This is a genomic window from Mucilaginibacter auburnensis (assembly GCF_002797815.1).
In the GTDB taxonomy this organism is placed as follows: Bacteria; Bacteroidota; Bacteroidia; order Sphingobacteriales; family Sphingobacteriaceae; genus Mucilaginibacter; species Mucilaginibacter auburnensis.
In genome coordinates this window covers 1,613,745-1,671,415 of the sequence record NZ_PGFJ01000002.1, presented here as the reverse complement: position 1 = coordinate 1,671,415, position 57,671 = coordinate 1,613,745, and the positions used below count along the sequence as shown (strand labels likewise).

Genomic DNA, 57,671 nt, shown 5'->3' with positions numbered 1-57,671 from the left:
GGGTGGTTGAGGCTTGACCTAAAGTAATATATCCCAGGCCTACATCCAGCAGTGTTTTTACTTTACGATAGATGGAAGGTATATGCTCAAAAAACGGAACAGCATCTTCAATGCTCAGGTCAAGCACATCGCTGATGGATTTGCCTTTGTAGCGCACTTCTAATGTTTCACGATTGTATCTTCGGCCTGCGCATTCTTCGCAGGGCACCTGCACATCGGGTAAAAAGTTCATTTCAATTACCTTCATACCTGCACCCTGACAGGTTTCGCAACGGCCGCCCTTTACGTTGAAAGAAAAACGTCCTGGCTTGTAACCACGTATCCTTGACTCCGGCAGTGCAACAAACAGGTTTCTGATATCTGAGAAAACGCCTGTATAGGTAGCCGGATTTGACCGTGGTGTACGGCCAATAGGTGTTTGATCGATCTCAATTACCTTATCAATATGCTCCAAACCCTCAATAGTGCCGTAGGGTAACGGGTGCTTCTTTGCTCTAAAGAAATGATGATTTAGTATCGGGTAAAGCGTTTCAGTTATCAAACTTGATTTACCACTGCCGGATACCCCGGTAATGCCTATCAATTTACCCAACGGAAAATCAACATTCACTTTTTTAAGGTTATGCCCTGTCGCTTTTTTCAGCGAAAGTGTTTTGCCATTACCCTCACGACGCTTTTTAGGTACTGCAATTTCACGTTCGCCGTTGATGTATGAAGTGGTAAGCGTATGTTCAGCCATTAATTGAGCGGGTGTGCCTTGCGCAACCACCTGTCCGCCGTGTACGCCGGCTGCCGGCCCCATATCAATAACATGGTCGGCTTCCAGTATCATATCCTTATCGTGTTCAACCACCAACACGGTATTGCCCAGATCGCGCAGGTTTTTAAGGGCGTTAATCAATCGCTCGTTATCCCGTTGATGCAAACCAATACTTGGCTCATCAAGAATATACATCACATTCATTAGTTGCGAACCGATCTGCGTAGCCAGCCTGATGCGTTGCGCCTCACCGCCCGATAATGTTTTTGCAGTACGGTCTAAAGTAAGGTAGCTCAAACCTACATCCAGCAAAAAGCCAATGCGGGCGCGTATCTCTTTTAATATTTCTTTGGCGATAACATTCTGGCGCTCATTAAGGCGCTCTTCCAAACCATTGAACCAATCCTGTAGGGTATTGATATCCATGGTAGATAGTTCAAAAATATTTTTGCCATCTACTTTAAAGTGCAGTGACTCTTTTTTCAAACGGGCACCATCGCAGGTAGGGCAGGTTTTAAGCACGCGATAGTTTTCCATATCGTCCATGCCTTCATCTCCGCGGCGTTCCTGCTGCTCTTCCAGCATGCGGATAATACCTTCAAACGTTATCTGATAACTTTGAACGTTCCATTTATTGTATTCAACAGCAACCGTTAACAGGTCGGGTGCGCCGTTTAAAATGATGTCGAGTTTTTCGCGTTCTATTTTCTCAATAGGGGTTGATAACGAAAAGTCATACTTTTTAGCTAAAGATTTTAACACCTGGAAGATCCAGGTCTCGCGGTATTCTCCCAATGGGGCTAAACCGCCGTTTAAAATACTCAGCTTTGGGTTGGGTATAACCGATGCTTCATCTACCTCAAAAATATAGCCCAAGCCGTTACACTTATCGCAGGCACCATAAGGGGAGTTGAATGAAAATGTATTTGGCTGCGGCTCATCGTATGATATGCCCGAAACCGGGTCCATCAAATATTTACTGAAGTAGTAAACGTTATTGTCTTTATCAGCAATACGGATAATGCCCTTAGCTGTTTTTAAAGCCGATTGTATAGAGTCATAAATGCGTTTGGTGTCGTTGGCATTAACCACCAGGCGGTCAACCACAATATCAATATCGTGTATTTTATAGCGGTCCAACTGCATTTTGGGTTCAACATCAGCTATGGCACCATCTATATAAACCTTTAAATAACCTTGCTTGCGTATTTGCTCAAACAACTCGCGGTAGTGGCCCTTGCGCGCTTTTACCACTGGCGCCATAATGTTTACCGGTTGCCCGTCAAAGCGCTCCATTATGGTTTTGAAGATCTGTTCCTCGCTCATGCGCTCCATCTTCTCACCACTGATGTAAGAGTAAGCTACACCGGCACGGGCGTAAAGCAAACGCATAAAATCGTATATCTCGGTAATAGTGCCAACCGTTGAGCGCGGATTTTTGCTGGTGGTTTTCTGTTCAATGGCAATAACCGGACTCAAGCCCGAAACCTTATCAACATCCGGCCTTTCCATGCCGCCCATAAATTGGCGCGAATAGGCGGAAAAAGTTTCCATATACCGGCGCTGGCCTTCAGCATAAATAGTATCAAACGCCAACGATGATTTGCCGCTGCCGCTTAACCCGGTAATTACAACCAGCTGGTTGCGCGGAAAAGAAACATCAATATTTTTTAAGTTATGAACCCGTGCCCCGTATACCTCAACTTCGCTTTGCTCACCCAGGTCAATGTGTTTATCGCTCATATAAAATAAATGCCGCTAACGGCAAAATGCTAAAATTTTAAGCAAATATAAGCAAAAACATTGCCTTTGTTTTGTGCCCTAAACATTTAACAACTAAACCACAATTTGTTTTTGTGTTAACAATACCGTTATACACCAACTGTTTATTTGCGCAATTAATTAAAAAATAATTAGAATGAGAAAACCTCTACTTGGCGCATTGGCATTAGCTGCTTTAAGCTTTGCTGCTTGCAAAAAAAATAAAATGGAAGTTCCGGATAATACATTTAGCTACCCTGCTATGGTCGAGGCTTCTGATCCGGCTTTGCTAATGACTACTGCTGCCGGTGTAAAAGTATATAACGGTGGTTATGGCTCGGCTTTGGCTGTTGACCCTAATGATCCAACCGCGTTTTATTTGATGACGGACCGCGGGCCAAACGTTGCCGGCACGGCGGTTGCCGGTTCAATACTTTTGGGCAAGCCAGACTTTACTCCGGCTATTGGCAAGTTCAGGTTAAAAGATGGCAAGCTGGTATTGGAGCAGGTTATTGAATTTAAAAATGCTGCGGGTGTTAAACTAAATGGTTTGCCTAATCCGGTGGGTGCCGGTAACACAGGTGAGATACCTTACGACTTAAATAATAATATACTAACCACAAGTGAAGACGGCATAGACTCTGAAGGTTTGGTACGCGCAAGTGATGGTTCTTTTTGGGTAAGCGACGAGTACGGTCCGCATATAGTACATTTTGATGCTACCGGTAAAACTATTGAACGCATCAACCCATTTGGCAGCGGCACCGGCGGTCGTAAAATACCTTTAGTTTTTGCTAAAAGAAGACCCAATCGTGGTATGGAAGGCTTAACCATTACACCTGATGGTAAAACATTGGTAGGCATTATGCAATCGCCAATGTACAATCCAACAAAGGCTGCAGTTGCCAATTCTGTGGTATTGCGCATTTTAACTTTTGATATAGCTACCGGGACAACAAAACAATATGCTTATTTAATGGACAACACCAGCCTAACCGGCTGTAGCGAAATTGTAGCGGTTAACGCCACTACATTTTTAACACTGGAACGAGATGGTAATTTTGCTGGTGCTACCGACAAGCCTGCAACTTTTAAAAAGGTGTTTAAAATTGATGTATCAAACGCTACCGATATTTCTGATGCTGCTAACTCGGCAACCGGTAAATTATATGGCGGCAAAACCGTTGAAGAGTTAAATGATGCAGCAGGCTTAGCAGCAGCCGGTATAACTCCGGTAACCAAAACCCTGGCTGTTGACCTTTTGAAAGATCTGCCGGATGGTGCATATCCCCATGATAAGGCTGAGGGCTTAGCCTTATTGCCGGGCAATATATTGGCCGTATCAAATGATGATGATTTTGGCGTGGTTGATAACGGTTCAAATACCTTCGCTGCCAAAACATTGGCTAACGGCGCTGTTGACCGTAACCGTATTTACTTTATAAAGCTTAAATAATCTATCTTAATACAATTAAAAAGGCGCGACTTATAACAAGCCGCGCCTTTTTTGTGCTCCGTATTTCCGTGATGTATTAGTTATACGTACCGATAAAATTTTTCGGGCTGGTATTTACGTAGGCGTAATACTCAGAGTAACCGTGTTTTTTTGGTTTTTTGATGATCTCTTTCATCGCGATAATGCTATATACATATGCACCTGTTTCGCGGTTAAGTTTCATCATAAAATAGTTGTCTTCGCTTTGTTTGCTAATAGCGCGTTCCAGTTTAACCGAACCGTTGTTATAAGCAGCCGCGGCAAGCGTCCAACTGTTAAACTCGTTATACAGATCTTTTAAATACCTGCATGCGGCAATGGTTGATTTTTCAACGTTTTTACGCTCATCAACCTTTTTGTTAACCCTTAAACCGTAAGTGCGTGCGGTACCCGGCATAAATTGCCACAACCCCGCTGCACCTTTTGGCGATGTGCCTTCTTTCAGACCCGATTCAACCAGTGGCAAATACTTAAAATCTTCGGGAATGCCGTAAGCTTTTAGTATTGGCTCAATTATAGGGAACAATTTTAAGGCTTTGGCGTGCAGAATGTTAGACTGAATGTGTTTGTAGCTATGCTTTTTAAGCGATTTCTGCAGTTTGTTGTAAACAGTGGCATTAACGGGCAGTGCCTCGTTAGCAAAACTGTAACCATTGTCGGCATCTTCTGTTGTATTATTAACAACAAAAGCTGGTACTTCAGTAATAACCGGCTGAGCAATTTTTGGCTCGGGTTTTGTAATGACTGTACTGGCCGTGTTAAGCTTTAAAATGATTAGCAGCACCACTATTACGGAGCACGTAACTAAGTGTTTTTTCATCATTTTTTTTTCGTTTGTAAATGAACTATTTTGTAAATGTTGTTGCAAAGGTACTTTATATAAGGCACATTCTCAAACACTTAAGTTGTGCTTAGTGTTTTGAGAATTTTCAAATAGCTCAAAAATCGCCGTTTAAAGTATTGTAAAGCCGGTTTTTGAACCGCCGAAAAAAAATGAAATTTTACCCTTCTTCGGCTTAAAAAAGGCTATCTTTGTAGCTTCACGCTGCGAAAGCGCAATCAAAAAATCATATGGTATTTAAACGACCAACTAACAGTCGCGACGACAAAAATGGCAGATCATCTAACCGTGATGAAAAGCCAAAAAGATCAACATCGTCAAACCGTGGTAGCTTCTCAAAAAGCACGGACAAATCAAACAACAACGATTCAAAAAAACCATACTCAAGCGGCCCTGCTGCCGAGCGTAGTTCTTTTTCTTCATCAGGAGAAAAGAAAAGCTACGGCCCGCGCAAGCCTTACAGCGGCAGGCCAAGCGGAGACGACGATCGCCCAAAAAGAAGTTTTGGCGGTGAAAGAAGCGAGGGTAAAAGTTTTGAACCACGCAAAAAGCCGTATACAGGCCGCCCTGAAAGCGGAGGAGACGATCGCCCGAAAAGGAGTTTTGGTGGTGAAAGAAGCGATTCAAACAGAAAGCCGTACGGAACCCGTTCAGCCGGAAGTAGTGAGGATAGACCAAAACGAAGCTTTGGCGCTGATAAGGGCGAGAGAAAACGCTTTGAAACGTCATATGAAAAGAAACCTGCCCGTGCAGGTGGCAGCGAGGACAAGCCAAAAAGAGGTGGCTTTGAATCTCGCGGTGGTAAAAAGTTTGACAACGGCAGTTCAAAAAGACCGGCTGCGTTTAAACGCGACGATAACAGGCCGGCGCGTAATGCTGAAGGCGATTACACGGAGCAAAACTTTGATGCTCCTGTTAGAACCATGCGCAGCAAAAAAGCCGGGGAGCCAAAAGAAAAAGATTCAGGCTTGATAAGACTTAACCGTTACATTGCTAACGCGGGTATCTGCTCGCGCCGTAAGGCCGACGAGTTGATAGAAGCGGGCGTTGTTTCTGTTAATGGCGAGGTTATTTCTGAACTTGGTCACAAAGTTGACCCCGCGAAAGACGAGATCCGCTATAATGGCGAAATGCTGCGCCGCGAGAAAAACGTTTACGTTTTATTGAATAAGCCTAAAGACTATATAACCACTACCGACGATCCGCAGGAACGCCGCACCGTTATGCACCTGGTTGAAAAAGCCAGCCGCGAACGTATTTATCCTGTTGGCCGTTTGGACAGAAATACTACCGGTTTGTTATTAATGACCAACGATGGTGACCTGGCCGACAAGCTATCGCATCCGCGTGGCAACGTTACTAAACTTTACCATGTTGAATTAAGTAAAAGCTTAAGCCAGGGTGATTTGAATAAAATAGGTTTTGGTATTGAGCTGGAAGACGGTGTGATTAAACCCGATTCTGTTTCTTATGTTGCGGGTGGTTCAAAACGCGAAATAGGTATACAGATACACAGCGGTAAAAACCGTATTGTACGCCGTATATTTGAGCATTTAGGATATGAAGTGGTTAAGCTTGACCGTGTGGTGTATGCTAACCTTACTAAAAAAGATCTTCCGCGAGGGCGTTGGCGCTATCTGGACGAGAAAGAGATCATCCAGCTAAAGCATCTGATAAAATAATAACTATAGCCTCTGCCAAAGCAGGGGCTATTTTTTTGGTTAATTTTTTACGCTAAAAAAGTTATTGCATCGTTTTTACTAAATTACATCCAATACCTGTTTTAAACCGCACTATGAACAAATTATTAGCGTGCCTGTGTTTTATAATACTGTTACCGGTATTAGTTATGGCACAAAAGAAAGATAAGAATGCCCCGCCAAAGGTTTTTGATCTGTTGATAGGTGGTTATACATCGCCTGATGGCAACAGCGGTATTACAGTTTACCGCTTTTATGCGGAAACCGGCAGGGTATCATTCCTCGGAGAAACAGCTACTTCTAATCCGAGTTATCTGTGCGTATCTCCGGATAGAAAATTTGTATATACCGTGAATGAAGACGCGCAGGGTGGAGTGAGCGCTTTTTCATTCGACTATAATTCAGGCAAGCTTAACTTTATTAATAAACAGTCTTCGGGTGGTGCGCAACCTGCGCATATTACCATTGATAAGGAGGCACGCAACGTTATTGTATCAAATTATGGCGATGGCAAGCTAACTGTGCTTCCCGTTAATAAAGATGGTTCTTTAGCCCCTGCCTCGCAAACCATTACAGACGAAGGTGGCAGCGTGAATCCTGAAAGGCAAAAAGGTCCGCATATACATTCGGCCGTTTTGTCGCCTGATGAAAAGCATTTGCTTTATGCCGACTTAGGTACCGACAAAGTTTATATCAATAAATACAAGGCAGGAAAAACACCTGCTTTAATACCTGAAAGTACGCCTTTTGAACAGGTAAATCCCGGCGATGGGCCCCGTCATATGGAATTTTCTGCGGATGGCAAATTTTTGTACCTCGTTAATGAGATGGGTGCTGCCGTTAACTCTTTTGCGTTTGCTGATGGTAAGTTGAAATTTATTGACAGCGTAAGCATGGTGCCGCCGGGTTTCACCGGCGAAAAAGCCGGAGCAGACATTCATCTTTCTCCTGATGGTAATTATCTGTATGCAACAAACCGGGGTGCGCTTAATGAGCTATTGGTATACGCCACAGACAAAGTTACCGGCAAATTGCGTTTTTTAACACGCTACCATACAGGGCAGGGGCCTCGCAATTTTACAGTTGAGCCCGGAGGGAACTTTTTGATATTGGCAGCACAAAAGTCAAACGAAGTGAGTATTTATAAATTTGACAAGAAAACCGGAGTCTTGATCCCGTTAAATAATACCATTAGTGTATCCTCGCCATCGGTGGTGAAGTTAGTGTCGGCTGAGTAAGTTTATTTATGTATACGTCAGTCAATCCTATTCATTTGTATAATTTTAGTGAGAAGCTAAAACGCATATTAGACACAGAACTTAAGCTGGGGAACAAAATAGGTGGAACTTCTGATGGCTGGCCTTTTGAGGATGGCATTAGTATTCATTTAATGTACACATTCAATCAACGTTATCACTTGTTTCCGGGTGTGGAATATGAAGAAATAGATGATCCGCATTATTGGAAAGCTCAGTATCTGGATAATGATCTGAAGCATTTGCTAACGTGCGGCTTTTCTTAAAAAACATGTTGATTAAGAAATGACTCGATTTCAAAAACTAATTTTTAAGTAGCCACATTCATTACCCTTATTTAACACTTTTTCCCTTCAAAATTCCTATTTTTGCAACCTCTTAAAATTGAGGTAGCTATTTTGATGTACAAGGAATACAAGCAGTTAAATTTATCGCAGACCGGAAAAGAGGTGCTGGACTTTTGGCAGAAGAATAACATCTTCAAAAAAAGTATTGACAGTCGCCCGGCCGGTAATCCATATACTTTTTACGAGGGGCCACCGTCAGCAAACGGTATGCCCGGTATTCACCACGTAATGGCTCGCGCCATAAAGGATATTTTTTGCCGTTACAAAACGCTGAAAGGGTATCGTGTTGAGCGTAAAGGCGGTTGGGATACGCATGGCTTGCCTATTGAGCTGGCGGTTGAAAAATCGTTAGGTATAACCAAAGAAGATATCGGTAAAAAAATAAGCGTACAACAGTATAATGATGCCTGCCGCAAGGAGGTAATGCGTTATACAGACGTATGGAACGACCTTACCGAGAAAATGGGTTACTGGGTTGATCTGGAAGATCCGTACATCACTTACCAAAACGATTACATTGAAACCCTTTGGTGGATACTGAAGGAATTGTATAATAAAGACCTTTTATACAAAGGCTACACTATTCAGCCATATTCGCCAAAATCTGGCACCGGCTTAAGCTCGCACGAGCTGAACCAGCCGGGAACCTATAAAATGGTGAAGGATACTACCATCACCGCGCAGTTTAAAGTAAAGCGTGATGGTGATTCTGAATTTTTATTTGAAGGCGCACATGGTGACGTATTCATTTTGGCCTGGACAACCACTCCATGGACACTGCCATCAAACAGCGCTTTAGCCGTTGGCGAAAAAATAACCTACGCTAAAATAGCCACTTTTAATCCGTATACTTTTGAGCCGATAACAGTTGTGTTGGCGCAGGATCTGGTAGCTAAATACTTTAAAGCCGATGCTGAAAATGCATCTTTTGAAGATTACAAGGCAGGCGATAAATTAATACCATGGGCTGTTAAGTCAACCCATCCGGGCGCTGAATTAGTTGGTATTCACTATGAGCAATTGCTGCCTTATGTAACCAATGCCGATCTGGAGCAAAACGGTTTCCGCGTTATAGCCGGAGATTTTGTTACCACAGCTGATGGTACCGGTATAGTACACATTGCGCCAACATTTGGTGCGGATGACTTTAGGGTGGCCCGCGAAGCAGGTGTGCCTGCCGTTATGGTGAAAGACGAGTTGGGTAAAGATGTACCACTGGTTAACAAACAAGGTAAGTTTGTTGATGAGGTAACCGACTTTGCCGGCTTCTATGTAAAAGAAGAATACTACACCGCTGAAGAGCGAGCTGCCGAAGGTTTTAAACCTACGGATGTGCTCATCTCTATCAAATTAAAGACAGAGAACAAAGCGTTCGACGTAAAAAAATACGAACACAGCTATCCGCACTCCTGGCGTACTGATGAGCCTATTTTATATTATCCGTTAGATAGCTGGTTTATCCGCACTACCGTGTTGAAAGACAAAATGGTGGAGCTGAACAAAACCATCAACTGGAAACCTGAATCAACCGGAACAGGCCGTTTTGGTAACTGGCTGGAGAATCTGGTAGACTGGAATTTGTCGCGTTCACGTTTTTGGGGTACACCGCTGCCTATATGGCGTGAAGAGAATGGTAAAGAGGAGAAGTGCATCGGCTCGGTTGAGGAGTTGGAAAAAGAAATTGCAAAATCGGTAGCTGCCGGTTTTATGCCTGCTGGCTTTGATCTGAGCGACCTGCACCGCCCTTATGTAGATGATATCATCCTGACCTCGGCAAACGGCAACAAAATGTTCCGCGAACCTGACCTGATAGACGTTTGGTTTGACAGTGGCGCAATGCCTTACGCGCAGTGGCATTTCCCGTTTGAAAATAAAGACAAGTTTAAAAATGCCTACCCGGCAGATTTTATAGCCGAGGGCGTTGACCAAACCCGTGGCTGGTTCTTTACCCTGCACGCCATAGCCGTTATGCTAAGTGAAAGCAGTGACGAAGTTAAGGCTATTAACGAGGCTATTGGTAATAAAGGTGTTGCCTTTAAAAATGTAATATCAAACGGATTGGTGCTTGATAAAAACGGCAATAAAATGTCAAAACGTTTGGGTAACGGGGTTGATCCGTTTGCTACCATTGAGCAATACGGCGCCGACGCCGCCCGTTGGTATATGATCAGCAATGCCGCGCCATGGGACAACCTTAAGTTCAACACAGATGGTATTGATGAGGTTCGCCGTAAGTTTTTCGGTACTTTATATAATACGTATAACTTTTTCGCACTGTATGCCAATATTGATGGTTTTAATTACAGTGAAGCAGAGGTTGAATTAGCCCAACGCCCGGAAATTGACCAGTGGATCATCTCCTTATTAAATACTTTAACTAAAGAAGTTGACGGCTACTATGCCGATTTTGAGCCTACCAAAGCTACCCGTGCTATACAAGATTTTGTTGACGCGCACCTGAGCAACTGGTATGTAAGGCTGAGCCGTCGCCGTTTCTGGAAATCAGAAGATTCTGCTGATAAACTTTCTGCTTACCAAACGCTTTATACTTGTTTAATAACTATAAGCAAGTTAATGTCGCCGGTGGCGCCGTTCTTTGCTGAGCGTTTATATACCGATCTAAACGCGGTAACGGGTAAAGAGCAATTTGAATCGGTTCACCTGGCTTATTTCCCTGAGTACAATGAAGCTTTGGTAAACGCAGCTTTAGAGGAGCGCATGCAACTGGCGCAGGATATATCATCGCTGGTATTATCCCTGCGTAAAAAGGTAAGTATCAACGTGCGCCAGCCATTGAGCAAAATATTGCTGCCTATACTGAACAAAAACTTTGAACAGCAGGTGGAGCAGGTTAAAGAATTGATCTTGTCTGAAACCAACATCAAGGATATAGAATATATAACCGATACGGCAGGTATCATCACCAAAAAGATCAAACCTAATTTTAAGGCCTTAGGCGCTAAAGTGGGTAAAGATATGAAAGCTGTGGCCGAAGAAATAGGTAAATTAACCCAGGAGGATATTACCCGATTGGAAAATGAAGGAAGTATTCAACTGATCACTAATCACTATTCTCTGATCACTACAGACGTGGAGATCATTGCTGAAGATGTACCCGGTTGGCAGGTTGCAAGTTTAGGAAAACTAACCGTGGCTTTAGATGTTACCCTAACCGATGAATTAAAGGAAGAAGGAATATCCCGCGAGTTTGTTAACCGAGTGCAAAATTTACGCAAAGCTAACGGGTTTGAAGTTACCGACAGGATAAAGGTGCAGGTAGCGGGCCCATCTGATATTTGGCAAGCGGTGCAAAATAATTTATCCTATATTTGCGCCGAAATTTTAGCCGATACTATATTGCCTGACAGTGAGTTAGCTGGCGGGGAGAAAACAGAAATAAACGGAAGTGATTTAACCATTGCCTTAACGAAAATATAAATGAAACAAGAAAACGAAAAAACCAGATATAGCGACGCTGAGTTAAAAGAATTTAAAGACCTGTTGTTAGAGAAACTGGCAAGCGCCAAAGAAGAACTGAATGCACTCGCAACTTCATTAAGCTCGCCTAATGCTAACGGTACTGATGATACTGCCGGTACTTATAAAACACTGGAGGATGGATCAGCTACTTTAGAAAAAGAACAGATCAATCAACTGGCTGCCCGTCAAAAAAAGTTTATTGACCAGTTAGAAGCTGCCTTGGTTCGTATTGAGAACAAAACTTACGGTATTTGCCGCGAAACCGGTAAATTGATACCTAAAGAGCGTTTGCGTGCAGTGCCGCACACTACCTTAACAATGGAAGCTAAATTAAAGCAGTAAATGAAGGCTTCGTACGTTAAACCTTTTATTGTTGCTCTTATAATAATCATTGTAGACCAGGTAATAAAAACCTGGGTTCGCATGAATATGTATCCCGGCGAGGAGATCAAATTTTTAGGCGAACGCGGAATGCTGCATTATACCGAAAATAACGGTATGGCATTCGGCATGGAACTGGGCGGCGATTGGGGAAAGCTTGCGCTAACCCTTTTTCGTATAGTTGCTGTTTGCGGTATTGGTTATGGAATGGTGTATTTAATAAAACGCAAATACCACCGCGGCCTTATCATGAATGTAGCCTTGATATTTGCCGGCGCTATGGGTAATATAATTGATTCAACCTTTTACGGCCTGCTTTACCAAACAGGTTATGACGGCAAACCACTGGGCTTGTTCCATGGCCGGGTTGTAGATATGTTCTACTTCCCGCTAATAACCGGTAACTTTCCTGACTGGGTGCCATTTTGGGGAGGGCAGGACTTCGTTTTCTTCAGGCCGGTATTCAATTTTGCTGATGCCGCTATTTCTGTTGGTGTTATTTTGATATTAATATTTCAAAAGCACTATTTTAAACAGGAAATTCCCGAAGAACCAACTCCTAACAGTGAAATGTTAGAAGAGTAAGCTAAATTCTAAAGTATAAACGAAAAAAGCCACGGTTAGTCCGTGGCTTTTTTTGTTTATAGACTTTTTTATTAGGTGTTTAATTCTAAATGGTCATTAGTTATCTAAAATTTTACATGTTTCAAGTATATTTCAAATTTATACTCAATTAGCTGTAATTATGCCTGTAAATTTTATCAATTTTAAGTTTTAAAGTGATTTTTTTAAAAGTTTTTTCATTTTTATTATCTATTTAATAAAAAAATACTAATTTTAGACATGCAAATGAGGGTATACAAACAATTTTATATGATTTTTGTGTTGCTTCGCGCCTGTTTATGGAACGTGAGCATCTCATTTGCCGGAAATGTTGAAGCAAAACTATCTGCAGAAGGAGTTGATGATAGTCAACATATCAACAGAAACATAATAATGGTGTCGGCAAGCGACGCGGTGTATGCTGCCGATAATTTTGACGAAGCAGAGCAACATGATTTTTTGAGAACACAGGTAAGCCGGGTTACCGCCCTGCCGGTGTTCCATCGGGACAGAATATATAACAGGAAAAATTTAAACGGAGAGCGGGTACGGTTTTTAAGACTACTGCTTTTTCCAAACCATTCATTTGGATGAAAAAAAGTAAACCCTAATAAACTATTGAAACAAACAGGGCCTTCGCCCCAATTTTGAACTTATATAATAACCCTAATCAACAACTTAAAAATGAAAAAAATCGTACCTTTTGGCATTCTCGTAATTGTAGTCATCCTGGCGCTAATGTACCCGGGTGCTAAAGCCGCCCCGGCGCCTACCACGTATGTTGGAGCCGACATTGCATGGATCCTGATCTCAACCGCGCTTGTATTATTAATGACCCCTGGTTTGGCATTCTTCTACGGCGGTATGGTTAGAAAGAAAAACGTTATCTCAACCATGCTGCAAAGCTTTGTTTGTATGGGTTTGATCACCATTATCTGGGTAGTATTTGGTTTTAGTATGGCGTTTGGTGAAGACGTTGGCGGTATGGGTTTAATTGGTAGCCCATCGTCATTCTTCATGATGCAAAACACCTTAGGTGTAGCATGGTTAGGCGGTACTATCCCGGTTATCCTGTTCGCAATGTTCCAGTTAAAATTCGCGGTTATTACACCTGCGTTAATTACAGGTGCATTTGCTGAACGTATCCGTTTCAACTCTTACCTTATTTTCATCACCCTTTTCATTGTAATTATCTATATTCCTCTTGCGCATGCTACATGGCACCCAGAAGGTATGTTCTTTAAATATGGCGTACTTGACTTTGCAGGTGGTACTGTAGTACACATGTCTGCTGGTTGGGCTGCATTGGCATCAGCTTTATATTTGAAAAAACGTAATGAAGTTCCTGAGTCTCACACTCCGGCACGTATCAGCTACGTAATATTAGGTACAGGTTTACTTTGGTTCGGTTGGTTCGGTTTCAACGCCGGTTCAGCTTTAGGCGCAGGCGAATTAGCTGCAACTGCACTGGCTACTACCACTACTGCTTCTGCTGCTGCTGCAATGTCATGGATATTCTTTGATATGTTACGCGGTAAAAAACCATCAGCTTTAGGTGCTTGTATAGGTGCCGTTGTAGGTTTGGTTGCTATTACTCCAGCTGCAGGTTTCGTAACCGTATCAAGCTCATTGGTAATTGGTATAGTTGCTGCGGTTATCAGTAACCTGGTGGTTATCTGGAGAAGCAAAACCAACATTGACGATACCCTTGACGTATTCCCTTGCCACGGTGTAGGCGGTATGGTAGGTATGGTTATGACCGGTATCTTCGCTACTAAAAGCGTTAACTCATTAGGCGCTGAAGGCTTATTCTACGGCGAAAGCACATTGTTTGTTAAACACATGGTTGCCCTGGTTGGTGTATCAGCATTTGCTTTCATAGGTTCATTTATCCTGTTGAAAGTTACTGACCTGATCAGCCCGCTACGCGTTACTGTTGAAGAAGAGATTGCTGGTTTGGACGTAAGTCAGCACGACGAAGAATTGTAATTAATAACATAGTCTAAACTTGATCAAAAAAAGCGGGCCTATTGGCCCGCTTTTTTGCTTATATATTAATTTATTAACGTCCTATACCTCGCCTGCCTCTGCCGCCTCCGTCACCGCCAGGTTGTTGTTGTTGTTGTTGACGTTGCTGCTCCATCTGCTGTTGGCGTTGTTGATCTTGCTGCTGCTGACGTTGTTGCTGCTGACGTTGCTGTTCCATTTGCTGTTGTTGCTGGCGTTGCTGCTGCTCTTGTCCGCGTCTTTGCTGATCCATCTGCTGTTGGCGTTGTTGATCGCGCTGCATTTGTTGCTGCTGCTGCTGACGCTGCTGATCCATTTGTTGCTGGCGTTGCTGCTGCTCTTGTCCGCGTCTTTGCTGTTCCATCTGCTGTTGGCGTTGTTGATCTTGCTGCTGCTGACGTTGTTGCTGTTGACGTTGCTGGTCTTGCATTTGCTGCTGCTGAAGCTGCTGATCCATTTGCTGTTGTTGCTGGCGCTGTTGTTGCTCTTGTCCGCGTCGTTGCTGCTCCTGCATTTGTTGCTGCTGTTGGCGTTGCTGATCTTGCTGCCCTTGTTGCTGGCGTTGTTGATTCCATTGCTGCTGCATTTGTTGACGACGCTGCTCACGCTCCTGGTTTTGCTGGTCACGCTGCGGCTGATCCTGCCCCGCATCTAAACCACGGGGCGTGCGGTTCTGATCCATTTGCTGGCGTCTTGCTTCGCGTTGCTGCATTTGCTCTTCCGACTGTTGCCTGCGGGCCGGGTTTTGATCATTTTGCTGATCCGATGGTTGCCTGCCCTGGCCTCCGCGGCCATTCCATGAGCTGTTGTCGGGAGTGCCATTGTTGCGGTTAGGGCTGCCCGCATCCCTGTTATTATCATTACTGCGTGGCATGCCGCGTCTGCTGTCATTATTTACGCGCACAAATTTGTCATCGGGTTTTTCGCTGCGTGCAGCTTGAATAAGCTTTTCGGTATTTGCTCTGTTATTTTCAATGCCGCGCCTGTTACTTACCGCTATCCTGTTGCCCGGGTTGGCATCTCTGTAAGCTCTTCCGTCAACTACCCGAGAAGGTCGCGCGTTTTTGTTTATGGTGATATTAGGGCGATAAATATTAACGGTATTGTTATTTACATTAATAGCACCCGGTCTGCGTGAATCGTTCACCCTGTAAATTTGGGGTGCGTTTCTGGTTACCCTGCGTATATCGTCATATCTTGGTCCGCCAATGTAATTGCGGTTGTTAATAACCACTGTATTGTTAATTATGGTAGTTCTGTTAATTATTCTTACCACCTGTGTGCGGGGCACATAATAATCATAAATACGGGGGCTGTTTATGTAAACTTCGGGGGCATAGTTCCAGTAATAATCTGGTACGTTGTAATTACTGCCAATTGATACGTTAATATTGATGCCCGGGCTTAAAGGAGCCCATCCATAATAACCACCACCCTGGCGCCAGTTCACCCATGCTGGTCCCCATTCGTTATCGGGCACCCACATCCAGCCATAATAATCGTCAAAAAACCATCGGCCATAATGGAATGTAGCCCATCCCCATGGATAGTCAGATACCCATGTGTTGCCATATTCGGTCAAAACCCAGTGTCCCCTTGAGCCATAAGGACTAAAGCCTTCTTCTGCATCGGGTATCCATACATCTCCATACCGGTCATCATAAACCCAGGTGCCATAAGGCGAAAGCTCATCGTAAAATACCTGGTTAGACACGTACCCTCCCTGCGCCGAGGCCTGGCGCGGACTAAATGCCGTTAGCAACAATGCTAAAAGGCCTATTCCCCATATTTTATTTAAGATCTTCATTGTTTTATGTTTAAAATTAATTCAGGCTTATATGTGTTGTTGCATGTATGACCCGATAAATAACAAAACGTTTAGTGCGCTTAAGTTGTATTACTATATAAGTACATTTAGCCGCTATACAATGTGTTTTTAAAATGATATTTTTACTTGTAATTAAACATTAACTGAAATGAGTACTGTAAACATCCCCCTGCTGGATCTCAATAATTATTTAAATGGCGATGCTGCCCAACGCAAGCAGTTTTCTGACGAGATAGGCAAAGCTTTTAACGAAACAGGCTTTGTAACCATAACCAACCATGGGCTGAGCAAAGAGATGATTGATAACCTTTATAAGCAGGTTAAAGCGCTTTTTGCTTTGCCGGATGAAGTGAAGTCAACATACGAGATACCCGAATTAGCCGGGCAGCGTGGTTACACAGGAAAAGGTAAGGAAACTGCAAAAGGCTTTAAAACCCCTGATCTGAAAGAGTTTTGGCAAATTGGGCAAACCATTACCGATGCTGAAGTAAGCAAAGACGATTATCCGGATAATCTGGTAGTTAAAGAATTGCCTGAATTTAACGAGGTAACATTAAACATATACCGAAAATTAGAAAATATAGGGATTAACCTGCTCCGTGCCATTGCGGTTTATCTGGGCTTGGATGAACATTATTTTGATGATAAGGTACATAATGGTAATTCTATTTTACGGACGTTGCATTACTTCCCGATAGAGAACCCCGACGCTGTACCTGCCGATGCCGTAAGAGCGGGCGCACACGAGGATATTAATTTGATAACCCTGTTGATTGGAGCCAGCGCAGATGGTTTAGAAGTACTTACCCGCGAAGGCAGCTGGTATCCGGTAAAAGCGCACGGCGAAGACCTGGTAGTGAATGTGGGCGATATGCTGCAAAGGCTTACCAACAATAAGCTCAAATCAACAACACACCGTGTAGTTAATCCCCCGCGTGAACTAATGAAGTTTTCACGTTTTTCAGTGCCGTTTTTCTTACACCCAAAGGCCGATATGGACCTTACCTCATTACCGTCGACCATTGATGCGGAACACCCAAAAGCTTACAGCGATATCACCGCAGGAGAATATCTGGATGAGCGTTTGAGAGAAATAGGACTGAAGAAATAAATTTCGCTTTAATAGGCAATCAAGCTTAAAAACAGAGACACGATCTATTCGCATCTCTGTTTTTTTTTAACAAAAGCTTAACATAGGTTTGTGTAGCGCTTTGTTGATGTGTATTCGTTTCATCAACAAAAACTAAAAACCAATGAAGACATTTAAAAAATCTATCGCCCTGTTATTTGCCGGTGTTGCGCTATTTACTGCATGTAAAGACAAAACCGTTAGTCCTAAGTCTGACCTAACCACCTGTACAGGCTGCCAGTTTTTATTCACCGAAAGTGCTGATGTGCAGGTGCCGGGATATACCTTAAAAAGCGGAGAATACCGTGTATTTTGGAGCGAGGTAAAGAAAGGTCCGCTTACTCAAAAAACCTTTATCAAAGCTCCAATGGTGACCAATAGTTTTACAATAGGTAAAGCAGGTATACAAGACGGAAATGTTTTGGTGCTCGACATTTGCCCAAGTTGTAACATGGTTGAAATGATGCCTGTTGATGGCCAGATAACAGGTATAAATACTACACCGGGTTTGCCTGCCGATAAAGCTAAGTGGTTGATAGAAGCAAAAATAATACGTGTACCTTATGCTTTTTCTAACCTGCGGGATACTGTACATATAAAACAATACTTTACAGCAAATTTTGTAAATAATTAATTGCAGACAGAGAGAGCCTAAACAGGCTCTCTTTGTTTAAATGAACATTATCAATTTATTGGTCGCATTAACCTGTCCCACCTTATGCCGCTTAAAATGTTTTTGGTTGAGTCGGTACTCCACCAGGTTAGTTTGGCTTTACCTATAATGTGGTCTTCGGGTACGTAGCCCCAAAAACGCGAATCAAGCGAGTCGTGACGGTTGTCACCCATCATCCAGTAATAGTTCATTTTAAAGGTGTAAGACGTGGTTTTTTTGCCGTTGATGAAAATGTCTTTCCCTTTTACATTGACCGTATTGCCCTCGTAAATTTCAATAGCACGGCGATAGAGTGTAAGGGTAGAATCGTTCAATGCAACGGTCCAGCCTTTGGCAGGCATTTTTAGCGGACCGAAATTGTCTACGTTCCATTTAAATTGCTCATTGTGCGGAAATACTTCCGGATCAAAAGTCCCCGCAGTTGCCACAACAGGCGTAACACTTTTTATGTTACTGATGCTTTTGAAAGCAGCAAGTTGGTCGGCCGGAATAACCATTTCAAAGCCGTTGTTGGCATACTGGCCGCGTATAGTGATGCGCATATCTTCTAATAGCTTAGGATTGAGGTCAGAACCATCTGTCACTACCGCGTATGATGTTTGTGCCTTTGGCGCATTAACCATAGCCTTACCATTAATGAAAACCTGGCCATTAATTATGCTTAGCACATCACCGGGTGTTGCCTGGCAGCGTTTAATGAGGGTGGTACGTTCATCTGTAGGTATGTTATATTCGGGCCCTGCTTCGTCGGGTTTGTTAAAAACTACGATGTCGCCTTTTTTTGGTGACGAGAACCCCGGCAAGCGAAAGTAAGGCAGCTGAATGCCGCTCCAATAAGTTTTTACACCACCAACAACAGGTTCGGTAAAAGGTATGGCAAAGGGAGTAATGGCTAAGCGTGGTCCGTAGCTTATTTTGCTCACAAATAAGTAATCGCCGGGAAGTTGCGTGCCTTCCATTGATCCGGAAGGAATAGCATAAGCAGAAAACAGTAACCCGCGTATAACAGTTGAAACCACCAGCGCGAAAACCAATGCGTCAAACCATTCACGGGCTTTGCTTTTTTTAGCTTTTGACTGTCCGGTTTTTTTTGTAAAAAATTTTGCATTCCAATTCATAAACATAGGGTTTGGTTAAAAATTGGACGACGAGAATGGGGAAATGTTACACTTAATATTGCTTTCGGTTACGTTCCTCCTTAGGGGGTCAAGGGGAACTCAATCTCCAGTAAAACCGGGCAATGATCTGAATGCTTGGCCTCCGGTAAAATGGCTACCCGTTTTATGTTTTCTTCCAGTTCTTTACTCGCCATGGTGTAATCAATGCGCCAGCCCAGGTTTTTAGCGCGGGCATTGGCTCTAAAGCTCCACCATGTATAATTATGCGGCTCTTTGTTGAGATGCCTGAAGGTGTCAATAAATCCAGATTCGATAAAGTTCTCCATCCACTCGCGCTCCTCAGGCAAGAAACCTGATGAGTTGGCATTAGATTTTGGGTTATGGATATCAATAGGACGATGGCATATATTATAATCGCCGCAGATAACAAGCCGCGGATGTTCAACTTTAAGCAGGGTTAAATACTTGCCAAATTCGTCCAGAAAACGGAACTTAAATATCTGCCTTTCCTCTCCGCTTGAACCGGACGGGAAATAAACACTCATTACAGATACTTCATCAAAATCAACACGTATGTTACGACCCTCGCGGTCAAAATCGGGTATGCCGCAGCCGTATTCAATATGATTAGGTACGCGTTTGGTTAAAATAGCAACACCGCTGTAACCTTTCTTTTCGGCAGGGAACCAGTAGTGGTGGTAGCCTAAAGCTTCAACCAAATGCAGGTCGGTCAATACATCCGGCGTAGCTTTAATTTCCTGCAGACAAACAACATCAGCATTGGTAGCCTGCAGCCAGGCCAGCCAGTTTTTATTAATGGCAGAGCGGATGCCGTTAACGTTATAGGTGATTATCTTCATGATTTTGGATGTCGGATTTTCGATATCGGATTTGAGAAGTTATAAAAATAAATGATTCCGAAATCTCACATCCGAAATCCGAATTAAAGGTGGCTTAGCGCGCAAGGTTTAGGATCTTATCCAACTGCTTGCATTCTCTTTTTTTAAGGAGGGAAACCGTCATGGGTACATCGGTAATAGGCCTGTCTTTAGCATCCTTTTTTACTGCCGCAACGCGGTCAACCATATCAATGCCGCTCACTACTTCGCCGTATACGGTATAGTTTTGATCTAAATGCGGTGAGCCGCCAACAGAAGTATACATTGCCCTTTGCGACGCCGGTATTTGTCTGCCTTTTAAACGCGTTTCAATCAGTTTGTCAAGTTCGGCATCGGTAAAGCGTTTCCCTTCTACAATGTAAAACTGGCAGCCACTTGATGCTTTACTGGGGATGTCATCTCTTGCTGCGGCCAAAACGCCGCGTTTATGAAAGAGGCTATCTTTAAATTCCGCCGGAACAGTATAGCCTACATCACCATTGCCTAACTCCATGCCCTGCTTGTTTTTGTTAGGATCTTTAGAGTCGGGGTCGCCGCCTTGTATCATAAAGTTTTGAATAACCCTGTGAAACAGTGTGCCGTTGTAATGCCCCTTTTTTACTAATTTGATAAAGTTGTCACGGTGTTGTGGGGTTTCATTATACAAACGTATAATGCATTCGCCGTAGGCCGTTTTTATCCTTACATAGTAGTTAGGCTTTTTGGCGAATGCTGAAAAGGTCAATAAACATAGTACAACAAGGGTAGCTAATTTTCTCATCCTTCCAACTCCTCAAAATAGTTAATTATTAATGATTTCATCAGCAGTTCCTGTTCCAATAAGGTATAATTAGGTATTTGCTTAATCAATTTCCAGTGCGGCCAGCCATCCTGATCCAATCCTTCCAGTTCGTAAAATCCCATCATGCTCATTAAACGGCAGGTAGCAATATGCATTAGCTCTTCCTTCTGCCGTTTGCTGAATTTTTTTGGCCCTTGCCCTAACTCCTGCACGCCTATCAGAAAAAGCATAACTTTTACGTCGGGTGTATCGCTGTCAAAGTCGCGCGATATGCGCTCCTGTAACTCTTTCCATTTTATGTTGATCTCAGCAGGTGTCATAGCTTCAAATATACCAATGTTTGATCAACCTAACAGCTACTGTTATAGCATAAAAGTGCTGCTACTTATTATATTTGTGAAAACACTCATTATGAATGCTGTAGCCCCTATCGCCAAGAAACGTATTGATTCAATTGATATAGTGCGTGGCATTGTAATGATCATAATGGCACTTGACCATACCCGTGATTTTTTCACAGATTCTTCGGCCGATCCAACAGACCTTACCCGCGTTTCCACCGCGCTGTTTCTTACAAGATTCATAACACATTATTGCGCGGCAACATTTGTTTTTCTGGCAGGTACAGGGGCCTTTTTATCCATCAGCAGGGGCAAAACTAAATGGGAAGCCTGTAAGTTTTTGGTGTCTCGGGGCTTGTGGTTAATTATACTGGAGCTTACCATTATACATTGGGGCTGGGGATTTGGTTATTTTCTGCAGGTAATTTGGGCCATAGGGGTTAGCATGATCGTGTTAGGGGTGATGGTGTTTTTACCTGTTAGCGTTATTACTGCCCTGGGTTTGATCATGATCTTTGGGCACGATCTATTTGACCGGCTAAAGCCAACTGATTTTACCGGGGCGGAAAGCACGCTCTGGAGTTTTTTGCATGTACAGGGCGTAGTGAAGCTTTTTGGCGAAGATGTATTTATACTTTATCCGCTGATACCATGGGTAGGCGTAATGATGGCAGGCTATGGCTTCGGAAAATTGTATACCATTGATGCACCAACAAGGAAAAAGTACTTAAGATTAATTGGCTGTTCGGCTATATTGCTGTTTGTGCTCATCAGGTCGTTTAATTTTTATGGAGATCCTTCGCTTTGGACGGAACAGGGCAGCGTGATACGCACTGTATTATCATTCATCAATGTATCTAAATATCCGCCATCACTTGACTATTTACTCATCACTTTAGGGCCGGTAATTTTGCTGCTTTCGTTTTTAGAAGATGTACAGAATAGTTTAACCAATGTGGCTGTGCTTTTCGGCAGGGTAGCGTTATTTTACTACATACTGCACCTTTACCTTATACATGGTTTGGCGATATTGATAGCTGCAATTAGCGGCTCAACAAAGGGCCTGTCTTTCAGCCTTCCGGTAGTTTACCTGCTTTGGGCGCTGGTAATCTTTATTTTATATTTTCCGTGCCGGTGGTTTATGCAATATAAACGCACGCACAACCAATGGTGGTTAAGCTATTTTTAATTATTGCCGGGATATAGCATTGGTTTTACCGTCTCAAATAAATATCGGGCTATAGCAGCCATGCCTTTATCTGAAGGATGGGGTTGTACAGCGGGATTTTCAAACTGACCGTAAGCGTAGTTGGATGTATCGTACTGCAAAAAGTCTAACGAAATGAACTGTGAATGTTTCTTCATTACTTCATTGGCTAATTCACGGTATGGCCAAACCGAACCTGCAGCCAGTATTTTTATAGATGGATTTTTAGCTTTGAAAGAATTGATCAGGCCCTGATATTTTAGATCGAACAGATCTCCTTCTTGGGTACGTGTTACATTCTCGCCTATGCGTAGTATCAACAGGTCAGGATTATAGGCCAGTTCGTCTTTTAAATTTTCGGCAACATTATAGGTGTCAAATTCAACCTCAAATTGGGCTATGTTTCTTATCCTTACGTCGTTGTTGCTGTTTATCTTTTTTAATTCTTCGGTAAACAGATGCACATAATCTTTGTCGGCACTGGTAGCAGCCATGCCCCAATTGCCGGTCCACTTATATGTGGTGTCAGCCCTGGAGTAAGTAACGCTGTTACCCAGTATCAATACTTTATAAGAGGGAATCTCTTTCTTTTTTTTGCAGGCTGCAAATACACATAAAACAAGGAAAAGCAGCGCAAAACGTTTCATAAACTATTCGCTGTCGGGTTGGCGCTCTTCCTTACTTATTTTATCAAATATTTTATCCATGCGCTCAACGTATTCGTTGGTATCATCCACAAAAAACTCGAGCTGAGGTATTATCCTCACCTGGTCTTTAATGCGGGCGCCTAACTTATATCGTATTTCTGAGGCGTGCGATTTAACTGTATGTAAGGCCTGTGCCACGTTGCTGTTGTTAAAAAAGCTCAAGAACACACGGGCAATGGCCAGATCGGGCGTAACGCGTACTTTGGTAATGGTTACCAGGGTATTGGGCAAATAGTTCATGCCTTCGCGCTGAAATATGGCCGCAAGATCTTCCTGAATTACTCCGGCAAATTTTTGTTGACGTTTTGACTCCATAGTAAATAATTTAACGCCAAACAGGCAAATGGGTTTTTATTTAATATTTACATTAAAGCGCTAAGGCTTTATTTACAGATATCTCCGGGGATATCTTTCGTGATGCGTATCAATTTTCTGACGGTTAGCGTACTATCATAAGCCGACTCGGGGCCTTCTTTTTCTGAAGGCGTCATGTCGCCCTCCACTTCAATATAAACCGACTCGTAAGGCTTTTCAAATCCTAATTGTGAGTATTGCAGTTCCAGTTTAGCGGAGCTATCAGCCGTCCAGTATTCTTTACCGGTTTTGCAGTCGATAAATAGTGCTGCTTCAGGCCCAAAGCTATACAGGCCCTTAATAACAACCGGTTTATTGGTTTTATTCTTTTTGTTATTACAAGCTCCTATAGAAAATAACAGGATAAGTAAACCAGCAAAGTAACATATATGTAGACTGCGCATGCTGTAAATTTACAAATCATGTTTGATATCATCTAATCCTTTAACACTTAAACGCGCGCTAATTGCTGATGCTATAACAGAAATTACTGTAACTGTGAATAATACGAGTGCAAAATCACTTACTATAAGTTTTATTGGATAGCTGGTTAGTATGGTTACATTCTCGCTCATTTTTATAAAGCCATAGCGTTGTTGCAGCAGGCAAAACACCAGGCCAACAGCTAAGCCAATCACACATCCCGTCATGGCTATCATCATTCCTTCAAAAAAGAAAATACGCTGTATCAAACGCTTATTGGCGCCAACGCTGGTTAATATGGCAATGTCCTGCCGCTTGTCAATAACCAACATGGTTAAGGTGCCGACTATGTTAAATATAGCTACCACCAATACAAACGTAAGGATCATGAAAATAGACCAGCGTTCAAAATTGAGTGTTTTGTAGAGTTCAACATTTTGCTGATTCCGGTTTTTTACAATAAACGTATTGCCGAGTTTTTCTTCTATTTCTTCCTGAATGCGATCAATATTGGAGCCGGCTTTATAGGTTAGTTCTAAGGACGATACCTGTTTTGGTTCGCCAAGTAGTTCTCTGGCAAAATCAAGCGATACAACCACTATATCATCGAATTCCTGTTGTATGGAAAACACACCCGAAGGGTATATATTAGCCACCTTAAACTCATCCATCGGGCTGATAGAAGCGCCAGTAGTGCGCCTCGGTGAATAAATAACCATTGGGGTCATTTCATCGTGCACGTTTACTGATAAACTGGTTTGCACAGCAGTGCCAATAACTGCAAACGGTTTGCCGCCGGCGTTTAGCACAAAACCACCATCCTGTATGGCGCTGTCCAGGTTTTTGTTCTTCAAAAAATCATCGCTCATGCCTTTAATGTTGGCAATGAAATTTTTGTCCCTATACTTTACCATGCCTTTTTCTTCAAGCGCTTCGGTGAACGAGAATATGCGGCTGTCCTTGCGTAAAGAATTAAAATACGGCGTGTTTGGGTCAAACGTTTTACCCAAACGTGCTTCAATCTTAAGTTCGGGCGTAAAGTTGCTGTATAGTTTAAGTATTACATCTTCAAGTCCGTTAAATGCCGATAGGATAATGATAAGTGTAGCGCTGCCTATAAAAACCCCCACCATTGAAATGCCCGAAATTATATTGATAGCATGCGTTTTCTTTTTTGAGAAAAGATACCGTTTAGCTATGTAAATGGACGTATTCAATGGTTGTGTTTTGTTGCAAAAATACCTAAATCAGCTTTATTAAAAGTTAAAAGCAGGTGGTTTACTAATTAAAGAATGGATTATATTGTTTTTCAAACCCAATGGTGGTTTCAGGGCCATGACCCGGATAAACCACACAATCATCAGGCAGGGTAAATAACTTTTCGTGTATGTTACTCATCAATAACTGATGGTTACCGCCCGGCAGGTCGGTACGACCAATGCTACCCCTGAACAATACATCGCCGCCAATTAAATGATTGGCTTTTTCATCGTAAAAACACACATGCGCCGGAGAATGGCCGGGGCAAAAAATGATCTGAAAGGTTGAGTTGCCAAATGTCACCCATCCGTCTTTCGTCAAAAACTCATCAGGCAGGGGAGAAGCGTCATAACGTAATCCAAATTGTGGAGCATAGGCTATTACCGCATCTAACACATCCATTTCGCCTTTGTGAAAGCGTGGTTTTAAACCGTACAGGTCAAATATTAGTTTGTTACCTAATACGTGGTCAATATGGCAATGGGTATTGAGCAATGCAACGGGTTTTAAACTATTATCTTTAATAAAGTTAACCACCACATTCTGTTCAGACGCGGTATACATACCCGGGTCAATAATAACGCACTCGTTGGTCTCGTCGTAAACTATATAAGTATTCTCTTCGAAAGGGTTATTGGGAAATATTTGTACAGCAGCCATTGGGGGTATATTTTGATTTACGATGCCTTAAATAATTAACGTAATTACGAGAGTAAAGAAGGCACTCAGATGTATAATAAATGAAAAAAGATAAAGTTTGCCCTTTCTGATAAGTTGCACGGTTGAAATTACGAATAAGACTGGTGTAACAATTAATGCAAGCAAAAAAAGTAAAACGTCTAAATTGGGAGTACATGGTCCGCTTTTAAAAGCCCCCGAACATTCAACAAATAATAATAGTGGTATAGCTATACTGTAATAAATTACAGTATGGCGTGTTGGACTAGTTGTTTTTTTGTAATATCGAACTAATTTTTCCATTTAAAACTCTTTATCATCACATCTACATCCTGCTTAACAAAGTCAAGCACAGGCTGGATGGAGTCTAAACGGGGTTCGCTGTTAAAATATAAAGCACCTCGCAGATAATTCTTAACGCTATCAGTCAAATAGAATTGTACCGATGATGCCGCATTGCCGTCAATGGTATAATAAATACCATAAACTTTGCGGTCGGGGTAGCGAATAATGCCCTCATCAATGCTGCTTGCTTTAACGGTATGTTTAAAGGCAAACTTGTGCGCGTCTTCAATCAACTCATCAAATATTTTTTTTGATGGGATGGTCTCGTAACTCAAATGCAAAGTGGCGTTAAACTGTGGAAACTGCATGTTTAACAGCGTTTGCATATTCAATAATTTGCCTGATGATTTTGACAGTGTATCGCGCTCCATCACCGCATATTTGGGGTATTGAAAGGTAAAAGGATTATCAGACTGATATTGCTGATACGCCCTTTGCGGAAAGTTAATGCGGTAATAACCACGTGGCTTGGGTGCATAGTCTTCTTCACCGCTGCATGCGGTAATAAAAAGTATTGCGGTAAATATCAGGAAGAACCATTTCATGGATGTTTCTCCTCCGAGTTCCAGATCTCCCATGATTTTTCAGCCTGCAAAAGCAGCATTTCATAGCCGTTTTTAGTTGCGGCTCCCTGTTCGCGACCTTTTCTTAGAAATACAGTTTCTTCCGGGTTATAGATCAGATCGTACAACAGGTGATCGTCTGTGATAGCTCCATATGGAATTGGCGGAAACTCGTCAACATTAGGATAGGTGCCCAAGGGAGTAGTATTAATAATGAGTTTGTGATTTTTGATATGATGCGGTTTCAGATCATCAAACAAAATATTATCGCCATCCGGCTTGCGGGTAACCACGGTAAACGGTATCTCCAGGTTCTCTAAAGTGCATTTAACAGCCTGGGCAGCCCCGCCATCGCCTAAAATAAGCGCTTTTTCGTGATGTCTTTTAAGTAAGGGCTTTAATGACATTTCAAAGCCATACAGATCAGTATTATAACCTTCCAGCCTGAAGTCATGGTCTTTAATACCTACTTCACCCGAAAAAGCAGCCATAACCGGGCTCTCCTTTATTACTCTGATACAATTAACTGCACCGGCCTTGCGCGCATCATGCTCTACCCAATCTAAAAAGCGTAATACGTTTTTTTTATGTGGAACAGTAACGTTCAGACCACAAAGTTTTGGGTTTTCATCAAGCAGATCCTGCAAGCCTTCAATGTTTTCTAAAGGGTAATTGTCATACACAGCATCTGTAATGTTCTCGCTTTTAAATTTTTCAGCAAAGTACTTTTTTGAAAAAGAATGTGAAAGCGGAAAGCCAATCAAACCGTAATATTTCATGCCGTAATATTAGCAATTTTAGTTGGCAGTTGGGAGTTTGCAGTTCTCTGCGTGCAGGTTGCAGATAAAAAGTACTGCTAACAGCAAACTCCCAACTGCAAACTAAACGCTATATTTGAGCCTCAAACAAAAACCTCCAAATGAGCAAAGTTATTTTGGTTACCGGCGCATCATCGGGCATTGGCCTGGCCAGCGCAACCGCGCTGCATAACGCAGGCCACACCGTTTACGGTACTACCCGTAATATTGATAAAGTTAAGAACGCCCTTCCGTTCAAACTGATACAACTTGATGTTACCAGCGATGAATCGGCCGAAAGCGCTGTAGCGGAAGTAATAAAGGCCGAAGGCAAAATTGATATGTTGGTTAACAACGCCGGTAACGGTATTGCAGGCCCGGCTTACGCTATGCCGGTTGACAAGGCTAAACAGCAGTTTGAGGTTAACTTTTTTGGTGTAGTGCGCATGTGCAGCAAGGTAATACCCGAGATGCTTAAACGCAACAGTGGCACCGTGGTTAACATAAGTTCGTTAGGTGGTTTGTTTGGTTTGCCTTACCAAAGCATGTACAGCGCATCTAAATATGCTATTGAAGGGTATTCTGAAAGTATGCGTATGGAGCTGCTGAAAACGGGGGTTAAGGTTGTAACCATTAATCCCGGCGATTTTAAATCAGACTTTAGCAGCAACCGCGAAAAAATACTTTTTACAGTTGATAACGCGCAGCTCAACATGCAATATAACGCCGCTGTTGCAGGGATGGAGAAAGATGAGGCCGCAGGAGCTAATCCGCAGGCCATTGGTAAGCAACTGGTTAAAATAGCGGCAACATCAAGCCCTAAACATCAGTATTTAGTAGGCGCTATTGGGCAAACTATTGCGGTTACACTAAAGAAAATGTTGCCTGGCGGCTTGTTTGAAAAACTAATGGCTGACCATTACGGAATAAAGTAGTTAAATCTTAAAATAAGATCTTCTGCTAGGAAGATTGAGAGGGTATGGGAAAAGACAAACTAAGGCGTTTTGCCGAGGTAGAAACATTTAGTAATGTAGTGCAGCTGGATGCCGGCAAGCCATTTAAAGGCAACTGGGCAGCTGATTTTTTTAAGAATAATAAACCGCTGGTTTTAGAACTGGCCTGCGGCAAAGGTGAGTATACTGTTAACCTGGCGCGCCTGTTTCCGGATAAAAACTTTATAGGCATTGATTATAAAGGTAACCGCATTTGGCGCGGGGCTAAAACAGCTTTAGAGGATGGCGTTAATAACGTTGGTTTTTTGCGCATACAGATAGAAACCATTCTCGAATATTTTGCAGCAGGCGAAGTGGATGAGATATGGATCACTTTCCCTGACCCACAGCCGCAGTTGAGTCGCGAGAAGAAACGCCTTACGTCGCCGCGGTTTTTAGATAAGTATAAAGAGATACTGAAGTCGGGTGGCGTCGTTAACCTAAAAACAGATAACGACGGTTTACATGCTTACACTGCCGAAAAAATTGAAGAGTTAGGTTTAAAACTACAAGTAAGAACGGAAGATCTTTATAACTCGGAGTTTGCAGATGAGGTATTATCTATCAAAACCTACTACGAAAGAAAATATCTTGCTGATAATAAAAACATCAATTATCTCAAATTCTCGTTTGAATAAACCATGCCCGACTATAGCTTTTTTGATAACGTGTATGATGTTGCCCGCCAGATACCAGCCGGCCGGGTTACATCATATGGAGCTATAGCGCATTACCTGGGTACCAAAGGCTCTTCGCGCATGGTGGGTTATGCTATGCAAGCGTCGGGCGCAGCTCATCCTCCTGTGCCTGCACATAGGGTAGTAAACAGACAAGGCTTATTAACTGCCAAAGCTCATTTTGGCGGTGATACCATGCAGCGTCTGTTAGAGGCCGAGGGTATAAAAGTTAAAGACGACCAGGTACAAGATTTTAAAACCGTATTTTGGGACCCGTCCATAGAACTGGCTTTATAAGCTACTCCTGCTCTTTATACACGCCGAACATTTCGTTAATGGCTTTCTCGCGGTAGGTGAATATCTTTTGTACTTCTTTGCCTACAAATAAGGCGTTAGCTAATGTGCCTATCGGTCCGTAGGGTATGGCGTAGTTTAAAATGTCGGTCATTAGAACGCCACCCTTTATTTCCTTAAAATGGTGTTGATGGTGCCATAGGGCGTAAGGGCCAAAACGTTGCTCGTCAATAAAGTATTCCATATCCTTAACATGGGTGATCTCCGTCATCCAGTTAAGTTTGATTCCCAGTACCGGCGACACTTTATAAGTGATGATCATGCCCGGATAGATCTTTGTCTCCGGTGTAAAAGGCGACGTCACCTTAAAAGCCATTTCTTTAGGCGTTATTTTAGCCAGATTTAAGGGCGATGTAAAAAAGTCCCATGTTTCGGCTAAAGGGATAGGCAGCTTCTGCTCAAATTTTAGATGGTAAGTTTTCACACCCAAATTTGCACAAAAATTTAGCCAATGATTGTAATAGGCATATTTTTAGCGCTATTAGGAATATCTGCCGCCTACTGCACTATCTTATTGGCGCAGTATGAGCTGGCAAACGCTTCTGGCTTAGCCTTAAATACAAAGCCCATGCTCAAAATATAGCCCATAGCCTCATGCAGTGCCTGATTTGACTTGAACATTGGGTTAGTGTTAATGTCGGCATGTACTTCCAGGTCAACATCATAGAGGTCAAGCAGATCACAAAGACTGTACGCAGTATCAATAGACTTTTGCACTTCGCTTAACATGCGCTCCTTAATGCTCATTTTTTGGGTGCTGCGCTCCTGGTGGATGAACATAAAACCACCGCGTGCCTCGCGTAAAAACACAATAACGGTAGCAAAGTCGGTAACGGTGCCTTTTACCTGCGAGTCGGTACCAATGCATACTTTAAGCTTGTTGCCTAACAGGCTTTCGCGCTCAATTGCCTGCTCTACTTCTTCAATAATTGGCGATTGGATGATCTCGCCGCTAAATTTTCTCCAGGTCATAAACGATAATTTGAGATGAATATTCGCAAACCTTGGACTGAGGTTTATAAAAATAAGGCATTAACATTCACATTAAGGTAAATGCTGCATCATTTATTTGTTAACATTGTGCTAAATATCAACAGATTAGAATCGATTTACCTGTTTGGGGATGGTTAGGTTATAAAGGAGATAACGCTAAGAGCGTCCTGACGGAAGGCAAGTGTTTTGTTTCACAGAAATATATGTAATGGATGAAACGCCTGTAACGCGTTTAGGTGGTAAACGGCTTGCTACCAATACTTTAAAAATCAATTGTGAAACAAGTTGTAACAACTTTTAAGTAGGTAAGTATAGCTGTAAATCAGCGTTAAAGATTTGATTTACAGCTATCTTTTAGAAGAGACCTTTTGTGTGTTGTTTGTGTAACAAAACGTGATTAGTTGAGGAGGGGAATATTAACGGTAGTAATTTTCTCTTATTTCTACCAATATGCGTTCTGCTTCCAGGGTATCCGGACGCTCGGGTAAGTTTGAAATGGCGTATGCCGCTTCTATTCTTTTCATCTTTTTTTCAATCATTACCATGAGTTCGGCAAACTCAAATTCCCCTCTTCGTATGCTTAATAAAAACTCACGGTCTGTTCGCTCTACAAATATCTGTTGATGAATGGCAATTTCTTCAGCCATGTTTAGCAATCGGATGGTGTGCATCATATTCTTTGCATCGTAACTCTTGCCATGAGATAATGTACTTCTAAAACGTTCTTCATTTCGGTTTTCTTCCCATTCCTTGTACTCTCTGTATTCGCGGCAATACATGGAATAACCATCCTTATTAAAACTCATTACAGCTAAATGGTTAATACCTTTCGGAACCTGGCTCAACTGCACATCGTTTGCATCTTGTCCGGAAACTATCCCGCGTAAATTGCCTGCGCTAAGCTGCTTACTGCTGTACAATAAGTAAACATTTCTGAAATGATCGACACTCACCAGTCCACATTCTGCCTGATCAAGCCAATTTAGCTTTAACCATTGTTGCAAAGAAATACTCCCGTTGTTATATATAACATAGCAAAAGTCTAAAACCGACTTCCGTTCAACCGGAAGTGGTTGATTTATTTTCTTGTTTAAACCTTTTGCTTTTTTGATCTGCGTATAAGCATAACCTGCAAATGTGTTAAGACAAAGTTTTGAAAGAAATTGCTTCGGCTTTACCAAATCCATCAACGGATGCCTGTATAATACAAACTCCGCGGGCGTACTCAGCAGTTCCAGTATATTAGGGTTGTTTTTAGTTAGCAGATCTATAAATCGTCCGACTTCAAAATAAACTTCATCATTACGGGCACTCGCTATTTGTGTTTGTTGTTCAAAGCCAAACAAGGTTGTTTTTGGAGTTATAAATACACCCTTTTTATCCAGGTCGGAATGTTCCGTATTAAGATTGTATGCCGTACTTCCGCTTATGCAATCAAGCAGTAACAGGTTATTACTTTGCTTAAGCTCTTCAAAAGTCATGATGCTATGTGTTTTCTGAAAAGCACGTTCAATTCCTCAACGCCCCGTTTATTTGATGATAGCAAAGGCACTTTTGTGCGGCAGTACTCAAGCGTTACTTTTAGCCATTCATTTAATTGTTCAACCGGTGATATGTATGCTTTTTCGTCTGCAGCACTTTTTTTGATCAACAAGTCGTCTATGGTTTTCTGTATCAAATCATCTTTTATTAACACCCGCAATGGCGCAAACTCCATGGGCGGAACGTTTTGTTTCTCAATTATCCATAAACATGCCAGTAAAGGTCTGAGCGCGTAGAAGTAGCGTTTAAGTTTAACCTTATTCGCCTGCAAATCGTCTCTGTAGGTGTTATGCGCCATAGATAAATAATGGTTAGCACCGGCACGTAAAGAATAGTAAGCTGGCATTAACTTTTTTATTTCACTTACAAAACCTTCATCTTGCTGATAAATAATGGGCGACTGTAACCACTCGTATAATGGCCCGTTTGATTTAAGAAAAAGTTTCAGCGCCTTTTTTAAGTCCCAACCTCCAATATCCAAAACTTCGTTAACGGGCAATCCAAGCACATCGGGCGGTTCAGTTATACTTAAATACTTATTATTGTTGTGAGCATAAATAAAGCGTACATCAAAATCACTATCCGGTGATTCAAACCCCCAGGCTCTGCTTCCTGACTCGCACGCGTATAAAATTTTTATGCTTTCGCGCTGCTCTAACTCTAAGAGCTTATTTAAAATGATTTCTTTCATGTTGCGGTTAGATTAAAATACGACGGCAACATTTGACGTCAAAGTTTTCTATGGCTTAATTGCCGTTGGTTTTAATCAACGGAGAAATAAATAAAAGACAGGAGCTTTAGCCAAATAGTAGTGTTAAATATAGTCTGTCATATTGAGCGCAGCGAAATATCTTATACACTATGCCTAACCAGCGGTCTACCTGTCGCTTTTATAAGATCCTTCGCTGTAGCTCAGGACGACAAAGACTTCTTAATGCCTTGCCCGTCTCTTCAGCACTCCACCGGCGGCTTCTTTAATAATGCCGGTAAAGATGAACGCGCGCGGGTCTATATCATGTACAATGTTGCGCAAGCGGCGTACTTCCAGGCGGGTAACAACGGTATAGATGATGTCAACCGGGTGGCTAACATCAAAGCTCTCTTTTAAAAAGCCGCGCTCGCCTTTGTAAACGGTAATGCCACGGCCAAGGTTCATTACCAGTTCACGCTTAATAACTTCGCTTTGGCCAGATATAATGGTAACCCCTGTATATTCTTCCAAACCTTCAATAACAAAGTTGATGGTGCGCGATGCTGTATAATAGGTCAGTATAGAATAAAGCGCGGTAGGCAACCCCATTTTTATACCCGCTATCAGGAAGATAATAATGTTAATGCCCAAAATGATCTCGCTAATGGTAAAGCTGATGCGTTTACCTGTATAAAGCGCTAAAACTTCAATGCCATCTAACGCGCAGCCCCCACGCATGGCCAAACCCACACCTATACCCATAAACACACCACCGAAGATGGATACCAACAACTTATCGCTGGTAACGGGCTCAAACGGAATGAGTAACAGCGCTAAACCCAAAGCAATAACAGCAGCCAGTGTTTTTAGCGCAAACCTGCGACTAACCTGGTAAGCACCCATTACAATAAAAGGCAGGTTGGCCAGCACAATTACGTAAGCAATATTGTAATGGTAGGTTTCGTGTATCAGCAGTGATATACCGGTAACACCGCCGTCAAAAAAACTGTTAGGAACCAAAAAGCTTTTAAGGGCGAAGCTGCAAAACAAAATACCTGCTACCGTATAAAAAACATCAGTTAGCCACTGTGGTATGAGTTTATTTTTCATGTAGTATGTAAACGGGCTTTTATTGCTGCTAAGTTAAGCTCTTTTTGCGCTTGTCGGGTATTTATAGCTGTTTTTGTGAAATATTGATGCTGTCGCATAAAATCAATCTGCATTCGGTCCCATTCTTCGCGGGTTTTTACTTTTGCGGTTAGCAATAGTTCGTTATACAACTTATCGCTTATGGTAAAAAAATCATCGCGGCCCAAATAATCCAGATCAGCATCAGCAATTATCTCACCTAAATTATCTTGTGGCGATTGTGGAAGGCGGGTAGCGTGTATAATATGGCATATGGTTTCAATTTCTTCGGCATTATAACCGGCAGCAGGCAAATGTTCAATCGCTAATTTGCACGATTGTTCTTCGTGCCCCTCGTTAGTGATTAAAAACCCCGAGTCGTGGTACCAGGCAGCCGCCAATAATAGGTCTGTTTGTTGAGGACTGATACTTTCACCTTCGGCCAATCGAAGCGCGGCGGCATGTACGTCTCGGGTATGCATATCGTTATGATAACAAAAATAAGCTGGCAGGTCACGCTCCAGTTTCGCAATAATAAATTCACCGGCGGTTGCAGATCGCATAATTGGTTTAAACAGGGGGGCTAATATATAAAATGTTCAGCATGTGCGTGTACCACTGCCCTCTTTGCCCGTAAAGCAATAATTAGCTATATTTAGCACATATATAAGCAACGGTAAATGACTTTTTTCTTCTTTTTGGCTGCCTTTTTATTGTTTAACTGGCTTAACCGCGCCATTAAAGGGACACCTTTGCAAGAACGGTGGCGCACCATATTCAATTTCGGGCAGATAGGTGCGATATTAATCTATGCTTTTTTAGAGAATATTTTGAGGGGCATACCGCTGCTTATTATAGGCGATGCATTGCTGTTCGGATCTATTTGGTACCTCAACAAGCAAGACGAATTTAAGGGTTTTAGAGGTTATTTCGAGTCGCATTACCCGCTTATAGCAACAGGCGTTATAATTATACTGGTAAAACTTATACTGCCTGATTTTTATGAGGAGTACGGCGAGTATTTTGCTTTGCCGGTAGTAGCGGCTTTTGTTTGGATAATGAGTCGTTGGGCAGCTTCAAAAAAACAACGGGAAGAATTACGCATAGTTAAAGCCCAAAACCTTGAGCTTGACCGCCTGGTGGCGGAGCGTACTGCCGAGCTGACCCTCCAAAAACAAGAACTTGAAAAAGCTATTGAACTGTTGCAAACCACGCAACAGCAATTGATACAGGCCGAAAAACTGGCCTCGTTAGGCGAGCTTACAGCAGGTATAGCCCACGAGATACAAAACCCGCTTAACTTTGTCAACAACTTCGCTGATGTAAGTACGGAACTGATTGATGAAATGGAGGAGGAGCTGAACAAGGGCGATACCGAAGAAGCCATTGCCATTGCCGGCGACCTTAAACAAAACCTTGAAAAAATTATACACCATGGTAAACGTGCCGACAGTATTGTTAAAGGCATGTTGCAACATAGCCGTGCCAGCACAGGCCAAAAAGAAAAGGTGAACATCAACAATCTGGCTGATGAGTACCTCCGCTTGGCTTATCACGGATTGCGCGCTAAAGACAAAAGCTTTAATGCCGAAATGATAACACATTTTGCCGATGGTATGCCTTTCATTAATGTTGTACCGCAAGATGTTGGCAGGGTATTACTTAATCTGTTTACCAACGCGTTTTACGCGGTAAGGCAAAAGCAAAAAACGGCTGGTGCAGATTTTAAGCCCTTGCTTGAAGTAACCACTACTTTTACTGCAGAGGACGTGATCATTAAAGTGAAAGATAATGGTACAGGTATCCCCGATGAAATAAGGGATAAAATAATGCAGCCCTTTTTTACTACCAAGCCTACAGGCGAGGGTACCGGGCTGGGCCTTTCATTAAGTTATGATATTATTGTGAAAGGACATGGCGGTAACATTGACATTGAATCTGCCGAAGGCGAAGGCTCAACCTTTACAATTGAACTGCCCATTGCCTGATAATTGCTATATTTAAACGCTTATGAAGATATTGGTTGTAGATGATGAGGCGGACGTACAGCCGCTTTTTTTGCAGCGTTTCCGTAAAGAAATCAAAAATCATGAACTTGATTTTGACTTTGCCTTTTCGGGCGAAGAGGCCCTGACTTATCTGGAAGAAAAACACTCGGAAGTGGTGCTGATCCTGTCAGACATTAACATGCCCGGCATGAGCGGCTTGGATCTGCTGGTAAAAATACGTGAGGACTATGATAACCCGCCGCCCCTGGTGATGATGATAACCGCTTACGGCGACGAAGAGAACAAAAACAGCGCCTTGCAAAGAGGGGCCAATGACTTTTTGACCAAGCCGCTTGATTTTAACATACTGAAAGAAAAACTAAATACTGTACTGCATAATGGCTAAAATACTGGTTGTAGATGATGAGGCAGACCTGGAGATACTGGTAAAGCAAAAATTCAGGAAGAAGATTCGCGAGAACGTTTATGAGTTTGTGTTTGCGCAAAACGGCGAGGAAGCGCTGGCCAAAATAGATGAGCACAACGATATTGATATTGTATTGAGCGATATCAACATGCCTATAATGGATGGCCTTACATTGCTTGGCCGCCTGCCCGATGCTAACCCTATGCTTAAGGCTGTAATGGTATCGGCTTATGGCGATATGCAGAACATACGTGCTGCCATGAACCGTGGCGCGTTTGACTTTGTATGCAAGCCTGTTGATTTTGATGACCTGGACCTTACCATGCAAAAAACAATTGAGCATGTTAAGCAATTGCAGGAAACCATCAAGGCCATAAAAGAAAATAACATACTTAAGATGTATGTGGATGAGAATGTGCTGAATTTCATGACGCACAAAGAGTTTGAAAATGGCCTTCTTAAAAACGAACTGACCGAGGGCACGGTAATGTTTATGGATGTGAGCGGTTTTACTTCTATAACAGAGCAGGTGCCGGTTAACACGGTGGTTGAAATGCTAAACGGCTTGTTTGACAAGATTGTAAAAGAGATTATAACACAAGGAGGCCGTGTTGATAAATTTATGGGCGATGCCGTGATGGCCGTTTTCCGTGGTGATTACCATCTGGACAGGGCCATTGATACCGCTCTTGCGGTGCGCAAGCAAATGAGTTCGGTACCGGCATTGCAAGTAGGCGATAAAACTTTTGAGGCCAATATTTCCGTAGGGATCAACTCGGGCGAGATGATCACGGGCAATATTGGTTCAGCTTCGCTTAAACGCTTAGACTATACAGTGGTAGGGGATGCCGTGAACCTAGCGCAGCGCTTACAGTCTGTTGCCAAGCCAGGGCAAATAGTAATTACAGAGCAGGCTTATGAGAAAGCTAAGGAATCTTTCAGTTGTGAGCGTATTGGTGAGGTTACGCTTAAAAACAAGGCTAATCCATTTATAATATACCAGGTACTGGAATAAAAATTAAAAAGGCCCCGAAGCAATCGCAACGGGGCCTTTCTCATTGGTTTATACTTGGTTTAGAATTGTAGATCGTCTGGGTCTCCACTTCCCTCAAATGTAGGTTGGCCCTCGCTTATTTTAGCTCCCTGTTTTACGTAGCCTTCCTGTTCAAAATCAGTTTTGCGGCCTAATAGCGTAAAGTTTTCTGCCACTATCTCAGTAGTGTATTTTTTTATCCCCTCTTTGTCTTCAAAAAAGCGGGTGCGTAGTTTACCTTCAATGTAAACCAGCTTTCCTTTTTGCAAAAATTTGGCTGCAACATCAGCCAGGCTGCGCCAAAGCACTATGTTATGCCATTCGGTTTGTTCAACCTTTTTGCCGTCTTTATTATAGGTTTCAGAGGTAGCCAAAGGGAAGCTTGCCACAGATACGCCCCCTTCTAAATATCTAATTTCCGGATCCTTGCCTAAGTGGCCAACCAGAATCACTTTGTTTATTCCTGACATGGCTCTAAAAGTACGATGTTTATTTCTAATTTAAAAAATTATCTAAAAATATAAAAATCACCTTTGGTAACGCTATCTTTTTTAAATTTTCTACTTCTATGAAAACCCAGTTAGGGTGCATTGTAAGTGGTTTTTGCTTCAAAACAACAAACCTTACATATAAATGCTGATGCGTTAACACGTGTTTTATAATTGGTGAAGATTTCGTTATGATTAATTTCTTACCGAATATTTCAACCACTTCGGGTAAAGCGATTAATTCATCCATGCTTAACTGATGCGTGGTTTCTATCAGAGGCAGGTCGTACATATTGGCCCATATGTCGTTATCGCTACGTTTATTCATCAATATACGCCCATTCTCATCTTCAAACAAAAAATAATTGAAGAACCGCTCCTTCACTTTTATCTTTTTTGCTTTTACGGGAAAGCTGCCGGCAGCGTTGTGTAAAAATGCATAACAACCCATACGGATGGGGCAAGTGCCGCAGGCGGGATTCTTTGGTTTGCATACCAACGCCCCCAACTCCATCATGGCCTGGTTATGAGCAGCCGGATCTTTCTCGTTCAGGAAATCATCAGCGGCCTGTCTGAATATTTTTTTGCCGGTAGTGCTGTCAATAGGTTGGCTTATGCCCAGGTAGCGCGATAGCACCCGGTAAACGTTACCGTCTAACACAGCTCTGGCTTCGTTAGCCGAAAAAGACGATATGGCCGCGGCAGTATATTCGCCTATGCCTTTTAGTTTTATAAGTTGATCATAACTCGTGGGGAACACACCATTATACTCTTCCTGCACCTGTTTTGCGGTTTTTAACATGTTGCGCCCCCTTGAATAATAGCCAAGGCCCTGCCAAAGCTTTAAGATGTCATCCTCTGGTGCTGCGGCAAAATCTATAACGGTTGGATATTTTTCCAGAAAGCGCTGATAGTAAGGCAAGCCCTGCTCTACACGGGTTTGCTGTAGAATAATTTCCGATAGCCAAATGGTGTAAGCGTCGGTTGTATGGCGCCATGGCAGGTCGCGTTTAATAGCGTGGTACCAGTTTATAAGCTCTTGTTGAACATGCATAACCTGCAAAAGTAGGAGTTATTGCGCTAATTGTGTGGCATTTGTAATATATAATGGTGTAGCTGATACCCCGGCAAAAAAAAAGCCGTAATTATTTCAAACTTTGCCGATAAAAAGATACTTTTGCAACCCCAAATCAGTTAAGTAATAATATATTAAAGGAAAAATAAAACATGACTAAAGCAGAAATTATTACCGAGATCTCATCTAAAACAGGTATAGAAAAAGTTGACGTTCAGGAAACAGTTGAGGCGTTTTTCAAAGTAGTGAAAAACTCTATGGTAAGCGGTGAGAACGTGTATGTTAGAGGATTCGGTAGTTTTGTTATTAAGAAAAGAGCTAAGAAAACAGCTCGTAACATTTCAAAAAATACTGCAATTATTATCCCTGAGCACTTTGTACCAAGCTTTAAGCCAGCAAAAACTTTTGTTGAGAAAGTAAAAACCGGTAACAAAGCTTCTAAATAAGCATTAAAAAATTAAAGGATATGAGAACAAAACAAATAGCATTTATAGCAGCCATTGTGTTAGTTATGGGCTATTTGTATGTTCAGCCTTTAAAAGCCCTGACCAAGGCCGAAAGTAGCCACGATACCCCTCAGAATGAAGCTGCTGCTGCCCCTGCAGTTAAAGTAACCGTTGAAAGTGTTTCTACCACAGCCAAAGCGGCTATTGGCGGAGGGCTTTCTGCAAAGATAACTGATCTGGAAGCCAAACTTCAAAAGGCAACTACCGACGCGGAAAAAACTGATATTCAAAAGCAACTGGCAAAAAGCTGGGATGATGTAAATCAGCCTGCTCCTGCCGCTTTTTATTATATGGCACTTGCCCGCAAAGAAAATACGTTTAATCAATGGATGAATGCGGGTAACCGCTTTAACGATGCCTCTAAAATGTCGGCAGATACAGCCGCGGCGCCTACTTTTGTAAGCAACGCTGTTGAGGCATTTCAAAATGCTACTAAACTTAACCCTGCCAGCCTTGATGCTAAAACAGGTTTAGGTGTAGCTTATGTTAATGGCGGTGCCGGCCCAATGCAAGGTATAGCGTTATTGCGCGAGGTGGTTGAAAAAGATCCTAACAACGTTGCGGCTAACATGAATCTTGGTCTGTTCTCCATGAAATCTGGCCAGTATGACAAAGCTGTACAGCGTTTTAAAACGCTTATAGCTATTAAGCCCGACTTTGAAGCTTATTTCTATTTAGCTGAAAGCTACAAGCAAATAGGCAAAAAACAAGAAGCTATTGCGGCTTACCAAAAATGCAAGGAATTAATGCCTGATCCAACATTTACTCAGCGCATTGACCAGTATATAAAGGAATTACAAAATTAAGTTAAACACATTTAAAAAATTATTATTATGCCAAGCGGTAAAAAACGTAAAAGACATAAAATGGCTACTCACAAACGCAAAAAGCGTTTAAGAAAAAACAGGCACAAAAAGAAATAAGATGAGGGGCTATATGCCCCCTTATTTGCTTTTGTAGCAAAGCAGATACGCATTTATTGTTTTTTTACCCTAATGATATGCCTTTAAGTACGCTTAAACGGGCATTATAAGAAATGGAGTAGCAGTTGATAAAAGAATTAATTATCGATTCATCCCCAAACGGGGCTACCATTGCATTATTACAGGATAAACAACTCGTTGAGCTTCACAAAGAACAAATAAGCAACAATTATACTGTTGGCGATATTTATCTCGGGCGCATTAAAAAGCTTATGCCCGGGCTAAATGCCGCTTTTGTCGATGTTGGCTACGAGAAAGATGCTTTTCTGCACTATCTTGACCTTGGTCCGCAGGTGCAAAGCCTGTTAAAACTGACCAAGCAGGTGCGTGGTGGCAGTTACAAATCAAAATTGCTGGATGGCCTTAAGCTGGAAGAAGATATAAGTAAGGGAGGAAAGATCTCTGACGTATTGACCAAAAACCAGCTTGTTCCTGTGCAGATAGCTAAGGAGCCTATATCTACCAAAGGTCCCCGTTTAAGCTCTGATTTGTCTATTGCCGGACGTTACGTAGTGCTGGTGCCTTTTTCTGATGTGATATCCATATCAAAGAAAATAAAAAGCAACACCGAGCGCACGCGTTTGCGCAAGATAGTGGAAAGCATAAAACCTCAAAATTTTGGGGTTATTATCCGCACCGTTTCTGAAGGAAAAGGTGTAATCGAAATGCAAAAAGACCTGCTTGATCTGATATCAAAGTGGGAAGCCTTTGTTACGCGCCTGCCTGCGGTAGAGCCGGGGAAGAAAGTATTGGGCGAAATTGGCCGTACTTCAACAATTTTACGGGATATTTTAAATCCCGATTTTCAAAGTATTCACCTAAACGATGCCAGCTTATTTGAAGAGGTAAAATCGTACATACGCGATATATCTCCTGATCTGGAAAGCATCGTAAAGTTGCATAAACACAAAGACCCGATATTTGACCACTTTGGGGTGGACAAACAAATTAAAGGTGCCTTTGGAAAAACGGTAAACCTGGCGGGCGGTGCCTACCTGGTTATTGAACATACCGAAGCGTTACACGTTATTGATGTTAATAGCGGCAACCGCACAGCAAGCAAAGAAAACCAGGAAGAGAACGCTTTCCAGGTGAATAAAGAGGCTGCTAAAGAAATTGCAAGACAACTGCGCCTGCGCGATATGGGCGGCATTGTGGTGATCGATTTTATTGACATGCACAAGCCAACTAACCGTAAAGAGCTATTTGACTTTTTACGTGCCGAAATGGCGCATGACAGGGCTAAGCACACTATTTTGCCGCCAAGCAAATTCGGACTGGTACAAATTACCCGTCAGCGTGTTAGGCCCGAAATGAATATTGTTACCAGCGAGGTTTGCCCGGCTTGTCATGGTACAGGCACCATAAGGCCAACCGTTTTATTGCTGGACGATATAGAGAACAACTTTAATTATATACTGCTTGAACAAAACGAGCGTGGCATAACTTTATGCGTACACCCGTATATTGAAGCGTATATTAAAAAGGGAATCATCAGCTTACAGATGAAATGGTTCTTTAAATATAACCAGTGGATAAAGGTTAAAAGCAACCCATCTTACCAAATGACGGAGTTCCGTTTCTTCTCATCAAAAGATGAAGAAATAAAGCTTTAGATATGCGGATGAGCAGATATGCAGAAGTGCAGATGTTTTAATTAGCATCTGCACTTTTTGCTTTGGGAGACAATAAATGCTTTACATGGATATAGGAGTTCTACTTAACTAAATAAAATAGAATGCTTGTCTAACTTGCGCCAAATAGTTGTAATTTTATTATCTACTTGCTTACAACTTATTCACCTTGTCCATGAGTATCCTTACAATAACCAACACAAACAGAAAATGGAACCAAGTAATTTTATGGTGGGAAATCAGGCGGATTACCTACAATTTTATAGTGCTTGGGGTAGGCCTGTTAAGTTTCTTCATAAGCTATGTCTCTATTCCGCTTGTTTATATTTCAATAGCTTTTTGGCTTAATGCAATTTATACGTTGGGATGGATTATTGAATTGTCAATTCAAAAATATTCGTCTCAACGTTTTAAATTGAACTATCCGCCGTATGCATATCTGTCATACCTTGCTTTTTCTTCAGTAATTGTTGTCAGTTTGGCGCTTTACTTTTACAATATCTATAATTGATTATATCGCTTTTTCACAGGAAGCTTCCTGCCTCGCAATGAAGGCTTAGGCTTGACAGAAACAAGGGAATTGTTGAATGAGGTAGCAGTAGCCTGCATAACGCCGTTTTCAACGCTATCAACACGGTACGCCTCCGGCACCCACTCCAATCTTATTTTGCAATCGTTATGCATAGTAATATGCTAATTAATTTAGCAATCAAATTTGATAATCATAATATAATCCGCACATTTGCACACAAGCATATCTGCACATCAACTCAATGGCTAAAACCAAGATAGCATATTTTTGTCAAAGTTGCGGCTTTGAAAGCGCCAAATGGCTGGGCAAATGCCCGTCGTGCCAGCAATGGAATACCTTTGTTGAGGAAGTATTGGAAAAACCCAATACCTCGGTCCCAACCTGGAAAGTTAGTAATTCAACCACGCAGCAACGCGCAGCAAAACCCGTAGCCGTAAATGACATTACTTACACCGAAGAACACCGTACCCTTACACCTGATGCTGAATTTAACCGCGTTTTAGGTGGAGGAATAGTGCCGGGTTCGTTGGTGTTAATAGGAGGAGAGCCTGGTATAGGTAAATCAACTCTGATGCTGCAACTCGCCCTAAACATGCCGGGGCAAAAAGTACTGTATATATCCGGCGAGGAAAGCGATAGGCAAATAAAGATGAGAGCGGAGAGATTGTCCGCAGTTAGCAGTGGGCAGTTAGCAGTTAACGAAAAATCCGAAATCAAAAATCCGAAATCCGAAAGCAACCAGAGCTGCTTCATCCTCACCGAAACCTCCACCCAAAACATATTTAAGCAAATAGAAGAATTACAACCCGACCTGGTGGTGGTCGACTCTATACAAACCCTGCATTCGGCACATATTGAATCTACACCTGGCAGCGTATCTCAGGTTAGGGAGTGTACAGCAGAATTGCTGCGCTTTGCCAAAGAAAGCGCTACGCCGGTGTTTTTAATTGGCCACATCACCAAAGATGGTATGATTGCCGGTCCGAAAATACTGGAGCATATGGTTGATACCGTTTTGCAGTTTGAAGGCGACAGGCACCATGTTTACCGCATTTTACGTACTGTAAAGAACAGGTTTGGTTCGTCGTCAGAGTTGGGTATATATGAGATGCTGGGTGAAGGTTTGCGCGAGGTTTCAAACCCATCAGAAATACTATTATCGCAGCGCGATGAGCAGTTAAGCGGCATAACCATATCTGCTACTTTAGAAGGTATGCGCCCTATGTTAATTGAAACACAAGCATTGGTAAGCACATCTCCTTACGGTACCCCTCAACGTAATGCCAACGGTTTCGACACCAAACGTATGAACATGCTGCTGGCCGTGTTGGAAAAACGCTGTGGCTTTAAATTAGGCGCTAAAGACGTGTTTTTGAATATAACGGGGGGAATAAGGGTGGAAGACCCGGCTATTGACCTTGGTTTGGCTGCTGCCATCATATCATCGCATGAGGATATGCCCATACCTGCTAAAACCTGCTTTGCCGGCGAGATCGGTCTGTCGGGCGAGATAAGGGCTGTAAACCGAGTAGAGCAACGAATTGCCGAAGCGCAGAAGCTTGGCTTTGAGCAGATATTTATTTCAAAATACAACCTGCCGCAGGCCGGTAAAGGCAAACAGATAAGCATTGACCTTTCGCGCTACACCATTCAAATAAAACCTGTAGCTAATATTGAGGAAGTGTTTGGCTTGTTATTTGGATAAAAGGCGGCGTAATTGTTTACGCCACCTTTTTATAATTATGGAGTAACAGTAATAGCCAGCTTACGTACCACGTTGTTGGCAAAGTCGGCTACATAGGCGTTTCCGGCTGCATCTACAGCGATACCGGTTGGCGAGCTAAATAAAGATGTTGCGCCTGTTCCGTTAGCATAACCAGTTGTGTTTGCTTTACCTGCAAGCACGTAAAGCGATTTTGAAGAAGCGCGCAGCTGTAATATCTGACCGCCTTTATCAACAATATAAATATTTGATTGCGGATCAATGGTTATAGCTACAGGCGTACCAATTTGATTAGGGTAATTTGGACCACCACCTATAGTGGTTACTATGCCCGTTGTTACATTTACTTTACGTAGAGCTTTGTTTCCCTGATCGGCAACAATAAGGCTGCCTTGTGCGTCAATTGCAACAGAAGCCGGGCCATTAAATGATGCTACATTACTATTGGCTGCAACGCTATTTACATATCGAGCTATACCATCGCCTGCCAATGTAGTAACTACGCCTGCAGATGTTATTTTTCTGATACGGTTATTGCCAAAGTCGGCAACATATAAATTACCGTTCGCATCTAAAGCAAGGCTGCGTGGAACATTAAATAACGCTTTCAACGGATCAGTTGAGTCAGCGTAACCTGCGCTGCCTGTTGGTGAGCCGGCAAAAGTAGTAACCACACCTGCCGCTGTAATTTTTCTGATAGCGTGATTGCCGGCATCAGCAACGTATGTGTTGCCCGCGGCATCAACTACCATTCCTCTGCTGCCATAAAAACGGGCATCTGCCAAATTGCCGTTTACATAGCCACGACCGGAATTGGTTAGTGTGAGTACATCACCTGTTGCAGACACTGTTCTGACGGCGTTATTTACCACATCTGTTAATTGCAACAAACCGGTTTTGCTGTTAAAAGCTATATCCTGCGGGCCGTCAAAGCGGGCGTTGGCACCGGTTCCGTCCACAAAACCAAATGTGCTGCTGCCGGCAATTGTACTTACGTCAACATCCAATTTAAACGTTGAAGATGGAGTTGTGAAAGTTATCACATCTCCATAAAATGTTCCGGCCTTGTTAATTCCGTATGCCCTGGCATAATATTTAGTTGCAGGTGTTAAGCCGTTAAGCTTTCCTCCAAAAACGAAGGCTAAAGAGTCAACGGCAACTTTTGAATCCGCCACGCTAGGCGTGGCGTTGGTAGCGCTATAGCATATACCGTTCGAGGTCATAGCATCGCCAATGCTTAATAATTCTCCACCAATTCTAACAGATGAAGGTGTTACATTGGTTATGATAGGAGCTGTTCCAATATTGATCTCAACCGGTGGTGGATCAGATTTTTTACAACTACTGATAAACAAAGCCACTATTAAAAAAGCTACAAAACTGCCTGATAAATATCTCTTCATGTTAATGTTATATGCTTAGGGCCAAAAAATAGTAATTAAATCGTTTTGGCCGCAGGGTACAAAAGTAGTTGTTTAAACGGTTTTGCCTACCGGCCCGCTACAATAAATTTGTTAAATGTATAGCAATTGTACCATTGTTGGCAGGTTATTAAATCATTTTAACATATATTAACATAAATTTGGACCTTATGTCCACATCCTTGAACAAGTATTCGGCGTATATTAAATAAACAATTCCGGGCAACTCTGCATGAAAATTATAAAAGAAAAGCATTCGTTAGCTATGCGCTGGTTTCACTGGCTCAACTTTCCGTTGCTTGCTGTTATGATATGGAGCGGATTGCTTATTTATTGGGCTAACGATGTTTATTCAATCACGCTGTTTGGTCATACTTACGTACGTTTCTTTCCTAAATGGTTTTATGATGCCCTGGAGATACCGCACCGCCTTTCAGAAGGGATGGCTTTTCATTTTCTGTTTATGTGGTTTTTTACGTTAAACGGATTTTTTTATGTTTTATATACAGCCATTTCTGGCGAGTGGCGACAGTTGCTGCCCAATAAAAATTCATTTAAAGAGGCGTGGCTGGTTTTGCTGCATGATCTGCACATCCGTAAAACAGCTCCGCCGCAAAAAAAGTACAACGCCGCACAGCGTATAGCTTATACGGCAATTATTATAATGGGCTTTGGTTCGGTAATAACAGGTTTGGCCATATATAAACCGGTACAGTTTTATTACCTCACCTGGCTTTGTGGCGGCTATCATTTAGCCAGAATATGGCACTTTGTGCTAACCATAGGTTACGTGCTGTTTTTTTTGATACACATAATTCAGGTAATTTTAGCGGGATGGCAAAATTTTCAATCGGTTATTACCGGGTTTGAGGTAGTAGCCGACAAGCGTTCAATTAACAGGAAAAGTAATGACACCGAAGAAAAATAAAAAACCGCTAACTGTTGATCAAAAGATCAGCCGACGGACATTCATTTCGTTCGGTGCTTTTACGGCGTTATCAGCAAGCGTTTATTTTTCATGGCGTTGGCTGTATAAGTCGCCGCTTGAAATGCCCGCTGCAACAAAGGGAACACGTGCCCCCTTACGCGATGCTTTGAATAACAACGAAAAGATATTTCGCAGCGGATTCAGTCATAAACATCTGGTTAAAACCTACCCCAAATCCATGGCTGCAAAAACAGTACGGTACAACAGCTCGGTGGGGATGAATTTGAAAACGCCGTTTAACGTAGCCGAATGGAAATTGCAGATAAATAAGGCCTCCGGCGAGGTATTGAACCTATCATTGGCTGATATAAAGGCGCTACCAAAAACCGAGATAATTTTTGCGTTTAAGTGTGTTGAAGGCTGGGATCAGATCTCCCACTGGGGCGGTGTTAAATTCGCTGATCTGATCGCACACTATAATCTTCAGGAAGAAACTAAATTTGCATACGTAGCTATGGAAACGCCCGATAAGGGCTACTATGTAGGTATAGATACACCAAGCGCCACGCATCCGCAAACTATACTGGCTTATGAAGTTAACGGAAAGCCGCTGCCGGTTAAACATGGGGCGCCGTTACGGCTGATCATCCCGGTTAAATACGGTATTAAAAACATAAAGCGCATAGGCAGTATTAGTTTTGCCAATGAGCGCCCGCGCGATTACTGGGCCGAGCGAGGCTACGATTACTATTCAGGACTATAATCTAACCCATGTCAGATCTGAAACAAGAGTTATATAACGCATGCCTTGCGTATGTGCAGCGCAGTATTGATGCCGCTCAGCAAGGTATTATTGAGGCCCAACAGGCCGCCAAAGAAGATACTAAAAGCAGCGCAGGCGACAAATACGAAACAGGGCGCGAAATGGCACAGCAGGAAAGTAACCGCAACATGGCGCAACTGCACGAAGCCAATAAGCTTAAAGTACAGTTGCAGCAGGTGCCGTTAATTCCATCATCAGTAGTGGATAATGGGAGTATTGTGTTCACCAACTCCGGAAACTTTTACGTAGCCATAAGCGCCGGCTCTTTACAGTTGGACAGTACTAAGTACTTTGCTATTTCTTTAGCATCGCCCATAGGTCAAAAAATGAAAGGTTTGAAAGCGGGTGAGAGTTTTAACCTGAACGGAAAAAACTATTCAATAAAAGAAGTCAGATAATCTTTAAACCAAGCCCGGCATCATCGCCAAGTATATACTTGCCATTGTAAAAGGGAGGCATGGCAAAAGGGTTATTGGTGGTTAAAAACGGTCCGTCAATGTCGGCCCAATCGCATTGGGGCGCCAGCGCTGCAGCAGCCAGTGTAGCACAACTGGTTTCGCTCATGCAGCCAATAAGTATTTTCAAACCACATTCTCGGGCTTTATCTATCATTTGTTTAGCCTCAAACATGCCGGTGCATTTCATCAGCTTAATATTAATGCCATGGTAAACATCAATGGCTGTTTCTACATCGGTGAGGCGCTGCACTGCTTCGTCACCAATAATAGGTATGGGGCTTTGGGCGGTAAGCCATGCATTACCCTCTACATCGTGCTTCGGCATAGGCTGCTCAATTAAAACTACGCCTTGCTCAAATAGCCACCAAATCATTTCAATTGCTTCGGCGCGGTCTGTCCAACCCTGGTTTACATCTACATACAAAGGTACGTCGGTAACAGACCGTATGGCCGATATGGCAAGTTTATCATCAGGGCTGCCGAGCTTAACTTTTATAACTTCAAACCCTGTGGCTTCCGTAGCTTTTTCGCGCATGGTAACTGGTGTATCAATACCAATGGTAAAGCTTGTGGGCGGCATTAAAACCGGGTTGCTTTTCACTAACTGCCAACAAGGTGTGTTGGTGAGTTTCCCATGCAAATCATGCAGCGCAATGTCAACAGCAGCTTTTATGGCAGTATTGCCAATACTAACGCTATCTAAATATTGATGTATCTCCGGAAAGTTGAAGGGATGCTTAAATTTGGTTATATCTATTTTATCAAGATAGGCTGTTGCACTCTGAATGCTCTCGCCTAAATATGGCACCATTGAGGCTTCGCCGTAGCCGGTAAAGCCTTCGTGCTCAATTTCAACCAACATTAGCGGCGTTGATACCCGCGAATGACCGGAAATGGTGAAGCTGTGCTTCAGTAACAGATCAAAGGGCCGGTAGCTTAGCTTCATATTATACAGGCAAAGCTAATAAAATTTGACTCAACCCCTGCCCCCTCTCTACTGCATAGAGAGGGGAGATTGGAATTACAATCTCCCACTTACCCTTTTTCCGCCGAAGGCGAAGAGAGGGCCGAACAGCGAAGCGTGGTCGGGGTGAGTAAACGAACGGCTGTTTTCACCGATATTCATCCTTTATCCAATTTTTTCACCGCCCAAAAAACCATTTTCACCGAGATGTTGAACAGGCTAACCTATTTTGCATGTGCCCGTTTTAGTTTGTAACTTACTTTTGAATCAACAAACTAAAACAAACAAACTAATACTTACTACAATGGACTACTACAGCAACCCATACATGTCAATGCCAGGTGTAACCAGCGAAGAACTTACCTTTTTGCAACAGGCAACTGCCGAGCTAAGTGACAATCAGAAGAAACACTTTTACCTGATCTACACCGGCAAGCGCAAAAGCCCGCAAGACATATTGATCTTTACCTTAATTGGCTTTTTCGGCGTAGCTGGTATTCAGCGCTTCCTGGTTGGTCAAATAGGCATGGGTATACTTTACTTCTTTACCGGTGGTTTGTGCTTCATAGGTACAATTGTTGACCTGGTAAACCACAAACAAATTGCTACAGATTTTAACCGTAAAATGGCTTACGAAAGTTTCCAGATAGCTAAAATGAGTGTTTAACAATTAAATCTTTACACAATGAAAATTATAGATCAACAATTAGCCGATAGCCTTTTAACCAATTTTGATAAAGAGTTAAAAAGTATTTTGCAAACAGACCTTAACAAGGTAAAAGGCAATAAGGCAAAAAGAAAATAAAAGGATCAAAGCATCTTTTACAAAGAGATCAAAACAAGGCAAGCAGTGGTAAACCGGTTGGGTTAGCGCCACAGAAAATATTGCCCGGTGTTTTGATCTCTGTTTGTTATGCAGTTTTTTCGATCCCCTTGTCGATCCTTTGAAACTGAAATAAATAATTTATTTTCTATTTGAACGCGATATTGATAGCTTAGCTCATATATGAAATTAGCTCAACTTACCGCTTACCTGGAAAGCCTGGCGCCGCTTAGCTATCAGGAAGATTATGATAATGCCGGTCTGATAGTGGGCAATCCCGATATGGAGATCCATCAGGCATTAATATCATTAGATTGCATTGAAGCGGTAGTTGACGAAGCCATTGCTACTGGCTGCCAGCTCATTATATCTCATCACCCTATAGTTTTTAAAGGCCTTAAAAAATTTAATGGCAAAACCTATGTGGAGCGCGTAGTTGAAAAGGCTATCCGTAACAACATTGCTATTTACGCTATCCACACCAATCTGGATAACATCGACACCGGTGTTAATGCCCGTATTTGTCAAACATTAGGCTTACAAAATTGCCGTGTGTTAGCGCCCAAACAAGGCTTGCTTAAAAAGCTGGTTGCCTATGTACCCAATAGCCATGCGGAGCAGGTACGCAACGCGTTGTTCCATGCGGGAGCAGGCAATATTGGTAATTATAGCGAGTGTAGCTTTAGCAGCGCCGGCAGCGGCACTTTTAAAGGCGGCGACGATACAACGCCTTATGTTGGTGAGCCCGGTGAACGCCACACCGAAAGCGAGGTTAAAATTGAAACTATTTATCCGGTTAACCTGGAAAGCAAAATTTTGATGGCACTGGTATTGGCGCATCCTTATGAGGAGGTGGCTTATGATCTGTATAATCTTACCAATCAGCACCAGCAGGTAGGCTCGGGAATGATAGGCGAACTGGAAATACCCATGGATGAAGAGCAATTTTTGTCTATGGTAAAAGATAAATTGAATGCGCAGGTGATACGACATACTGAACTGCGCTATAAAACCGTTAAGAAGGTAGCTGTTTGCGGCGGGGCCGGAGGGTTTTTGCTGAAGCAGGCCGTTGCCGCCGGGGCCGACTTTTTTGTTACTGCCGACTATAAATATCATGAGTTTTTTGATGCCGAGGGTAAGATAGTTATTGCAGATGTGGGACACTTTGAAAGTGAGCAATTTACACAGCAATTATTGTGTGAAATAATTCAAAAGAAATTTAGTAACTTTGCCGTCCGTTTAACAGAAATAAATACAAACCCTGTCAAATACTATATTTAATGGAACAAACCGTTGAACAAAAGCTTAAAGCTTTATATGAACTTCAAACCATCCACAGCAAGATTGATAAGATACGCCAGGTAAGAGGTGAGCTGCCTATGGAGGTTGCCGACCTTGAGGATGATGTTGCCGGTTTGGAAACCCGCATTCAAAAAATAAAAAGCGAGCTGGATGATCTGGAGGATGATATTGTAACACGCAAAAATATCATCAGAGACGCTCAGGCAAATATTAAAAAATACGAGACGCAACTAAACGAGGTTAAAAACAACCGAGAGTACGATGCTATTTCAAAAGAAATTGAAATTCAAGGTCTGGATATACAGGTAAGCGAGAAAAAGATCCGTGAGTTTGGTTTCGAGATCACTTCAAAAACTCAGGTTTACGAGAAAGCTTTAGCTGAATTAGAATCGCGCAAAGCTGACCTTGACGTTAAAAAAGCTGAGCTGGATACCATTACTGCCGAAACAGAAAAAGACGAAGCAGAATTGAATGCACAGGCAGAAAAAGCTATCCCGAACATTGATGACCGTTTGTTATTCGCTTATAACCGTTTGCGTAAAAACGCTAAAAACGGTTTGGCTGTAGTAACTATTCAGCGTGATTCATGCTCAGGTTGCTTTAACCAGATTCCGCCACAGCGTCAATCTGATATCCGTCAGCGTAAAAAGATAATCGTATGCGAGCATTGCGGTCGTATATTGATCGATGAGCACATGGCCGAAGCTGAAGGCACTGAAGCATAAGCTATGAAATCTTATTTAAAAAGGCGGAAGGTAAATTTACCTTTCGCCTTTTTTGCTTATGCGTAATTACGCTACGCCCGCATTATATACAGTCAGCGCGTAAATTCTGATCAATAATGTTCAGGAATCTCCCGCCAATACAGTTCAAAAAACATGCTACCAACATCAGTTTCTAAGTTCAAACTTTTTGATTTTTCTGTCGAGATCAACTATAAAAATGAAATTTTAGCAGGACTTACTGTGGCTATGACCATGATGCCCGAGTCCTTGTCCTTCGCTATTCTTGCCGGTTTGCCACCATTAGTCGGCCTGTATGCTGCCTTTATTATGGGTTTGGTTACAGCAATATTTGGCGGCAGGCCGGGGCTTGTTTCAGGTGGTGCAGGTGCAACTGTTGTAGTGTTGATAGCATTAATGAAATCGCACGGCATTGAATACGTTTTTGCAGCGGTAGCGTTAGCCGGAGTTTTTCAAATACTTGTTGGCGTATTTAAGCTGGGCAAGTTTATCAGGTTAGTGCCTCAACCAGTTATGTATGGGTTTGTAAACGGCCTTGCGGTAATTATTTTTATGGCGCAGCTGGAACAGTTTAAAACAATTGTTGGCGGGCAAGTTGTATGGCTTACAGGTTCCTCTCTTTATATGATGGCGGCACTCGTATCATTAACGGTAGTCATTATTATAGGTGTACCCAAACTTACAAAGGCTGTACCACCGTCGTTAATTGCAATTGTTGTAGTATTTGTGATGGTATTAGTATTCAACATAAATACCAAAACAGTGGGTGACATTGCAACTGTAAGCGGCGGCTTTCCGCCGTTTCATATTCCATCAGTGCCTTTTAAACTTGATACGCTTACCATAATTTTCCCATACTCCCTCATTATGGCAGGTGTTGGCCTTACAGAGGGTTTGCTTACCTTAAATTTGGTTGATGAAATAACCGGCACCCGCGGCAACAGCAACCGTGAAGCAGTTGCTCAAGGCAGTGCCAATATATTGAATGGTTTTTTCTTCGGGATGGGAGGCTGCCCAATGATAGCGCAAACATTGGTTAACCTTTCTGCAGGTGCGCGTGCCAGGTTATCAGGTATTGTCGCCTCTTTAACTATACTTGTAATTATACTTTTTGGCGCACCGGTTATTGAGCGCGTGCCTATGGCTGCTTTAACAGGTGTAATGATAATGGTTGCTATCAGCACGTTTGAATGGGCAAGTTTCCGTATCATCAACAAAATGCCCAGGCAAGACATTTTTGTGGGTGTATTAGTGGCGCTAATTACCGTCTGCTTGCATAACTTAGCTTTAGCAGTACTCGTAGGCGTAATTATATCTGCTTTAGTATTCGCTTGGGAAAGTGCCAAAAGAATAAGGGCGAGGAAGTATATTGATGATAAGGGTGTTAAGCACTATGAAATATTTGGTCCGCTGTTTTTTGGTTCAGTTACAGCCTTTAATGACAAGTTTGACGTGATAAATGATCCAGCTGAGGTGATGATTGATTTTAAAGATAGCCGTGTTGCGGATATGTCTGCTATTGAAGCTTTGAATAAACTTACAGAGAAATATAAAAAGTCAGGTAAGAAATTACACTTATGCCATTTAAGCGAAGATTGCCTTACGCTCCTTAAAAATGCTGATGAGGTTATAGATGTTAATATTATGGAAGACCCAACTTATCGTGTAGCTATTGACAGATAAATGAAAGGGAAATGTAGATATTACATTTCCCCTTTCATTTAATAAACTTTTATCAGCAGTAATTACCTACTATCTGCCTCCCGGTGGGCAATGCTCTTTCAAAAACTTGGTGAATATGGTTTGCAAATGCTTGGTAGTACCCTCGCCTTCTGATATGGAATGCGAACGGTTAGGGTATGACATTAGTTGGAATGGTTTGTTGTACTTAACCAACTCGTTTATCAGCAACTCGGCATTATTATAGTGCACATTATCGTCGCCTGTACCATGAATATATAGTAGGTCGCCTTTCAGGTTCTTGGCGTAAGTAACCGGCGATCCTTTGATAAAATAGGAGCGTCCCTCATCATTAGTTGGTACGCCCATATAGCGCTCCTGGTAGATGTTATCATAAGTTAGCTGATAGTCAACCGCTGCAACCGCTATGCCGGTTTTATATATTTCAGGATACTGGAACATCAGGTTAAGGGTTGAAGAACCGCCACCGCTCCAGCCATGTACCGCTACCCGGGTTGGGTCAACAAAAGGCCATTTCAATATTTCCGCAGCAGCCATAGCTTGGTCGCGAATGTTAATGATGCCTATGTTTCGGTAAATAGCTTTGCGCCATTTAGCACCCTTAGGAGCCGGTGATCCGCGTCCGTCAACAGATATGTAAATGTAACCATCATCCGCCATGCTGCCGGCATACCTTGAATTTTTGCCTGCGCTGTAAGTATCGGCAGTGGTTTGGGTAGCTGGCTCGCCGTATACGTAAAATACAACAGGATATTTTTTAGAAGCGTCAAAGTTGGTTGGCTTCACCATCCAGCCGTCCATCTCAATACCATCAACGGTTTTCACTTTGAAGAACTCAGGCTTGTTTTTAGCAGCTGTGTTCAGTTTTATCTGGGTACCGCTAATATACTTATGGTCCGTTAAACTGATCACTTCGCTTGCAGCTGCTGTATAACTGTTTTGGAACGAATGTATGGCCACTTTGCCATTTGGCGATATATCATAGCTATGGGTGCCCGGCAAAGCATAAGGCGACAGGCGCTCCGCACGGCCGCCGGTCAGTTTTACCCTGTGCAGGTAACGCTGAGTAGCATTGTCCGGCGATGCGATAAAATAGATAAATCCGTTCTTTTCATCAATTCTTGAAATGCTGATCACGTCGTAATCGCCTGGAGTTAGCAAAGTTTCTTTACCATCTAAGCCAACGCGATAAATGTGTTTCCAGCCGTCCTTTTCTGTTAGTAATAAAAAGGCTTTGCCCTGCTTTACCCAATCCCAGCCAACAGCGTTACCGCGTACATCAACCCATGCATCGCTCTTTTCCTGATAGATGGAACGGGCAGCACCGGTCTGTGCATTACAGATAAAAATCTTTTCTTCGTTTTGCGGACGGTTCAATTGCAGCAAAATTAGTTCATTTGCATTGGTGGTCCACTCCATACGCGGAATATAATGCTGCACGTTATCTCCCGGCACATCCATCCATTTGGTTTGGGCAGTAGTTACGTCAACTACACCTATTTTGCAGGCGCTTGGATCTTCACCGGCTACAGGATACTCAACCGGTACTACAAAAGGGTAAGTGGCATCAGTTGTGTTCAGCATCAGGTAGTTTTTGATCTTGCGGGCATCTATCTGCCAGTAAGCAATGGTTTTGCTATCCGGCGACCAGCGAAAGCCGTCGCGTGCATCAAACTCTTCCTCATAAGCCCAGTCAAATGTGCCATTGATCATTCTATCGGTTCCATCGGTGGTTAACGCTTTTGCGGTTCCACCTGCAACATCTTCAACATAAATATTATTGCCGCTTACATAAGCCACCTTACTGCCATCAGGCGATAGCTTGGCAAACATCAGCGATGACGCAGGCTTATCTTTGCCTATTTGTTTTAAGGTTTTGTTGGCTGCGTCAAATAACCAGTAATCGCCGCGGGTGTCCTGGCGCCACACGCGTTTAGTGTTGGTATTGATCAAGATCTTTTGGCCGTCGGCAGTAATGGTAAAACGGCGCACGTTAATAGCCTTACCGCCCTGTGGTGTAAGTTGATCTACGCTGGCAAGAACGGTTTTCTTAGTAGCATCGCGCGCGTCCAGAGATACGATCTCGCCGTTTTGAGTGGTATAGTACTGGTAGCCATCTGGCGCCCAATAGCGTTGGGCATTTGCTGTGTATCCTAATAAAAGAATCGCAAAAAGAGGCGATAAAAATTTTATCAACAATTTCATGAGAATAAATAGTTCAGTTAATGTTAAATAAGCTAATGCTTACTTTTGGCGTTAAATTTAATATTTTAAACCGTTATTAAATCAATATAAACTGAAATAGCGTTAAGCTATTATAAACCTGTTATCTCGGTTATTTATATGAGAAGAATATTGTTGTTAGCCGGCTGGTTATTGCTTGGTAGTGTTGCCGTTGGTCAGCGTGCAGACAGAAGTTTGTTTATTAAAGATAGTTTAGACATGTACATTAACCGGGCCATGACCAACTGGCGTATTCCCGGTATGGCGGTGTGCGTGGTAAAAGATAATCAGGTGGTGCTAATGAAGGGCTATGGCATTAAGGAGATGGGCCTTAATGAAGGGGTGGATGAAAATACGCTGTTCATGATTGGCAGTAATACCAAGGCTTTTACTGCGACAGCAGCTGCTATGCTGGCTGACGCTGATAAACTTTCGTTAGATGACAAGGTGAGTAAATACTTTCCCTGGTTTAAGTTAGAAGATAAGGCGGCGGCAGAAATGGCTACCGTGCGCGATCTGCTTTGCCACAGGCTTGGTCTAAAAACCTTTCAAGGCGATTTTACCTTTTACAACAGTAACCTTAACCGCGTTCAGGTTATTGAAAAAATGGCCTTGCTGAAAACATCTTATCCCTTCCGGACGAAATGGGGGTATACCAATTCTGCATTTTTAATGGCAGGTGAGATCATTCCGAGGGTATCAGGCAAGACTTGGGAAGCGTATTTGAAGGAAAATATTTTTGCTCCGTTAGGTATGAGTAATACAATTGCTCTTACTTCGGAGTTGCCTAAATCATTGAACCGCACGGTTGCCCATACTTTGAATGATGAGCGCCTTACACCTGTGCCTTATGGACAACTGGATAACATGGCACCGGCCATGAGTATTTCATCATCTGTAAATGATATGAGCAAATGGGTTATGGCGCTGCTTAACAATGGCAAGGTTGGACCAAGACAGGTTATACCATCTACTGCCATAGCTGCTACACGGACTCCGCAAGACATAGTTGGAAGAGTTAAACATGTAACCGGCGAGAGCAATTATGAATTGTATGGTCTGGGCTGGTTTCTGCAGGATTACGCGGGGCATAACCTGGTGATGCATGACGGCGGTGTTACAGGTTACGTTTCATCAGTAACTTTGGTGCCCGATGAACGTTTGGGAATTGTGATACTTACGAACACAGACCAAAACGACCTTTATGAGGCCTTAAGATGGGAACTGTTGGATGTGTTTTTGAAAAGGTCTTTCCGCAATTACAGTGAGCAATATTTAACGCGTTCAAAGAATGAAAAAGCGGTTCAATTACAAACAGATAAGAAACTGCGCGACTCGGTTGCCTTGAATTTACAACCAGTGCCGTCTGTAAACGGTTTTACAGGCACATACCACAATAATGTATACGGAAACGTAACGATAGTTCGTGGTCAGAACAATGATCTGGAAATGCGATTTGAACACCATCCCCGCATGTTTGCGAAACTGCAGCCCTTGGGTGGTGCAAGGTTTTACGCTACCTTTTCTGATCCGATATATGGTAAAACGGTATTCCCCTTTACCATTGAAAACGGGAGGGTAGTGGCCGTAAGAGTAAAGGTAGCCGACTTTGTTGAGTCAGACCCTTACGAGTTCAGAAAAGTTAATTGAAATTAACCAGAGTAATATCAAATATCAAAACTGAATTGGCAGGAATAGAACCGGTGTCATTATTTTTGTAAGCTAAGCCAGAAGGTATAAAAAGTTTTATCCTACCGCCCTTGCCAATTTTAGGAACACCAATTT

Annotated in this window: 57 protein-coding genes (2 of these 57 cut by a window edge); 30 read left to right on the top strand and 27 right to left on the bottom strand. The window is 42.5% G+C overall.

What is annotated here, in order from left to right:
* On the bottom strand, positions 1-2,503 hold the 5' portion of the coding sequence (gene uvrA, locus CLV57_RS18205) for an excinuclease ABC subunit UvrA (protein WP_100342800.1). The gene continues 341 nt to the left of window position 1, outside the view; 2,503 of the gene's 2,844 nt are visible here — the first part of the coding sequence; the start codon lies at positions 2,501-2,503; its stop codon lies off the left edge, out of view.
* A 175-nt stretch (positions 2,504-2,678) separates the two neighbouring features.
* Here uvrA and CLV57_RS18200 point away from each other — a divergent pair, with 175 nt between their 5' ends.
* A complete protein-coding gene (locus tag CLV57_RS18200; protein ID WP_100342799.1) occupies positions 2,679-3,977 on the top strand; it encodes an esterase-like activity of phytase family protein in 1,299 nt (432 codons plus the stop codon).
* Between the two features lie 76 nt (positions 3,978-4,053).
* Here CLV57_RS18200 and CLV57_RS18195 read toward each other — a convergent pair whose 3' ends face one another.
* Positions 4,054-4,839: a lytic transglycosylase domain-containing protein gene (locus CLV57_RS18195; protein WP_100342798.1), complete on the bottom strand. Its 786-nt coding sequence runs from the start codon at positions 4,837-4,839 to the stop codon at positions 4,054-4,056.
* A 248-nt stretch (positions 4,840-5,087) separates the two neighbouring features.
* Between CLV57_RS18195 and CLV57_RS18190 the strand changes: the two genes are divergently transcribed.
* The 8 genes from CLV57_RS18190 (at position 5,088) to CLV57_RS18155 (ending at position 14,613) form a co-directional block, all read left to right on the top strand.
* Positions 5,088-6,539 (top strand): pseudouridine synthase, encoded by a 1,452-nt coding sequence (locus CLV57_RS18190; RefSeq protein ID WP_100342797.1) that lies wholly within the window; start codon positions 5,088-5,090, stop codon positions 6,537-6,539.
* Between the two features lie 113 nt (positions 6,540-6,652).
* The gene (locus CLV57_RS18185; protein ID WP_100342796.1) at positions 6,653-7,795 is read left to right on the top strand and encodes a lactonase family protein; all 1,143 of its coding nucleotides are present in this window, start codon (positions 6,653-6,655) and stop codon (positions 7,793-7,795) included.
* Between the two features lie 8 nt (positions 7,796-7,803).
* Positions 7,804-8,079, top strand: a complete 276-nt coding sequence (locus tag CLV57_RS18180; RefSeq protein ID WP_100342795.1) for a hypothetical protein — start codon at positions 7,804-7,806, stop codon at positions 8,077-8,079.
* A gap of 135 nt (positions 8,080-8,214) precedes the next feature.
* Positions 8,215-11,598 (top strand): isoleucine--tRNA ligase, encoded by a 3,384-nt coding sequence (ileS, locus tag CLV57_RS18175; RefSeq protein ID WP_100342794.1) that lies wholly within the window; start codon positions 8,215-8,217, stop codon positions 11,596-11,598.
* Positions 11,599-11,982 carry a TraR/DksA family transcriptional regulator gene (locus CLV57_RS18170; protein WP_100342793.1) on the top strand — a complete coding sequence of 128 codons (384 nt, stop codon included), beginning with the start codon at positions 11,599-11,601 and terminating at the stop codon, positions 11,980-11,982.
* Entirely contained in the window at positions 11,983-12,606 is a 624-nt protein-coding gene (locus tag CLV57_RS18165; RefSeq protein ID WP_100342792.1) for a lipoprotein signal peptidase, read from the top strand.
* 264 nt (positions 12,607-12,870) lie between these two features.
* Complete coding sequence (locus tag CLV57_RS18160) at positions 12,871-13,218, top strand: hypothetical protein (protein ID WP_157799217.1); 348 nt, start codon at positions 12,871-12,873, stop codon at positions 13,216-13,218.
* A gap of 90 nt (positions 13,219-13,308) precedes the next feature.
* Positions 13,309-14,613 (top strand): ammonium transporter, encoded by a 1,305-nt coding sequence (locus CLV57_RS18155; RefSeq protein WP_100342790.1) that lies wholly within the window; start codon positions 13,309-13,311, stop codon positions 14,611-14,613.
* Positions 14,614-14,686: 73 nt separating this feature from the next.
* On the opposite strand, the gene CLV57_RS18455 is transcribed toward CLV57_RS18155, so the two are convergent.
* Complete coding sequence (locus CLV57_RS18455; RefSeq protein ID WP_157799216.1) at positions 14,687-16,438, bottom strand: DUF6600 domain-containing protein; 1,752 nt, start codon at positions 16,436-16,438, stop codon at positions 14,687-14,689.
* 169 nt (positions 16,439-16,607) lie between these two features.
* On the opposite strand from CLV57_RS18455, the gene CLV57_RS18145 reads away from it, so the two are divergent.
* Both CLV57_RS18145 and CLV57_RS18140 read left to right on the top strand, forming a co-directional pair.
* On the top strand, positions 16,608-17,570 hold the full coding sequence (locus tag CLV57_RS18145) for an isopenicillin N synthase family dioxygenase (RefSeq protein WP_100342789.1): 963 nt from the start codon (positions 16,608-16,610) through the stop codon (positions 17,568-17,570).
* A gap of 142 nt (positions 17,571-17,712) precedes the next feature.
* Positions 17,713-18,222, top strand: a complete 510-nt coding sequence (locus CLV57_RS18140; RefSeq protein ID WP_100342788.1) for a hypothetical protein — start codon at positions 17,713-17,715, stop codon at positions 18,220-18,222.
* A gap of 50 nt (positions 18,223-18,272) precedes the next feature.
* Here CLV57_RS18140 and lepB read toward each other — a convergent pair whose 3' ends face one another.
* The 4 genes from lepB to CLV57_RS18120 all read right to left on the bottom strand — a co-directional run bounded on the left by lepB (position 18,273) and on the right by CLV57_RS18120 (position 21,379).
* Positions 18,273-19,379, bottom strand: a complete 1,107-nt coding sequence (gene lepB / locus CLV57_RS18135; RefSeq protein ID WP_100342787.1) for a signal peptidase I — start codon at positions 19,377-19,379, stop codon at positions 18,273-18,275.
* An 80-nt stretch (positions 19,380-19,459) separates the two neighbouring features.
* Entirely contained in the window at positions 19,460-20,239 is a 780-nt protein-coding gene (locus tag CLV57_RS18130; RefSeq protein WP_100342786.1) for an exodeoxyribonuclease III, read from the bottom strand.
* 94 nt (positions 20,240-20,333) lie between these two features.
* Positions 20,334-21,038: a peptidylprolyl isomerase gene (locus tag CLV57_RS18125; protein ID WP_100342785.1), complete on the bottom strand. Its 705-nt coding sequence runs from the start codon at positions 21,036-21,038 to the stop codon at positions 20,334-20,336.
* Positions 21,035-21,379: a hypothetical protein gene (locus CLV57_RS18120; RefSeq protein WP_100342784.1), complete on the bottom strand. Its 345-nt coding sequence runs from the start codon at positions 21,377-21,379 to the stop codon at positions 21,035-21,037. The genes CLV57_RS18125 and CLV57_RS18120 overlap by 4 nt, the downstream gene beginning before the upstream one ends.
* Positions 21,380-21,455: 76 nt before the next feature.
* Here CLV57_RS18120 and CLV57_RS18115 point away from each other — a divergent pair, with 76 nt between their 5' ends.
* Positions 21,456-22,589 (top strand): DUF1624 domain-containing protein, encoded by a 1,134-nt coding sequence (locus tag CLV57_RS18115; protein ID WP_211290093.1) that lies wholly within the window; start codon positions 21,456-21,458, stop codon positions 22,587-22,589.
* Here CLV57_RS18115 and CLV57_RS18110 read toward each other — a convergent pair.
* The 7 genes from CLV57_RS18110 to CLV57_RS18080 form a co-directional block, all read right to left on the bottom strand.
* Positions 22,586-23,254: an SGNH/GDSL hydrolase family protein gene (locus tag CLV57_RS18110; RefSeq protein WP_100342783.1), complete on the bottom strand. Its 669-nt coding sequence runs from the start codon at positions 23,252-23,254 to the stop codon at positions 22,586-22,588. The two genes, CLV57_RS18115 and CLV57_RS18110, sit on opposite strands and share 4 nt — an antisense overlap.
* Positions 23,255-23,257: 3 nt before the next feature.
* Positions 23,258-23,629 carry a 30S ribosome-binding factor RbfA gene (gene rbfA, locus CLV57_RS18105; RefSeq protein ID WP_100342782.1) on the bottom strand — a complete coding sequence of 124 codons (372 nt, stop codon included), beginning with the start codon at positions 23,627-23,629 and terminating at the stop codon, positions 23,258-23,260.
* Positions 23,630-23,697: 68 nt separating this feature from the next.
* The gene (locus CLV57_RS18100; protein ID WP_100342781.1) at positions 23,698-24,072 is read right to left on the bottom strand and encodes a hypothetical protein; all 375 of its coding nucleotides are present in this window, start codon (positions 24,070-24,072) and stop codon (positions 23,698-23,700) included.
* A gap of 9 nt (positions 24,073-24,081) precedes the next feature.
* Positions 24,082-25,308, bottom strand: coding sequence for an FtsX-like permease family protein (locus CLV57_RS18095; protein ID WP_100342780.1), 1,227 nt, complete (start codon positions 25,306-25,308; stop codon positions 24,082-24,084).
* 64 nt (positions 25,309-25,372) lie between these two features.
* Positions 25,373-26,011 carry an MBL fold metallo-hydrolase gene (locus CLV57_RS18090; protein ID WP_100342779.1) on the bottom strand — a complete coding sequence of 213 codons (639 nt, stop codon included), beginning with the start codon at positions 26,009-26,011 and terminating at the stop codon, positions 25,373-25,375.
* Between the two features lie 308 nt (positions 26,012-26,319).
* Positions 26,320-26,919: a gliding motility lipoprotein GldD gene (gldD, locus tag CLV57_RS18085; RefSeq protein WP_100342778.1), complete on the bottom strand. Its 600-nt coding sequence runs from the start codon at positions 26,917-26,919 to the stop codon at positions 26,320-26,322.
* Positions 26,916-27,716: a shikimate dehydrogenase family protein gene (locus tag CLV57_RS18080; RefSeq protein ID WP_100342777.1), complete on the bottom strand. Its 801-nt coding sequence runs from the start codon at positions 27,714-27,716 to the stop codon at positions 26,916-26,918. Before CLV57_RS18080 ends, gldD begins: the two co-directional genes overlap by 4 nt.
* 140 nt (positions 27,717-27,856) lie before the next feature.
* On the opposite strand from CLV57_RS18080, the gene CLV57_RS18075 reads away from it, so the two are divergent.
* The 3 genes from CLV57_RS18075 to CLV57_RS18065 are packed head-to-tail and all read left to right on the top strand — an operon-like array spanning position 27,857 to position 29,700.
* Complete coding sequence (locus tag CLV57_RS18075) at positions 27,857-28,669, top strand: SDR family oxidoreductase (RefSeq protein ID WP_100342776.1); 813 nt, start codon at positions 27,857-27,859, stop codon at positions 28,667-28,669.
* A 44-nt stretch (positions 28,670-28,713) separates the two neighbouring features.
* Positions 28,714-29,364: a tRNA (guanosine(46)-N7)-methyltransferase TrmB gene (gene trmB, locus CLV57_RS18070; RefSeq protein ID WP_100342775.1), complete on the top strand. Its 651-nt coding sequence runs from the start codon at positions 28,714-28,716 to the stop codon at positions 29,362-29,364.
* Positions 29,365-29,367: 3 nt separating this feature from the next.
* Entirely contained in the window at positions 29,368-29,700 is a 333-nt protein-coding gene (locus tag CLV57_RS18065) for an MGMT family protein (RefSeq protein WP_100342774.1), read from the top strand.
* Position 29,701: 1 nt separating this feature from the next.
* On the opposite strand, the gene CLV57_RS18060 is transcribed toward CLV57_RS18065, so the two are convergent.
* The 6 genes from CLV57_RS18060 to CLV57_RS18035 all read right to left on the bottom strand — a co-directional run bounded on the left by CLV57_RS18060 (position 29,702) and on the right by CLV57_RS18035 (position 34,674).
* Positions 29,702-30,181: an SRPBCC family protein gene (locus tag CLV57_RS18060; protein WP_100342886.1), complete on the bottom strand. Its 480-nt coding sequence runs from the start codon at positions 30,179-30,181 to the stop codon at positions 29,702-29,704.
* A 74-nt stretch (positions 30,182-30,255) separates the two neighbouring features.
* On the bottom strand, positions 30,256-30,729 hold the full coding sequence (locus tag CLV57_RS18055; protein WP_100342773.1) for a ribonuclease H-like YkuK family protein: 474 nt from the start codon (positions 30,727-30,729) through the stop codon (positions 30,256-30,258).
* Positions 30,730-31,166: 437 nt separating this feature from the next.
* Positions 31,167-32,231 (bottom strand): DNA polymerase beta superfamily protein, encoded by a 1,065-nt coding sequence (locus tag CLV57_RS18050; protein ID WP_100342772.1) that lies wholly within the window; start codon positions 32,229-32,231, stop codon positions 31,167-31,169.
* On the bottom strand, positions 32,228-32,983 hold the full coding sequence (locus CLV57_RS18045) for a nucleotidyltransferase domain-containing protein (RefSeq protein WP_100342771.1): 756 nt from the start codon (positions 32,981-32,983) through the stop codon (positions 32,228-32,230). The genes CLV57_RS18050 and CLV57_RS18045 overlap by 4 nt, the downstream gene beginning before the upstream one ends.
* Before the next feature lie 240 nt (positions 32,984-33,223).
* Positions 33,224-34,093 carry a YitT family protein gene (locus CLV57_RS18040; RefSeq protein ID WP_100342770.1) on the bottom strand — a complete coding sequence of 290 codons (870 nt, stop codon included), beginning with the start codon at positions 34,091-34,093 and terminating at the stop codon, positions 33,224-33,226.
* Entirely contained in the window at positions 34,090-34,674 is a 585-nt protein-coding gene (locus CLV57_RS18035; RefSeq protein WP_100342769.1) for an HD domain-containing protein, read from the bottom strand. The genes CLV57_RS18040 and CLV57_RS18035 overlap by 4 nt, the downstream gene beginning before the upstream one ends.
* 117 nt (positions 34,675-34,791) lie before the next feature.
* Between CLV57_RS18035 and CLV57_RS18030 the strand changes: the two genes are divergently transcribed.
* The 3 genes from CLV57_RS18030 to CLV57_RS18020 are packed head-to-tail and all read left to right on the top strand — an operon-like array spanning position 34,792 to position 37,541.
* Entirely contained in the window at positions 34,792-36,099 is a 1,308-nt protein-coding gene (locus tag CLV57_RS18030) for a sensor histidine kinase (RefSeq protein WP_100342768.1), read from the top strand.
* A gap of 22 nt (positions 36,100-36,121) precedes the next feature.
* The gene (locus CLV57_RS18025; protein ID WP_100342767.1) at positions 36,122-36,505 is read left to right on the top strand and encodes a response regulator; all 384 of its coding nucleotides are present in this window, start codon (positions 36,122-36,124) and stop codon (positions 36,503-36,505) included.
* Positions 36,498-37,541, top strand: a complete 1,044-nt coding sequence (locus CLV57_RS18020) for an adenylate/guanylate cyclase domain-containing protein (protein ID WP_211290092.1) — start codon at positions 36,498-36,500, stop codon at positions 37,539-37,541. The genes CLV57_RS18025 and CLV57_RS18020 overlap by 8 nt, the downstream gene beginning before the upstream one ends.
* Positions 37,542-37,600: 59 nt before the next feature.
* On the opposite strand, the gene CLV57_RS18015 is transcribed toward CLV57_RS18020, so the two are convergent.
* Both CLV57_RS18015 and mutY read right to left on the bottom strand, forming a co-directional pair.
* On the bottom strand, positions 37,601-38,029 hold the full coding sequence (locus tag CLV57_RS18015; RefSeq protein WP_245857103.1) for a single-stranded DNA-binding protein: 429 nt from the start codon (positions 38,027-38,029) through the stop codon (positions 37,601-37,603).
* Between the two features lie 25 nt (positions 38,030-38,054).
* Positions 38,055-39,101, bottom strand: coding sequence for an A/G-specific adenine glycosylase (gene mutY / locus CLV57_RS18010; protein ID WP_100342765.1), 1,047 nt, complete (start codon positions 39,099-39,101; stop codon positions 38,055-38,057).
* A gap of 173 nt (positions 39,102-39,274) precedes the next feature.
* Between mutY and CLV57_RS18005 the strand changes: the two genes are divergently transcribed.
* The 3 genes from CLV57_RS18005 to CLV57_RS17995 all read left to right on the top strand — a co-directional run bounded on the left by CLV57_RS18005 (position 39,275) and on the right by CLV57_RS17995 (position 42,227).
* Positions 39,275-39,568 (top strand): HU family DNA-binding protein, encoded by a 294-nt coding sequence (locus tag CLV57_RS18005; RefSeq protein WP_100342764.1) that lies wholly within the window; start codon positions 39,275-39,277, stop codon positions 39,566-39,568.
* 20 nt (positions 39,569-39,588) lie between these two features.
* On the top strand, positions 39,589-40,434 hold the full coding sequence (locus CLV57_RS18000; protein WP_100342763.1) for a tetratricopeptide repeat protein: 846 nt from the start codon (positions 39,589-39,591) through the stop codon (positions 40,432-40,434).
* 242 nt (positions 40,435-40,676) lie between these two features.
* Positions 40,677-42,227, top strand: coding sequence for an Rne/Rng family ribonuclease (locus CLV57_RS17995; protein WP_100342762.1), 1,551 nt, complete (start codon positions 40,677-40,679; stop codon positions 42,225-42,227).
* Between the two features lie 519 nt (positions 42,228-42,746).
* Here the strand turns inward: CLV57_RS17995 and CLV57_RS17985 are convergent.
* Positions 42,747-42,929, bottom strand: a complete 183-nt coding sequence (locus CLV57_RS17985; protein ID WP_100342760.1) for a hypothetical protein — start codon at positions 42,927-42,929, stop codon at positions 42,747-42,749.
* Positions 42,930-43,018: 89 nt separating this feature from the next.
* Here CLV57_RS17985 and radA point away from each other — a divergent pair, with 89 nt between their 5' ends.
* Positions 43,019-44,482: a DNA repair protein RadA gene (gene radA / locus CLV57_RS17980; RefSeq protein ID WP_100342759.1), complete on the top strand. Its 1,464-nt coding sequence runs from the start codon at positions 43,019-43,021 to the stop codon at positions 44,480-44,482.
* 35 nt (positions 44,483-44,517) lie between these two features.
* Here the strand turns inward: radA and CLV57_RS17975 are convergent, their stop codons facing one another.
* The gene (locus CLV57_RS17975) at positions 44,518-45,903 is read right to left on the bottom strand and encodes an NHL repeat-containing protein (protein ID WP_100342758.1); all 1,386 of its coding nucleotides are present in this window, start codon (positions 45,901-45,903) and stop codon (positions 44,518-44,520) included.
* A gap of 250 nt (positions 45,904-46,153) precedes the next feature.
* Between CLV57_RS17975 and CLV57_RS17970 the strand changes: the two genes are divergently transcribed.
* From CLV57_RS17970 to CLV57_RS17960, 3 genes are read left to right on the top strand one after another with little or no spacing between them, the layout of a single operon-like run.
* Positions 46,154-46,849 carry a cytochrome b/b6 domain-containing protein gene (locus tag CLV57_RS17970; RefSeq protein ID WP_100342757.1) on the top strand — a complete coding sequence of 232 codons (696 nt, stop codon included), beginning with the start codon at positions 46,154-46,156 and terminating at the stop codon, positions 46,847-46,849.
* Positions 46,830-47,612 carry a molybdopterin-dependent oxidoreductase gene (locus tag CLV57_RS17965; protein ID WP_100342756.1) on the top strand — a complete coding sequence of 261 codons (783 nt, stop codon included), beginning with the start codon at positions 46,830-46,832 and terminating at the stop codon, positions 47,610-47,612. The genes CLV57_RS17970 and CLV57_RS17965 overlap by 20 nt, the downstream gene beginning before the upstream one ends.
* Positions 47,613-47,620: 8 nt before the next feature.
* Positions 47,621-48,070, top strand: a complete 450-nt coding sequence (locus tag CLV57_RS17960) for a 3-oxoacyl-ACP synthase (RefSeq protein WP_100342755.1) — start codon at positions 47,621-47,623, stop codon at positions 48,068-48,070.
* Here CLV57_RS17960 and CLV57_RS17955 read toward each other — a convergent pair.
* Positions 48,063-49,076: a dipeptide epimerase gene (locus tag CLV57_RS17955; protein ID WP_100342754.1), complete on the bottom strand. Its 1,014-nt coding sequence runs from the start codon at positions 49,074-49,076 to the stop codon at positions 48,063-48,065. The two genes, CLV57_RS17960 and CLV57_RS17955, sit on opposite strands and share 8 nt — an antisense overlap.
* 322 nt (positions 49,077-49,398) lie before the next feature.
* Here CLV57_RS17955 and CLV57_RS17950 point away from each other — a divergent pair, with 322 nt between their 5' ends.
* The 4 genes from CLV57_RS17950 (at position 49,399) to CLV57_RS17935 (ending at position 53,645) form a co-directional block, all read left to right on the top strand.
* A complete protein-coding gene (locus CLV57_RS17950; protein ID WP_100342885.1) occupies positions 49,399-49,761 on the top strand; it encodes a TM2 domain-containing protein in 363 nt (120 codons plus the stop codon).
* 339 nt (positions 49,762-50,100) lie between these two features.
* A complete protein-coding gene (locus tag CLV57_RS17945) occupies positions 50,101-51,198 on the top strand; it encodes a Nif3-like dinuclear metal center hexameric protein (RefSeq protein WP_100342753.1) in 1,098 nt (365 codons plus the stop codon).
* Entirely contained in the window at positions 51,198-51,944 is a 747-nt protein-coding gene (locus tag CLV57_RS17940) for a zinc ribbon domain-containing protein (RefSeq protein WP_100342752.1), read from the top strand. Before CLV57_RS17945 ends, CLV57_RS17940 begins: the two co-directional genes overlap by 1 nt.
* 153 nt (positions 51,945-52,097) lie before the next feature.
* On the top strand, positions 52,098-53,645 hold the full coding sequence (locus tag CLV57_RS17935; protein WP_100342751.1) for a SulP family inorganic anion transporter: 1,548 nt from the start codon (positions 52,098-52,100) through the stop codon (positions 53,643-53,645).
* A 69-nt stretch (positions 53,646-53,714) separates the two neighbouring features.
* Here CLV57_RS17935 and CLV57_RS17930 read toward each other — a convergent pair whose 3' ends face one another.
* The gene (locus CLV57_RS17930; RefSeq protein ID WP_100342750.1) at positions 53,715-55,868 is read right to left on the bottom strand and encodes a S9 family peptidase; all 2,154 of its coding nucleotides are present in this window, start codon (positions 55,866-55,868) and stop codon (positions 53,715-53,717) included.
* A 138-nt stretch (positions 55,869-56,006) separates the two neighbouring features.
* Here CLV57_RS17930 and CLV57_RS17925 point away from each other — a divergent pair, with 138 nt between their 5' ends.
* Positions 56,007-57,536 carry a serine hydrolase domain-containing protein gene (locus tag CLV57_RS17925; protein ID WP_100342749.1) on the top strand — a complete coding sequence of 510 codons (1,530 nt, stop codon included), beginning with the start codon at positions 56,007-56,009 and terminating at the stop codon, positions 57,534-57,536.
* Here the strand turns inward: CLV57_RS17925 and CLV57_RS17920 are convergent.
* Positions 57,529-57,671 carry the 3' end of an FKBP-type peptidyl-prolyl cis-trans isomerase gene (locus CLV57_RS17920; protein ID WP_100342748.1) on the bottom strand. 325 nt of this gene lie beyond the right edge of the window, so the window shows 143 of its 468 coding nt (coding positions 326-468); the start codon falls outside the window, past its right edge — the gene reads right to left on this strand; it ends in the stop codon at positions 57,529-57,531. The two genes, CLV57_RS17925 and CLV57_RS17920, sit on opposite strands and share 8 nt — an antisense overlap.

Bases quoted from the DNA above. Each gene is read 5' to 3' on its own strand.
- CLV57_RS17925 (WP_100342749.1), top strand. From the start codon at position 56,007: ATGAGAAGAATATTGTTGTTAGCCGGCTGGTTATTGCTTGGTAGTGTT.
- CLV57_RS18190 (WP_100342797.1), top strand. From the start codon at position 5,088: ATGGTATTTAAACGACCAACTAACAGTCGCGACGACAAAAATGGCAGA.
- CLV57_RS18080 (WP_100342777.1), bottom strand. From the start codon at position 27,716: ATGAAATATTACGGTTTGATTGGCTTTCCGCTTTCACATTCTTTTTCA.
- CLV57_RS17955 (WP_100342754.1), bottom strand. From the start codon at position 49,076: ATGAAGCTAAGCTACCGGCCCTTTGATCTGTTACTGAAGCACAGCTTC.
- CLV57_RS18000 (WP_100342763.1), top strand. From the start codon at position 39,589: ATGAGAACAAAACAAATAGCATTTATAGCAGCCATTGTGTTAGTTATG.
- CLV57_RS18120 (WP_100342784.1), bottom strand. From the start codon at position 21,379: ATGACACCTGCTGAGATCAACATAAAATGGAAAGAGTTACAGGAGCGC.
- CLV57_RS18455 (WP_157799216.1), bottom strand. From the start codon at position 16,438: ATGAAGATCTTAAATAAAATATGGGGAATAGGCCTTTTAGCATTGTTG.
- CLV57_RS18200 (WP_100342799.1), top strand. From the start codon at position 2,679: ATGAGAAAACCTCTACTTGGCGCATTGGCATTAGCTGCTTTAAGCTTT.
- CLV57_RS18185 (WP_100342796.1), top strand. From the start codon at position 6,653: ATGAACAAATTATTAGCGTGCCTGTGTTTTATAATACTGTTACCGGTA.
- CLV57_RS18055 (WP_100342773.1), bottom strand. From the start codon at position 30,729: ATGACCTGGAGAAAATTTAGCGGCGAGATCATCCAATCGCCAATTATT.
- CLV57_RS18020 (WP_211290092.1), top strand. From the start codon at position 36,498: ATGGCTAAAATACTGGTTGTAGATGATGAGGCAGACCTGGAGATACTG.
- CLV57_RS18015 (WP_245857103.1), bottom strand. From the start codon at position 38,029: ATGTCAGGAATAAACAAAGTGATTCTGGTTGGCCACTTAGGCAAGGAT.
- CLV57_RS17945 (WP_100342753.1), top strand. From the start codon at position 50,101: ATGAAATTAGCTCAACTTACCGCTTACCTGGAAAGCCTGGCGCCGCTT.
- CLV57_RS17985 (WP_100342760.1), bottom strand. From the start codon at position 42,929: ATGCATAACGATTGCAAAATAAGATTGGAGTGGGTGCCGGAGGCGTAC.
- CLV57_RS18165 (WP_100342792.1), top strand. From the start codon at position 11,983: ATGAAGGCTTCGTACGTTAAACCTTTTATTGTTGCTCTTATAATAATC.
- CLV57_RS18110 (WP_100342783.1), bottom strand. From the start codon at position 23,254: ATGAAACGTTTTGCGCTGCTTTTCCTTGTTTTATGTGTATTTGCAGCC.
- CLV57_RS18170 (WP_100342793.1), top strand. From the start codon at position 11,599: ATGAAACAAGAAAACGAAAAAACCAGATATAGCGACGCTGAGTTAAAA.
- CLV57_RS18005 (WP_100342764.1), top strand. From the start codon at position 39,275: ATGACTAAAGCAGAAATTATTACCGAGATCTCATCTAAAACAGGTATA.
- CLV57_RS17960 (WP_100342755.1), top strand. From the start codon at position 47,621: ATGTCAGATCTGAAACAAGAGTTATATAACGCATGCCTTGCGTATGTG.
- CLV57_RS17970 (WP_100342757.1), top strand. From the start codon at position 46,154: ATGAAAATTATAAAAGAAAAGCATTCGTTAGCTATGCGCTGGTTTCAC.
- CLV57_RS17930 (WP_100342750.1), bottom strand. From the start codon at position 55,868: ATGAAATTGTTGATAAAATTTTTATCGCCTCTTTTTGCGATTCTTTTA.
- CLV57_RS17965 (WP_100342756.1), top strand. From the start codon at position 46,830: ATGACACCGAAGAAAAATAAAAAACCGCTAACTGTTGATCAAAAGATC.
- CLV57_RS18180 (WP_100342795.1), top strand. From the start codon at position 7,804: ATGTATACGTCAGTCAATCCTATTCATTTGTATAATTTTAGTGAGAAG.
- ileS (WP_100342794.1), top strand. From the start codon at position 8,215: ATGTACAAGGAATACAAGCAGTTAAATTTATCGCAGACCGGAAAAGAG.
- CLV57_RS18045 (WP_100342771.1), bottom strand. From the start codon at position 32,983: ATGAAAGAAATCATTTTAAATAAGCTCTTAGAGTTAGAGCAGCGCGAA.
- rbfA (WP_100342782.1), bottom strand. From the start codon at position 23,629: ATGGAGTCAAAACGTCAACAAAAATTTGCCGGAGTAATTCAGGAAGAT.
- lepB (WP_100342787.1), bottom strand. From the start codon at position 19,379: ATGAATTGGAATGCAAAATTTTTTACAAAAAAAACCGGACAGTCAAAA.
- CLV57_RS17940 (WP_100342752.1), top strand. From the start codon at position 51,198: ATGGAACAAACCGTTGAACAAAAGCTTAAAGCTTTATATGAACTTCAA.
- CLV57_RS18065 (WP_100342774.1), top strand. From the start codon at position 29,368: ATGCCCGACTATAGCTTTTTTGATAACGTGTATGATGTTGCCCGCCAG.
- CLV57_RS18030 (WP_100342768.1), top strand. From the start codon at position 34,792: ATGACTTTTTTCTTCTTTTTGGCTGCCTTTTTATTGTTTAACTGGCTT.
- CLV57_RS18025 (WP_100342767.1), top strand. From the start codon at position 36,122: ATGAAGATATTGGTTGTAGATGATGAGGCGGACGTACAGCCGCTTTTT.
- CLV57_RS17950 (WP_100342885.1), top strand. From the start codon at position 49,399: ATGGACTACTACAGCAACCCATACATGTCAATGCCAGGTGTAACCAGC.
- CLV57_RS18130 (WP_100342786.1), bottom strand. From the start codon at position 20,239: ATGAAGATAATCACCTATAACGTTAACGGCATCCGCTCTGCCATTAAT.
- gldD (WP_100342778.1), bottom strand. From the start codon at position 26,919: ATGAAATGGTTCTTCCTGATATTTACCGCAATACTTTTTATTACCGCA.
- CLV57_RS18155 (WP_100342790.1), top strand. From the start codon at position 13,309: ATGAAAAAAATCGTACCTTTTGGCATTCTCGTAATTGTAGTCATCCTG.
- trmB (WP_100342775.1), top strand. From the start codon at position 28,714: ATGGGAAAAGACAAACTAAGGCGTTTTGCCGAGGTAGAAACATTTAGT.
- CLV57_RS18090 (WP_100342779.1), bottom strand. From the start codon at position 26,011: ATGGCTGCTGTACAAATATTTCCCAATAACCCTTTCGAAGAGAATACT.
- CLV57_RS18160 (WP_157799217.1), top strand. From the start codon at position 12,871: ATGAGGGTATACAAACAATTTTATATGATTTTTGTGTTGCTTCGCGCC.
- CLV57_RS18035 (WP_100342769.1), bottom strand. From the start codon at position 34,674: ATGCGATCTGCAACCGCCGGTGAATTTATTATTGCGAAACTGGAGCGT.
- CLV57_RS18050 (WP_100342772.1), bottom strand. From the start codon at position 32,231: ATGACTTTTGAAGAGCTTAAGCAAAGTAATAACCTGTTACTGCTTGAT.
- mutY (WP_100342765.1), bottom strand. From the start codon at position 39,101: ATGCATGTTCAACAAGAGCTTATAAACTGGTACCACGCTATTAAACGC.
- CLV57_RS18100 (WP_100342781.1), bottom strand. From the start codon at position 24,072: ATGCGCAGTCTACATATATGTTACTTTGCTGGTTTACTTATCCTGTTA.
- radA (WP_100342759.1), top strand. From the start codon at position 43,019: ATGGCTAAAACCAAGATAGCATATTTTTGTCAAAGTTGCGGCTTTGAA.
- CLV57_RS18125 (WP_100342785.1), bottom strand. From the start codon at position 21,038: ATGAGAAAATTAGCTACCCTTGTTGTACTATGTTTATTGACCTTTTCA.
- CLV57_RS18145 (WP_100342789.1), top strand. From the start codon at position 16,608: ATGAGTACTGTAAACATCCCCCTGCTGGATCTCAATAATTATTTAAAT.
- CLV57_RS18075 (WP_100342776.1), top strand. From the start codon at position 27,857: ATGAGCAAAGTTATTTTGGTTACCGGCGCATCATCGGGCATTGGCCTG.
- CLV57_RS18195 (WP_100342798.1), bottom strand. From the start codon at position 4,839: ATGATGAAAAAACACTTAGTTACGTGCTCCGTAATAGTGGTGCTGCTA.
- CLV57_RS17975 (WP_100342758.1), bottom strand. From the start codon at position 45,903: ATGAAGAGATATTTATCAGGCAGTTTTGTAGCTTTTTTAATAGTGGCT.
- CLV57_RS17935 (WP_100342751.1), top strand. From the start codon at position 52,098: ATGCTACCAACATCAGTTTCTAAGTTCAAACTTTTTGATTTTTCTGTC.
- CLV57_RS18140 (WP_100342788.1), top strand. From the start codon at position 17,713: ATGAAGACATTTAAAAAATCTATCGCCCTGTTATTTGCCGGTGTTGCG.
- CLV57_RS18040 (WP_100342770.1), bottom strand. From the start codon at position 34,093: ATGAAAAATAAACTCATACCACAGTGGCTAACTGATGTTTTTTATACG.